Source organism: Legionella londiniensis, from assembly GCF_001467825.1.
GTDB lineage: Bacteria > Pseudomonadota > Gammaproteobacteria > Legionellales > Legionellaceae > Legionella_A > Legionella_A londiniensis.
On record NZ_LNYK01000003.1, the window covers coordinates 1 to 57,671 of the forward strand.

A 57,671-nucleotide genomic window follows, 5' to 3' on the forward strand; every position below is an offset into this window, starting at 1 on the left:
GACCGTTGTGACTCCATTTTTATCTCGTCCATTGCTCTCGCTGCCATTGCTATTTGGGCATAATTAAATGGTGATTGAACCTAATAAATCCTTGTCACGCAAGATGTCAAGCGCATCTATGGCAGACCAGATATTATCATGCTTAAGAATGGTTTCTCTGTTTTTCTCCGCCTTCTCTCCTTGAAACAGGCCTGATTGACAGCATAAAACCAGAGCCCAGCTTGCAGCTTCCGGGTTTTCGTGATTTGCTACAGATTCACGATAAATTTGCGCTTCACTTCCCTCGAGCATACGAGCCGACGATAGCCTCCAGAGCGCATTGGCTATCGTCAAAGGCTCTGGGTGTTGCGCAATCGTTTTATAATTTAAATTTGCATCTTTTCCTGCAAGGAGCCCTGCTTTATCAAGTCTTTTAAAAGCTCTGATCAAATTTTCAGGTTTTTCACTGGCCCTCAGATCATTTATCAACACCCCCAGCCATTTTTCTGATGCTTTATTCAGCGTTTTAAGTTTTTTCAAAACAGTGGCTATTTCCCAAGGCTTTTCATGGTTGATGACTGCCTTAAGATATAATGGCGCGGTTTTGCCTTGCAACAAACCTCCTGTCTTTAATTCTTCAAGAGCGGTGGCCAGAGCATAGGGTTTCTCATGAACACCGATCGCTTCATATATGATGGCGCTATAGCCCAAATCCAGGAGTTTTGTTCTCTTAAGCCTTATCAAGGCCCGTGCCACAGCATAAGGATTATCGCTTTTGCTAATTGCTGAACACAGGTGGCTTTGTTTCTCTCCATAAAGCATATCTTGATCATTCAGTTCTTTAAGGGCGCCACTGATTAAATCAGGATGCGGATGGCGCAAAATTGCCTTACGGTAACTCCCTGCCTCTTTATGGTAGAGTAAGGATGCATTTTTTAGCTCAATCAGGGCGGCACTTGCTGATCTTGGAACGTCATGATTCAGTATGACCTCAAAATTTAGCTTTGCCTCTTTACCAAACAATAGGCCGTGATTAAAAGCCATATTCAAGGCCACTGAAAAATCATAAAGGTTTGGGTGCTTGCTGAGACTTTCTCGGATAGAATCTTCTTCTTGACCCACCAGCAAATCCGTTTCATTGAGGATTTTCAAAACTGATGCCAACAACTCGGGCTTTGGATAGTTGCATAGGTCTAAAAAATTGCGCTGCTTTTGTTTTCTACTGTTTAGGGTTGTGGTGGCAGTTAATATTTTAAGCGCCGCATTAAGAGATTCCGGCTCTGAATACTCGCTTGCTGCTTGAATATTCATTAGAGCATTTTCTTTATCCATCAAACAGCTGGAATAAAGCCTGGTAAGAATTTCAGCCAGAAGCTCTGGTTTTTTATGTTTGATAACTGCCGACATACTTTCCTGAACTTCATCCATCAAAAACATGCCACACCGCTTGAGCTTCATTAAACCTGATGTGGCGCTCAAAAGATTCCTGCAGTTGATAAGTTCTCTGAAAATGACTTTGGCGTGCTTACTATCTTGCAACTTTGCGCTTTCTAATAATTTTATCGCCTCAATGAGCGAGATCAGATTTTCATGTTTTGCAACAGCGATGTAATCATCAGAATCGATCTGTTCTTTGAATAAATTTGACTGTACAAGATGGTTAAATATGTCAATTAAATATGTTGGATTTGGGTGATTCATAAGAACTGTGAAAATAATTTGCCCCTTCTCTCCAAACAACAGTTCATTGACTTGAGATTGTTGCAGCAATTTTGCCATAAGCCCAATGCTCTTATGATCAAGGATTAAATCAAAATTGTTTTTTGCATCTTGACCTATGCACAAGTTTGCCTGTTTCAAGAGCGAAATCACCCTGAGCAATGCCAGCGGCGAAGGATGGTTAGCAATTTTTTCAAATACGCTTTGAGTCAAGTGCTCTTTCAGCCGCTGTTCGCTTTCTAGCTCTTCAAAAACAAGAAGTAAGGCGTTGAGATTTTTATGCTTTACAATAAGATTAAAATTATCGACAGCATCAATCGAATTGAGAATTCCTGCGGCAAATAAAAGCCGACAGACTCTCATTAATTTGCATCGTTGGAATTCATCAATAAACGGGGGGATATTTTCTTTAAAAACTTCTTCATTTTTTAAAGTTTCAAGGCAAATCTTGAAGGCAACGACCTGATCTCTTGGGCCTGAATAAATTTCTATTAAATTGGCTAAATTAAGAGGTATATTTTTTACTTGTTTGATTTGTTCTTGATAGCATTCCTGCAACTGCAAAAAGGCTTGATGATGAAGAGCAGACAATTTGGGCATAACTCACACTCCGAATAATTCCACTTTACTCTGAATCTATATGAGTTTTTACTGCAGGCTCACTTCAAATTGATGTTGTGCGTTTTGTTTTTTTGCAATCTTGAGCGTTTTTGGAACGTTTGGAAAGCTATGCTCCGGATAAATTCCTTTAGAATTGCAAAATGCTCGGACCTCCTAAAAAATAATGTATTACCTCATGTGGCGCTTAATCATAATCTTCTAATTTTGACAATGATTCGCTAAGCAGCGCGCCCATGTTGCGCGGAAAATCATTTATTCCGCAAGAACAATTTTTTTGATCAAATAGCAAAGCGCAACCTCATTTATTGCATAAAAGTGCGGCCCTTGCAAGAGCCGGCACTTGATAAAATTAGCCTTTAGAGCATTAGGGTTCTTGTTTGCCAAATTTTTATAGCAATCTACATGGGTTGAAATAAAAATGAAATTCCAATTCAGAAATTTTCTATTCGACTGTAAAACTTTCACCGCATCCGCACTGGCCGGTTTGATTTGGATTAGTAAATACAAACTTAAAATTTAAACCCTGCTTGATATAATCCATCACCACACCTTTGAGGAAAGGATAACTTTTCTTATCAACACAGAGCACATAATCATCATTTAAAGGCACAACATAATCATCGCCGCCTGGCTCATCAATATAATCGATCACATAGGACATCCCAGAGCATCCTGTTTTCTTAACTGATAAACGGATACCTTTACTGCCTTGTTTACTCAGATAAGCAATAACATGCCGCAATGCAGGATCGGTTAATTTAACCATTTGCAATTCTTTATCACTGGCGTGCTGTACAACTTCATTCATGAGGAAAACCCTTAATAGCTGGCTTGTAATACTATTTATTATATATCAATGGGTCGATAATTCCTTTAATTTAGGTATTTCACGGGTAAAAATGGCAATCACCTCATCCACCTGCTCTTCAGTCGTAAAGCGTCCCAACGACAAACGTACGGCACTATATGCCAACTCCTCGCTCAAACCAATGGCGCGCAGGACATATGAAGGTTCAGTACTTGCTGAAGAGCAGGCTGAAGTTGTAGAGATTGCCAAATCGCTTAAGGCCCTGAGCATAGCGGTGCCCTCAACTCCCTGGATACTGAAATTTAAATTTCCGGCAATCCGGCATTGCATATCGCCGTTTAAAATGATTCCTGGCAAATCCTTGATGCCATTCCAGATTTTCTGCCTAAAGCGCAAGAGGCGCTCCTGTTCATTGGCGCGCAAAGACTCTGACAAAATAAATGCTTCTCCCATGCCTACAATTTGATGCGTTGGCAATGTCCCTGATCGCAAGCCGCCTTCGTGTCCCCCGCCAAACGATATTGGTTGCAGGCGAACGCGCGGCTTATGGCGCACGTATAAAGCGCCTACCCCCTTGGGGCCGTAGTTTTTATGAGCGGAAAATGACATCAAGTCAACGGGTAATTCCTGAAGATTAATGGCAATTTTTCCAGCACTTTGCGCTGCATCAACATGGAAGATAATTCCCTTATCCTTTAACAAATTTCCAATTGCTGCAATATCCTGTATTACACCAATCTCATTATTAACATGCATAATCGAAACCAATATCGTATCGTCCCGGAGAGTTTGTGCCAATTCATCAAGATCAAGCAGGCCATTTCTTTTCGGTTTGAGATAGGTTACTAAAAATCCTTCACGCTCTAATTGTTTAAAGCTGTCTAATACCGCCTTATGCTCAGTCATCATGGTGACAAGGTGCCTTCCTTTACGCTGATAAAAACGGGCGGCACCCAATATCGCAAGGTTGTCGGCTTCAGTGGCTCCTGAAGTAAAAACAATTTCAAAAGGCTCCGCGCCAATGACCTCAGCGATTTGCTCGCGGGCTTTCTCCACAGCTTTTGCGGCATTGATGCCGTATACATGGGTTTTTGACGCGGGATTACCAAAATTTCCATCAGGACCCAAATATTGAATCATCTGCTTAATGACCGCTGGATCAACAGGAGTTGTGGCCATATAATCCAGATAAATCGGGTATTTGTTCATTTAATCTCCTTGCATAAAAATCATATCAGTTAACGTTTTGTTGTTTTTATTGCATACTGAATATGAGTTAACATACCGCGTAAAATATTGACTTCCGTTTTTTCAAGTTTTGAGCGGTTAAACAGCCTGCGCAGCCGTTGTAAAAGGCGTTTGGGATTGGATAGTTTTAAAAAATCAATTGCGATTAATACTTCTCGCAAGTGCTCATAAAACTGTTCAATTTCCGCCATAGACGCAAGGTCTAACCCTTCCTCTGTTTTATCCAGCTCCGTTGCCAGAGATTTCATACGCAATTCATAAGCAATAATCTGGACTGCCTGTGCAAGATTCAAAGAACTGTATTCAGGATTACTGGGAATATGAATATGATAATGGCATGAGAGTAATTCTTCATTAGTCAATCCGGCGTGTTCCCGCCCAAACAGTATGGCAATTTCATGTTGGTGAGACTGTCCGTTCAGCAGCTCGGCCTGGGAATGCGGAAGCAATCCAGGCAGTGCAATGCCTCGAGGCCTGGCACTGGTGCCAAGCACCAATTGGCAGTCCTTAATCGCATCTGAGAGACATGAAGTAACGACAGCATTATCCAAAATATCGTCAGCACCAGCTGCCATCTCATACGCTCTTTGATCGGGAAATGACTTGGGCGTTACCAGATAAAGCCGTTTTAAGCCCATGGTTTTCATAGCACGGGCTGCAGAACCAATATTTCCTGGATGGGAAGTAGCGACAAGCACAATGCGGATAGAATCAAATTTCATAAATCAATTTCATCCGTTTTTATTATCCATAAATTAAAAAGAAATGAATCTTACACCATCTGAAATTAAATTTGCAAAATAGGACTATCAGGAAAGGTATACTGGAAGACAATCAACGAGCTTGACTTTATACGAGGCCGCGCTTAGGATTCCTTTATTTGCAAATCCGGGGAAAATCATGGCGATTCACCGTTTGCGCAGCCTGGTGAGCGAGGACTTTGAAGCGGTTAATCAGCTGATTATTGAAAAAATTCAATCCCAGATCAGTTTGATTGATGACCTGTCCAATCATATCGTACAAAGCGGCGGCAAACGCCTGAGGCCTTTGCTGATCTTGCTGGCAAGCCATGCCTGTGGTTATAAAGGCAGGGATCATATCAAACTGGCCGCCATGGTAGAATTTTTCCACACCGCAACATTATTGCATGACGATGTCATTGATGAATCCACTTTACGCCGTGGCCGCGAAACAGCAAATGAAATCTGGGGAAGCAAAGCCAGCATTCTCGTTGGCGATTATCTCTTCACCCAATATATGCACCTGATGATAGATGTTGGCGACTTAAAGATCATGCGGTTGTTGACAGATATCTCCCATGAAATTGGGTGTGGGGAAATTAAACAGCTCCTGAACCGTAATAATATCACCCTAACCGAAGCTGAATATTTTGATGTAATCCGCTCAAAGACCTCATTGCTTTTTGCCGCTTCCGCAAGTCTTGGTTCTCTGATCAGCAAGGCAAGTGAGGAGATTAACAATGGCTTGTATAATTATGGCCTGCATCTTGGTAATGCCTTTCAGCTGATAGATGATGCCCTCGACTATTGTTCAGACGCCAAAACCCTTGGTAAAAATATTGGCGATGATTTGGCAGACGGCAAAGCGACGTTGCCTTTACTGCATGTATTAAAACATGGTACTCAAATTCAGCAGGAAAAAGTAAAAGCGAGCCTTCAACAGGGCAGCCTCCAGAACCTGCCGGAAATATTGGAAGCCATTCAGGAAACCAAAGCCATTGATTATACTCAAAAGAGGGCAGCAGAAGAAATTGACAAAGCGCTTCAAGCCTTGCAAATACTCCCCAATTCGGTGTATAAAGATGCCCTTGCAGAACTTGCGCAATATGCTATCTTACGTGACCACTAGACCCTTAATAGCATAAGTTTTTATAGAAAATTCGGGTTAAATTTATCGGAGTGTAGCTCAGACTGGTAGAGCACTGCCTTCGGGAGGCAGGGGTCGCAGGTTCAATTCCTGTCACTCCGACCAATTAAAAGTTAGACAGTATTTTATGGGGGCGCATTCAAGCTCCAAATGCTACAATCATTTTATATTCCTAAACATAGACTTGGCACTTCGTTTTACTGTTGAGGTTTGCATGCCTTTTAAAATTCCCTATTCATTTGACGCAGGTTTATTGCAAAATCCTTGAGGCGCGATCTCCAACGCTGCGTTGAATTTACTGAACATGTTTTGAAAGGCAGTCAAGGCGGTTAATTCAATGATTGCCTTTATTTTCTTTTTTGATTCCAGAAAAAGGGCTTTAAATACCAAGGAACCCGATTTATAGTTTGCCGGGAAATACGCATTCCTCATCCTTTTTGTTGTATATAAAACTGATATAGCCTTACCCCTGCGGTCATAAATACTAACAAACTAAATAGCGCCGCAAGAATAGTAAAAACGTTTGGCCATATCATCATGGCAATAAAAAAGATAAACGCTTCAGCCCGCTCCATGATGCCTGGACTGTAATGAAAGCCTTTTTCTGAGTTATTTTCTGTAAAAATTCCGACCACCAAAAAACTGGTGATGCACATCAGCATGCTGCCCAACATCATCAAGCACCAAAAGCCTCGATCATCTGGTGCAACACTCCAAAGAGCAAAAACCACGATAAATTCCACAGCTCGGTCCATCATGATATCCAGCACACTGCCCCAGGCAGAGGTTGTTTGGCTAAAGCGCGCTAATGTGCCATCTAAAGTGTCACAATAACCCGATATAAGAAGCAGGCTAACCGCGAGCAGCGTTTGTTGAAACCATAAAGCCGGAAGCACTAAAAATCCGAATAAACCGGATAAGAGCGTCACTCCATTGGGTGAAATTTTTGCTTTTAAATACCCTGCCGATGGGTCTACCAGTAAAGATTGATAATAGCGGCGTAAACTTTGCTCAATCATGTTTTATCCTAACTTAAGCAACCAATGCACAATTTTTTTTACCGATTTGGAAAATAATTTCGGCTTATAAAACTCACTGGCCACTTGTTTGCTGACTTCGCTGAAAGTGGGATAAGGCACGATGGCATCAGTAAAGGCGCGTAAACTTTTCTTTTCTCGAATAGCCATTATCCAGGGCAGTAACAGTTCACCTGCATTTTTACCGACAATCGTCACCCCTAAAATTTTGCCTTTTTTGGTAGTAATTGCTTTAATTTTTCCGGACGCCGCATACTCTGCCTGAGCGCGATCATTATCGGCAAAAGAAAATTCGGTTGTGTGCACATCACTCCTTTCGGATGCTTCTTTAGCGCTCATCCCTGCATGAGCAAGCTCTGGTACGGTATAGGTAACCCAGGGAAGCGAATGGTAATCCACTTTAGCTGGAAGCCAAAATAAAAGATTGCGTAAAACAATTCCTGCATGATAATTAGCAATGTGTGTAAACTGGTAGCTTCCAGTAACATCTCCAATGGCATAAATCTTTTTGTTGCTGGTGCGTAAATGTTTATTGACTGCTATTCCTTTGGGAGAATATTTGACATTTGCCTTATCCAAACCTAAATCCTTGACATTCGGTCGTCGGCCGGTTGCAACCAATAAGTGACTCCCGATGACTTCCATTGCGCTGCCCTCTTTTTCAATCATTACCTGAATTTCTTTATGATCCTGTTTTACCTTGATGACTTTGCTTTTTTCATGCAAGGTAATCTTGTTTTTTTCCAATTGCCTGCGCACGATTTCAACACAAGATTGATCGTCATGCGGCAAAATTGTTTCTGCCTCCAAAATGGTAACGCAACTACCTAGCATGGCGAATGCTTGTGCCAGCTCACAACCAATAGGCCCGCCGCCAATGACAATTAAATGGAGGGGCTTTGTTTTTAAATTAAAAATAGTTTCATTGGTTTCATAAGAAACCTTGTCCAAACCGTCAATGGAAGGAACAAAAGGAGACGAACCGGTCGCTATGACAAAATATTTTGATTCAATAAGGCACTCGCCCGCTTTTAATGATTGCGCATCCTGAAATTCTGCCTTCTCTTTAATAACCTTGACACCCAGGGATTCAAAGCGCTCGACTGAATCATGCTCACCTATTGCATTGATGACTGAATGTACATGCTCCATCACTTTGGAAAAATTAATATCAACCTTTTTAGCGTTTACTCCAAAATAACCCGCATCAATTATATGATAAAACGATTTTGCTGCAGCGAGCAGGGACTTAGAGGGAACGCAGCCGTAATTTAGGCAATCTCCGCCCATTTTATGCCCTTCAATCAATACAACTTTTGCTCCTAATTGCGCCGCACCTGAAGCTAAACTTAAACCGGCTGACCCTCCGCCAATGATTGCAATGTCGCATTGAATGGTTTGACTCACGATGCACGTCCTTGCTTCTTCTTAAAGATTTTTTTATAAAGCGTCGGCAAAATGGATAAAAAAGCGAGTGCCAAGATTGGCAATAAAATTTTAGGGTCATAAATAATATCAAGCCTTGGTTTTTTATGCTCATCCAATGCATGACCCAACCCATTCCCAACCATTACGTAGACAAATGAACCTGGGATAATGCCAAGAAAAGTAGCCAATATATAGGTGCTTTTTCGCATGCCTAACAAGGCAGGTACAATGTTTAATGCCCAAAAGGGAAAAAGTGGGATAAGCCGCAGAAACAATAAATAAGAAAATGCATTTTCTTGAAAACCTTTCTCCATTTTCCTAAGCCACTTCACCGCTTTTTGCGCCACCCAGTCACGAAAAGCAAGGTCCACAGCTAAAAATATAATAAACGCTCCTATCGTAGCACTTACCATAACCGCAAACATACCTAAAATTGGACCAAATAAAAAACCGGACGTGATGGTTAGAAGCGTGGCTCCAGGAACCGAGGCCGCCACTGAAAGCACATAAATAACCATAAAACTTAAAAAAACTTCCAGAAAATTTCGCTCCATCCAACTGAGCAGCAGTTCACGATGCATTTTTAGGCTTTCAAAAGATAAATAACGGTAAAGGCGAAAATGGAAAAAAAGCCCAAGAATAACAAGCAACATAACCAGTAATCCCCAGCGCCTGATTTGCTCTGTCATCCTGACACCATCATAATAATTGACTCTTATGTTTTTGGATATGAAATTTAAGAAGCTGCTTAATCATATCAAGGTGGTTTTAGTGAGTTGCTCGTTAACTCAACCCTAACTATTCTTAAAGAACTTCTTCAAAATGGCTCCATATATGGTTAAATTGTAGGCATATTGTTCCTATAAATATATGCCGCAAAATGTCCCGAGTATTAAGTGTTTTTGCAAAATAGATTGCACATCAAAACATTCATCAATCGTTAACGCTTTCAAACATGCCTCTTGTAGCTCACTTTCTTTTTCCAGTGCTGATAAAAAAGCATATTCACTTCTAGTTAATTCTACAAGACAAACGTGTTCTTTATCGCGAGTAATTAAAACAGACTCACCTTCCTCCTTAAGGGTTAGCTCCGCATCTTCATTATCTTTATGACAAAATTGATGAATGGTATAGATTGGGAATTTAAACGAAAAAAGCCTGCTTGTCGTTTTCAGTTGAAATTTGAGTTTCAACGATTCATCTTCGGAAAATTTAGATAGTTCTTGCACATCAAGCGGCTTACTGTCTTCTTCGTGATAAATTCGATGTGCTCCCCATTCTAATTGAGCTACTTCCGGGAGATAAGGCACAGGCTGCGCGGGTGGAAATTCTTGAAGAAAACTTGAAAATAATTCGCCAAAATCATGAAGATTACCTGAAACAGACGGATGGGCAAGGATATAAGCTTTCGCGGTAGCTGAAAAAAAGTTCTCCCCAACTAATTTTAAAACCGTAGGATAAATGCTCTCCAAGGCTTCCGTTAAGTTAATGAAACAGTTATTTCGATAGATCTGCAAAAGCCGTTCTGCTGGCAGGCTTTTCTTGCTAATGAAAGCATCCAGGTTCAATTGCTTTTTATTGAAAATAGATTCTTTAAACTGGCATTGTAATTCACGCAGCAACATGGGCATTCTCTAAAATGGCTTTTGCTTTTTCTGCCTCTTTTAATAGAGTGGTTAACTCAGGCAGATCCTTATCCCATTCAATTAGGGTTGGCCTTGATCCAATCCTTTGTATGCATTGTATGTATAAATCCCATACTGCGCCTGCTACGGGTTTATCATGCGTATCAATTAATATTGAGCCATCATCAAATTCCTTGCGCGTAAACCCGGCAAGGTGGATTTCCTCAATAGCAATGAAGGGTAAATTATTCAGATAGGTAGCCATACACCAACCATGATTGTTGGCATTGACATAGAGATTATTAATATCAAGCAACATTCCGCACCCAGTAGCTTTAATCACTTGGTTGATGAATTCGTACTCAGGCATTTCCGAATGTTCAAATTCAAGATAAGTAGAAATATTTTCAATTAAAATGGGCCGTTTCAAATAATCTTGGACTTGGTTAATGTGATTAATAACAAGATCTAAAGATTCTTCGGTATAAGGAAGCGGCAACAAGTCATTAAAATAAATTCCTTTGACAGAGGTCCAGCATAAATGCTCCGATACTAAAATGGGTTCATAGCAATCTATTAAGGATTTGAGTTTTTCTAAATGGGCTTTATTGATGCCATCAGTTGAGCCCAGCGATAAACCCACACCATGAAAACTCAATGGGTAATGTTTTGCAATACGCTCAAGATGATAATGAGGATTTCCTCCTTTGCCAAAATAATTTTCAGGATGAACTTCCAGAAAATCAATACCTTGTGATGGCGTAAGAAATTCCTGATAATGCTGGCTTCGCAAGCCGACTCCTACACTGTAGGAGCCTGGCTTAAATGAGTGATGTTTGCTTGCCATCAGCCTTTATCAGTTTGAGGTTCAAGCGAGCCGCCAACAATTTTTTTGCATATACCTTCGGGTACATATATCCAGGCATCGCCTTGGCCATCGACTTTTGAAGTGCCAGCGCAGGATGTGGTTGCCGTCTCACAATCATTCATGCCGGCTTTAGCGATTCCGTAACATTTTTCTTTTCCTTTTTCAGCGGCTAACGCTTGATTTGAGGTCATCAAAATACCTGCGGCCGTTAAGCTCAAAGCAGTTGTAATTGCCGATTTGATCATTTTATCCATTTTATTTTTATGCATTTTACTTTCCTTGGATGAGTAATTTTGTAGAACGGTTTTTAAATGTAGCACAAAATAAAATGTATGTAGCGATACACTTATGATGTCGAAGAGTAATATTTTACTTTTTAAAAACACAATCTATTCTAAATATATGTGAAAAAATTAATAGCTCAGTCTCCTGTGCTCATGCTTCGTTGAGCCGTCTAATTTGAACGCTAACCGTTTCGAGCATGGCGGTGTCCTGCCAGGGACTGAACTTATACAAAAACAAGGAATGTTATGGATAAGTATCTGAGCTATTTCAAATGGATAACTCACCTCTTTCTTGCTTTTTTCCTGCTCATTGCAGCCTCTTTTACCAATGCGGCCTTGCAAAATGACACTTATCCTACAGTTGCCCGATTGAGCTATACAACGGGCAAAATTAGCTTTTTGCCCGCAGGTGAAAAAAAATGGGTTAAAGCCATCCTGAATCGGCCTATCAGCCGCGGCGACAGGGTATGGACTGCCCGGCAAGCACGTCTGGAACTGCAGCTAAGTAATGCGGTGATTCGCACAGACAGCTTGACCAGCTTAAAAGTTCTTAACCTCACGAATAAAATTACTCAGGTTAAGCTGACACAAGGCAGCATTGTCATCAAAGTTCAACGCATAAAGCCTCAACACATTTATGAACTCAGTACACCCAATCTCGCATTTACCTTTAAGAAGCCAGGTTACTATCGGGTCGATGTAGACAAAACAAGAAATGCTACTGTTATTACTGTGAGAAGAGGTGAAGGAATAGCTTACGGAGAAAAAACAAGCTTTAGAATCAGGGCAGGACTTTCATGTCGTTTCACCGGTAAAAATTTGCAAAACCGTCAATGCCCTAAATTACCCGCACTGGATAATTTTGACCGATGGTGTATGAGTCGGGATAAGCTGCTGGAGCACGTTTCAGCAAAATATGTTTCTTCTGAAGTGATTGGCTATGCCGAGCTCGAAAAACATGGTCAATGGAAAACAATTAAGCAGTATGGCACTGTTTGGATTCCAAGAACAGTTCAAAAAAAATGGGCTCCCTACCGGTCAGGGCAATGGATATGGGTGAGCGGATGGGGATGGACCTGGGTAGATGAGCAACCATGGGGATTCGCGCCTTTCCATTATGGACGATGGCTATATATAGAGCAGCAATGGGCCTGGGTTCCAGGACCCCTGGAGGTTGAGCCGATTTACGCTCCGGCCCTTGTCGCATTTATAGGTGGGACAAAGTTCAAACTGCAAGTCGGATCACAAACAAATGGCATTGCCTGGTTTCCTCTGGCTCCCGGAGAAGTTTACATACCGCCCTATCAGGTAAGTCAAAATTATTTTATCCAGGTTAATATAAGCAACACCATTATCAACCAGACCTATGTAACTAATATATATAACAACCAGAATGTTGATATTGTTTATCAAAACATCAATGTTACAGATGGCATAACTGCTGTACCGCTCAGCACTTTTGTACAATCTGAACCTGTAGCGAATAATGTGGTGCAAATATCAGAAGAAGAAATACAAAGCGCCCCGATTACACAAGTAGCAACAGTTGCACCTGAACCAATCAGTGTTCTAGGTACGGCTGAGGCTACTGGCGCAATTCCTTCTTCTGAGGTATTGGATGAGAATACAATCGTAAAAAATGAACCACCGCCTGAGCCTGCACCATTTGCGGAAGAACGAAAATTATTAGAAAACAATCCGGGCATACCTTTAACTGAAACCGAACTCCAAAAGCTGCAAACAACTGATGCAAATGTTACGCAAACAGCAGCTGAAGTGCCAGAAGCCCCTCCGGCTGAAGTGCCAGAAGCCCCTCCGGCTGAAGTGCCAGAAGCCCCTCCGGCCAAAAAACAACCGCCTGAGGAAGAACAACAACAATAGGTTTTAAAGCTTGGCTAAAACCGCAGTAACTGATTTGGATAAGGTGTGAAGTTCTGCGGTTTGTCACTTTTCATAGGGATGCCGGGTGATTTACAGCCAAAAAATAAGTGCGGGGAACCAAAATTCTTGTTCTTAATTAATTGCTAATTTACCCTACATTAAAATTGCTTTGCTGTGTATAATGGCAGCATAAAAAATTTGATGCGCTGACAATGCCAAAACAATTTTTATTTGCCTTATTGATAATTTTTACTTCATGGGCATATGCACAAAATAAACCAAAGTCTTATCAGATTGATTTGATTATTTTTCTTCATCAAAAAGCTGTCTCGCAACATCAGGAACAAGAATGGCTTCCTGGCGTCATCTCCAGTGCGCGGCAGTCTATTCTGTTGCAAAAAAATGGCGATGCCGCCTCGCCATATTCGCTTTTACCCGTTGCCGCTTCTTCATTGCGCACTGCATACTGGGCGATAAACCGGCAGCCTCAATATCGCGTATTGTTTCAGGGATCCTGGGTTCAGCCCGATAGCAATAATAAAACGGTTTCATTGCCAGTCAATCTACGAGATGGCTGGCAAGTAAAAGGTACATTTAAAATTCAACATCGTCATTACTACGATTTGAATACCGATTTAGCATTTTTCCCACCTGATAACCAGCAGTCATCATTTGTCTTCTCAAAACGGCAACGCTTGGAAGCCAATATGTTGTACTACCTGGATCATCCAAGAGTCGGTATGTTACTTAAAATTCATCCAATTACTTAAAACCTATGTTTGCTGCTAGTATTTCTTCTTCAGAATCACACCTGCTTATTTGGCTTACAGGTGTATCGTTTGTTCTATTTCAATTTTTTTTGCAATTGTCATCTGGCATTGTCATTGGTTCCATTATGCACACCATGGAGCTTTCTGCGTTTGGGGCAGGCCTGCTGGGCAGCTCGTTGTATGTATTTTATACCAGCCTGCAAATACCAGTAGGCATCTTGTTTGATCGTAAAAACACGCGTTATCTCATGGCGTTGAATGCGGCTATTTGCGGTGTTGGCTGTCTTGTTTTTGCGAGCTCCCAAAGCCTTTTAGGACTTTTTTTTGGCCGCTTTCTGATAGGAATCGGTTCTGCTTTTGCCTTTGTCGGATTTTCTCACATTTTACGCCAGCATTTTCCGCTGAAACAATTTGCGTTTATGATAGGCTTATCCGAAACCCTGGCATTTATTGTCACCGTTATTGCAATGATTGGCATGGGTTCGCTTTTGAATGAATGGGGCTGGCGCGCTTTTATTAATTCAGCGGGGATTGCCGGATTATTCATAGCAGCTTTATGCTGGAAAAATATTCCAGACAGTCCAAGTCCTCTTACCAATCATCCTGATTATGGCCAGCAACTGTGGCGAATTTTGCGTAATGGCAAAGCCTGGATAAATGGTTTATTTGTGGGCTTGAATTTCACCATTGTTACTGTATTTGGCGCTCTTTGGGCAGTGCCTTTTCTACAGGTAAAATTGAACTGCTCCCTGCCCCAGGCAAGCCTCTTAGGCGCCATGTTTTTTCTGGGTGCGGCAGTAAGCTGCCCATTTTTTGGGCACATTTCTAATTTTTTCAGCAAACGCAAGCCGTTGATAATATGCTCCTGTATTTCGACCAACCTATTACTTTTGTTAGTGATTTACTGGCCTATCGAGCGCTTGTTCAATGCTGGTTTTCTAATGTTTGCAATTGGTTGCTGCTGCGGTGCATATATGCTTGCTTTTTCCATCGCTAATGAACTGGCTCCGAAGGATTCCTTATCCACTTGCACAGGCTTTACCAACACATTGGCAATGATTACAGCCCCCCTCCTGCAGTCATTTATCGGCTTTCTACTAGACAGGGTCAATACTCAGGATGCGTATACTTTACAGGATTATCAGTTTGCATTATTAGCTATTCCTGCGGCATTGCTCATAGCAACGATACTGTCTTTTTTTCTTCCTGAGAAAAAAGCTCATTAGAGGCGATCCGCTTCTTGCACAACTTACTGTAACTTCAAAAAACCAATTATACCCGGTTGAAAACGGCTGGAATTAATACGGGATAATAAACAGACAGATGAGTTATGCGATATTTTCCCCAAGTGTTGCATCATTCAGCAAACAAAAACCGGATTGATTGTCTTGAGAAAAAAATCCCGCACGAATATGCTTTTCCGGAATTTCATCAGAAAGAGTTAAATGCATTCGTGGGGAAGCAATTCGAATATGCCACAGTGATTGTTGCTCTTTATCTTCCTGTAAATCCACAAATTGCGACATGCGCTTTGACTGGCCTTCCTTATCACAAAACCCCGCAACAGCCCCATCTTGCGCATCATCTTCCTTAAGGTTTACCGAATAAAATCCACTGCCGTCATCAAACTGGCAAAGTATTCCTGAAAAAGTATGGCTATGCTCTTGTTTTTCAGTCAGCCACACCTGCCTGAACCAGGCACTATTCGCAGTAACAAACTGTTCTTTTGTTTCTTCGCCAATATGCAAATGACCGTTAACACGGTTTGTTTGGCTGACAATCAATTTAATGCCTGGGCGTAAAACCTGGATAACCGGCTCGTTAGCAAAGCTTCGCAGCATATCCACCTTAAAATTAAAACCCGTTTTATCCTTTCTTTTAAGGCCAAACACCCAGCTGTCGTTAATTGGATTAAAACTGAAAAACGCATGCCCTATCTGCCAGCTGTTACCGGCGGGATCAGGGATAATGGCTGAATCTTCCTCATAAAGCACTACTTTTTTTGTTTGCTCATCGATTAATGCGGTCAATGCCTGGAATTGATCGTCATGACGCTTGATTTGGAAAAAATAACCGTATTGTTCACCACTTTCATTTCTGATAATGCCTGAAAAAACCCAACTGGCACGCAGGGGTTCAGTAGGTTGAAACCCCTGCGGCTCTGCGTCATCCGCAAAAACTGCAATCGAAAATAGCAAAAGAAACAAATATAGAATATTGTTATGATAAGCATTCATGTTGTAACAAGCCCTGTTATTTTTTTATGTGACCACAATGCCGTCCAAAATTCATCGCAAAGATATGCCTTAACCGGCAGATAATACATATTGTCCTTTGCGAAAGCATGGCATTTAACAGCATCTTTCTCTGTCATCACTATCCATTTTTCAGGAAACTTGAGTTCATTTTCCTGAAAAGGGTGATGATCATTAAAAATATAAGGTGTAAATTTAAGACCTTGTCGTGAGAGCGTATAAAAAAACCGTTCCGGGTTGCCAATGCCCGCGATCGCAGCAGCCTCTTCCTTGAATTCAGAAGCCAATATTTCTTGCCCAGTACGCAGGTTGATGAAATTTCCAGCTTTTAGTTCCATTTGATACGCCTGCGGCCAGGATCCTTGATTGGCAATAATAAAATCAGCAGTTTTTAATCGCTTCGCAGATTCCCTCAGGGGGCCTGCGGGTAAACATAAACCATTACCAAGCCCTCGCCGGCCGTCAATGACGACGATCTCCACCGCACGCCCCATGGTATAATGCTGTAAGCCATCATCGCTGATAATGACCTCACTTTGATGATGTTTAAGCAGATAATTGATCGCAGCCACTCGCTTTGGCGCAATGACTACCGGGCAGCCAGTCTTTCTTGCCAGGAGCAATGGTTCATCGCCCACGAGAGAGGCAGAATCGTCTTGACTGATTTCATGAGGAAACTGTCTTACCAACGCACCATAACCGCGACTGACAATACCTACTTTCAAGCCCCTTGCGCGAAATTTTTCTGCAATCGCAATCACGAGAGGGGTCTTGCCGGCTCCTCCTACTGTGATATTCCCGACCACAATCACCGGAACCGGAAAATTTTTCTGTAAAAATTTCTTTAACAACAGGCGCCGCAAACAACAGATACTTGAATATACCCATGAAAAAGGCAGCAAAAACCAGCGCAGATAATGCTTCTGGTACCAAAAATTAACAATACCCAATTTCATCAGACAGCCGCTTCCTGTTTCAGATGTTCTTCCTCTTCACCTAATCTCTGCACATTGTATAATTGAGCGTAATGACCCTTGAGAGCAAGCAATTGTGTGTGTGTGCCTTGCTCAACGATACGCCCTTGATTCATTACAATAATTTTATCAGCACGTTTAATCGTGGATAAACGATGGGCAATCACCAGGGTTGTACGATTTTTCATCACTTCTTCCAGCGCCGCTTGAATCAACCGCTCTGATTCACTGTCCAATGCGGAGGTCGCTTCATCCAGGATTAAAATCGGCGCATCTTTTAAAATCGCTCGCGCGATGGCCAAGCGCTGGCGTTGACCACCTGATAATAAAACACCGTTCTCTCCAATATGGGTGTCATACCCTTCGGGCAATCTTTGAATAAACTCATGGGCATGGGCAAGTTTTGCTGCAGCGACGATCGCCTCCCTGCTGACAGAAAACTGGCCATAGGCAATATTATTGGCCAGACTATCATTAAACAGGGTAACCTGCTGACTTACCAGAGAAATCTGTTGTCGAAGCGCTGGTAAGGCCAGCTCATTAATGGGAACTCCATCTAATAAAATTCTGCCGCCAGTTAATCCATAAAAGCGTGGTATCAAGCTTGCAATCGTCGTTTTACCGCTGCCTGAATGGCCAACCAATGCTACTGTTTCTCCTGCTGAAATATTAAAGCTCACATCTTGCAATACTGCCTGTCCTGAACGATATGCAAAAAAGACGTTGGTAAATTGAATATTTCCCTGAGCTTTATGGGGTATCATTTTACCTTGTTCGGATTCAATCTCTTTATCCAGCAACGCAAATACGCTCTCAGCGCCTGCAAGTCCCCGCTGAATTGTTGCATTCAGCGTGGTTAATGTTTTCATTGGTTTGATAAGCTGCAACATGGCAGCGATAATGGCAAGAAATGAGCCTGCGGTTATGGTGATCACTGAAGCCAGTTTAATAGCAGAAAAAATAATCATGGCTATGCCAATGGCTATAATAAACTGCACACCAAAAACATTGAGCGCTTTACTCGTGGCCACCTTCATATCATTGTGGCGGGAAGTCTCCGTAGCCTCGTTAAACTTTTTAATTTCATACTGTTCACCGCCAAATATTCTTACCACACGGTAGCCCTCAATTGCCTCGCTGGCAATTTCTGTCACCTCTCCCATGGATTTTTGTACTTTGTGACTGACGCGACGAACACGCTTATTGGTATAATTTACAATCAGACCTATAAAAGGAATAGTCAGCAAAAACATCAGCGATAATTGCCAGCAAACGATCATCATCACCGTAATCAGACCAATTACCAGGCAGGTGTTTTGCACAAAGTCAGTCAGTGCGTCTGCGCTGACTTGCGCAACCTGTTCCACGTCATATAAGATCTTGGATAATAACTGACCTGAGGTTGCCTCATCATAATAATCAGCAGGCAGCCTGATAATATGCGCAAAAACTCTTTGCCGTAATACCTGGACAACTGATCGGGCTACCCAGGTCATGCAGTAGCTGCCTAATGAACTGACAAATCCACGTACAGTGATCCCAATGAGCACGATTAAAGGAATTTGTTTAACAAAATGCATGTCAATATCAATGAAGCCTTTATCCAGAAAAGGCCGCATCAGGTAGGTGAATCCGGCATCTATTGCGGAATAAAAAATATTGGCAAACACGCCAAGCAGGAGTACCGGCCAGAACGGTTTCACGTAAGTCAGCAAACGGAAATACAAAGGCCCCGCTCTGCCATGTGTATTTTTCTTCATAGGGTTACCACATTTCGATTGGCTTTTAAAAGGCCAAATTGTACTCCTAATTAAACCCTGTCACCAGTTTTGATTATAATTTGTTCATGAGCCCTGCATGAAAAATCCGGCACTGATAACTGATCCGATACTCTCTGCCATAATCTTTTTTGCTAAAAATTCGATGACATGGGATACCGGAATATTCTTGGGTTCTTAATTTGAATTTGTTAAACACTGCTGTTTGAATTTTTGCATAAAGCCGTTTAACTCAGCTGGATTCAATTTAAATTTATTCTGTTTTATATAGCCTTGAATCAACTTATCAAAACAGGCCTGGTATTTGGAAAAAGGTTCCTCATCTTCCTTTAAATCCTGAAAATAAGCTTTTAAATCAACATAAACCAGATGTTCATTCTCAAAGTCATCCAGGTTGCGCTCAAATACAGCCAAAGCCTTACAGCAAATCGCGCAGACTTCAAGATCTTCATAGGGCTTTAACGCGCGTTCAGCCTGCGCATCAAACCCCAAAAAATCACCTGAAGTCATATTAACGCTATAGCGCAATCTGTTTCCGGCAAGTGTCATGTCTTCAATGCCGTTGTTACAGCGATCGCCGCCGCCCAGTGTCTTAATGGATAAGGTATTGTTATCGCGGGAAACAAGCAGCAGCGCAGAAAACTGGCCGGTTCCGCCGCTGTTATTTCTGGTTAAAAGAGCAATGCTGTCGCCGATTCTGGCATAGGGCTTGTAATAACTGTAACCTTGGAGTTTAACTCCATCTTCAAGAGGCCATTCATAATCATACCCAATAAACCCTTCTGCAATTAGGTCATCATTTTGACCGGCAGTGCTTCTTCCCTTTTCAGAATTCAGGCCGCAGTTTGCGAGATTAACCTTATTTTTATCGCTGCCTTCTTCTGGTTCGAAAAAGCAAAGAGAGTCTATTGGTTTACCCTGGTACAGCAACTCGGAAGGAATATCCGCCAGTTTCGCATAGGTTAAGCAAGGTAAATATAAAATAAATAATAAACAGCAGCTGTATTTTCTCATCTTATTATCCAAAAAGATTCACGGTAAATAGTCTAATGCGGCCAGATAAATATAACAATAACTTAATGATTTATAATCAGATTTTTAACAATCGAATGAATAAGGCTTGGTCCTTGGTAAATTAATCCGGTATAGACCTGCAATAAATCAGCCCCAGCTTTCAATTTCTCATTTGCAGTATCAACATTATCTATGCCGCCTGCGCCAATTATCACCATCTCTTCTCCAACTGCTTCCCTTAAAATCCTGATGCAATCTGTTGAGCGTGATGCCAGCGGTGAGCCGCTTAATCCCCCCTCTTCATTCGCATGAGCTAATCCCTCAACGAATTTTCGGCTCCAGGTTGTATTCGTCGCGATAATTCCATCAATCTTATAAGAGACAATCATCTCTCCCACTCTTTTCAAATTGTCGTCGGTTTCATCTGGTGATAGTTTAATCACTAGCGGCACATGGCGCCGATACTCGTCAGTGAGACGGATTCTTTCCTCCTGCAATTTGCCGAGCAAGGAAGGTAAGTATTCATCCTGCTGCAGTTTACGAAGCTCTGGTGTATTAGGTGAAGAAATATTGACCGTCACATAAGATGCAAACGGGTAAACCTTACGAAGACAATATAAATAATCGTCTGCTGCATGATCCAAGGGCGTGTCTTTATTTTTGCCAATGTTAATCCCTAAAATCCCATGGTACCTCGCTTTTTGCACATTCGATACCAAAACATCCACACCATCGTTATTAAATCCCATACGGTTAATAATGGCACGGGCATCAGGAAGGCGAAATAATCTCGGTTTGGGGTTTCCGGGCTGCGGCCTTGGGGTCACCGTACCGATTTCGATAAACGAAAAACCAAGTTTGGAAAGCGCGTCTATATACGCCCCGTTCTTGTCAAGGCCCGCAGCCAGTCCAATCGGGTGTTTGAATTTCATGCCCCATGCTGTAATTGGCTTTTCTGCGGGTTTCGCAAAACAGAATTGAGGTAAATAAGTTAATACCTTAAGAATTAAATCATGGGCTTTTTCCGCATCAAGTTTGAATAAAATGGGTTTGATTAATTGATACATATCGTCTAACCGATAAACCATACTATCCTGTTTTCAGCTAATCTATTGAACACTGCTGCGCCCATACTCTAAGCATTGCGTTGCCTGCAGGTTGCAGATGATAAGGCACTTCTCTGACTTCCACACCATAATTATCCTGCTGCAATCCTAATAAAACCGGCCCTAAAAAAGGCGAGGGCTGATTTAGGCGATCAATCAGCGGGAAAATCCGTACCTCTTTTGCAATCCGTGCTAACTCACGAATAACCCGCAAATGAAAATCGACATCCTGATCGTCCAAATCCGCAAATAAATAATGAGAGCTTAATGCATAGTCAAAAGAAAAATCAGCAAATGGCAGATGATAGTCGTTCACTGGCAAATAACGCTTTTCGGCCTTACCCTGTTCGTAGTCTCTGAAAAACTCAGCCATTCCCCGGCGGCGTTTTGAAATGAGCCTTTCAAGATTTCCATAATGGCTGAAATCAAACTTGTCCTGTTCCTTTTTAACCTTGGAAATCATATCTTCGAATATTAGAGAAACCTTGGTGGACAGGGTAGATTTATCAAGGGCAAATAAAGGATCGCAGCTGATAATATGACTTGCCGTTTCATGCAGAGTGGAATTCACGGCACTCGGCCCGCAACCATACTCCAAAAGACTCCCTTCCAGATCATTTGCGGAAAGGTCAAACATTTCCTGATATTCATCAACATGATGTCCCCAGAGCACCAATTCACGCATTACTGCAACCTCCTCTATAAAACGTTCTGCAAAAAATAAGGGCAAGAAAACGTTTACATCTTCACAACAACCATGATGAGAGGTATAGTCTAACGTATTTGTTTAAGCAACAGGAAGTCATTCATGCATATTGGGCTACAACATGAGCTTGGCGAAACATATGATCTTTTGCGCGATACTGTTTACCAATTCGCGCGTCGGGAAATTGCCCCGCTCGCTGCGCATATAGACAGGGATAATGCTTTCCCCAATCACCTCTGGTCCAAACTCGGCGAACTTGGCCTGCTGGGGATTACAGTAGGTGAAGAATATGGCGGCGCAAATATGGGATACCTGGCCCATGTTATTGCCATGGAAGAGATATCCCGCGCATCTGCGTCTGTCGGCTTAAGTTATGGCGCTCATTCCAATCTCTGCGTAAATCAAATTTATCTTAATGGCAATCTTCAACAGAAAAGACAATATTTGCCAAAATTGGTGAGCGGCGAGCATATTGGCGCTTTAGCCATGAGCGAATCCAACGCAGGTTCAGATGTAGTCAGCATGCAATTACAGGCTCGGCAAGAAGGAGATTATTTTATCCTTGACGGAACCAAAATGTGGATAACCAATGGCCCTGACGCAGACATCATTGTGGTCTATGCAAAAACTGATAAAACCGCGGGCAGCAGGGGAATCAGTGCTTTTATTATTGAAAAACACTTTGCAGGCTTTAGTACTGCACAAAAACTGGATAAGCTGGGCATGCGCGGCTCAAACACCTGCGAACTGGTTTTTGAACATTGTAAAGTCCCTGCCGATAACCTGCTCGGCGAACTCAACCAGGGTGTCAAAGTCTTAATGAGCGGGCTTGATTATGAACGTACCATTCTCGCCGCAGGCCCTGTAGGCATTATGCAAGCCTGCCTTGATGTTGTATTACCCTATGTCCATGAACGTAAACAATTTAATCAACCAATTGGCGAGTTTCAATTTATCCAGGGCAAAATCGCTGATATGTATACTGAATTAAATGCCTCACGCTCCTATCTTTATGCCGTGGCAAGCGCTTGCGACAAAGGGCGGATAAGCCGAAGAGATGCGGCCAGTGTTATTTTATACACAGCAGAAAAGGCAACTCAAATGGCCTTGGAAGCCATCCAAATCCTTGGCGGAAATGGATATATCAACGAATATCCCACCGGCAGGTTGCTGCGGGATGCTAAACTCTATGAAATTGGTGCCGGCACTTCAGAAATACGGCGCATGCTTATTGGAAGGGAGTTATTTAACGCCACAAAAGCCTGAACGCTTCATCATCAAAGGGCCTTGCGAAAATTTAGATATTTGGCAGCCGCACTTGCAGCCGGTAAAAGATAAGCGTACAGCGCCTAAAACTCCGACAAAATTTGAGGAAACTAACAAGGAGCAGATATGAAACACAATGATATCGTCATTGTAGCAGCAAAAAGGACGCCAACCGGTAATTTATTAGGAACCCTGTCCTCACTGAGCGCTCCTCAATTGGGTGCCGCAGCAAACCGGGCCGCTATTAATCAGGCAAAGATAGACGCGTCTCAGATTGACGAAGTGATCGCAGGCTGCGTGCTTCAGGCAGGCATTGGCCAGGCGCCTGCGCGGCAAGCAGCGCGCGAGGCCGGCATACCTGACGACAAAGGCGCGACTACAATCAACAAGATGTGCGGTTCCGGCATGAAAGCAGTGATGCTTGCCCATGATCTGATCAAGGCGGGCTCAGCAAATATTGTGCTTGCAGGCGGCATGGAAAGTATGAGCAATGCCCCCTATCTTTTGAATAAAGCACGTGCCGGATATCGAATGGGGCATGGTGAACTCAAGGATCACATGTTTTTAGACGGTCTTGAAGATGCCTACGATCGCGGCAAGCTTATGGGTTGCTTCGCCGAACAAACCGCCAAACATTATCACTTCTCACGCGAAGAGCAGGATGAATATGCCATCCGCTCTCTAAGCCTTGCTTTACAGGCAGAACGGGATGGCAGTTTTAAGGAAGAAATTGTTCCTGTAACCGTCCAAACACGTAAGGAAGAAGCCCAAATTATCCGCGATGAAGGCCCGGATGAAGCAAAAATCGCCAAAGTTACAAAATTAAAACCTGCTTTTCAAAATGACGGCACTGTAACCGCCGCCAACTCGAGCTCCATCTCAGATGGCGCGGCAAGCCTGATTTTAATGTCAGCGGAAAATGCAGAGCAACGGGGAATAAGGCCTTTGGCTCGGATAGTTGCCCATGCCAGCCATGCACAGGAGCCCCAGTGGTTTACTACAGCGCCAGTGACTGCGATCCGAAAAGTGCTGGAAAAAGCGGATTGGAAGCCGGATGATGTTGATCTTTACGAAATCAACGAAGCATTTGCTGTGGTTGCCATGGCCGCCATTAAAGAACTTGAGCTTGATATAGATAAAGTCAATATCCACGGCGGAGCTTGTGCTTTAGGTCATCCCATTGGTGCCTCAGGCGCAAGAATCATGGTAACATTGCTTTATGCGCTGCGCCAGAAACAAAAACGCCGTGGCGTCGCGTCACTTTGCATTGGTGGCGGAGAAGCAACTGCCATAGCTATTGAATTGCTGTGATTGCATACCCTCTCCCGAACTGGAGAGGGTATATTCCTGAAAGTTGAGGATGTATATGCTTAAACAAAGCATTATTTATCTTGTTGCAAGCATTCTTGTTGTTCTTTTTGCAAAATATATTTATTTAATCATTCTTTATATTGATATGACTTATGTTTATATCAATGTTAAGTTGGCTCCGATATTCAGCAGAAGCGCGCTTGGTATTCTTATTCGCAAGATTGTGACGCTAACCGTCATCCCCATTGCCCTGTCTGCTATCCCTGCGCTGATTTACTGGGTGATAAAACGACGTTTCATGCCCTATTTTATTCAATTGGTCTGGTTATTCTGGGTGATTATCGTGCTTAGCAAAATTCTTATTCGGTAAGGACAGCGATGGCAAAAATATATTCAAAAATCAATACCGCCTCACAAGAATATAAAAATAATCAAGCAGCAATGCTGTCTCTCGTAGAAACATTGCAAAAAACAATTGCTGAAATTTCATTGGGGGGAGATGAAAAAGCACGTAATCGGCACTTGCAGCATGGTAAATTGTTGCCAAGAGACCGTTTGCGGCGATTGCTCGATCCGGGCAGTTTTTTTCTTGAATTCTCCCAACTGGCCGCTTATCAAGTTTATGATGATTACGTCCCGGCCGCGGGCATTATCACGGGTATCGGTAAAATTGCCGCTACCGAATGTGTCATTGTCATTAACGACGCTACCGTTAAAGGCGGAACTTACTATCCGCTCACAGTCAAAAAACATTTGCGGGCCCAGGAAATTGCGCTTGCCAACCGTTTGCCCTGCATTTATCTTGTAGATTCCGGCGGCGCCTATCTGCCAAGACAGGATGAAGTATTCCCGGATAAAGAACATTTTGGAAGAATATTTTATAATCAGGCTAATCTTTCAGCAAAGAATATCCCTCAGATCGCTGTGGTCATGGGTTCTTGTACTGCAGGCGGCGCTTATGTGCCAGCCATGGCTGATGAATCCATCATGGTCAGCAATCAGGCAACGATTTTTCTTGGCGGCCCGCCTTTAGTCAAAGCAGCCACAGGTGAAGTTATCAGCGCTGAGGAATTAGGCGGCGCTGATGTTCATTGCAGGCATTCAGGCGTTGCCGATCATTATGCAGAAAATGATGAGCATGCGCTGCACATGGCTCGTACGATTGTAGGCCACCTAAACCGCAAAAAAACTGAGCCTTTACCCAGAATTGAAAGCCGAGAGCCCGCCTATGATCCTTCGGAATTAAACGGCATTATTCCCACTGACTCGCGCAAGCCTTTCGACATCCGGGAAATTATAGCGCGGATTGTGGATGGATCTGAGTTTGATGAATTTAAGGCGCTGTATGGAACAACGCTGATTTGCGGTTTTGCTCATTTATACGGCTATCCCATAGGAATTATTGGCAATAATGGCATTCTGTTTAGTGAAAGCGCTTTAAAAGCAACTCATTTTATTGAGTTATGCTGCATGCGCAACATTCCCCTGCTTTTTCTGCAGAATATCACAGGCTTCATGGTTGGCAGTAAATACGAAGCAAGCGGTATCGCCAAACATGGCGCAAAGATGGTGACTGCTGTAGCCAATGCTAAAGTTCCGAAATTCACTGTAATTGTTGGAGGAAGCTTTGGTGCAGGTAACTACGCCATGTGCGGACGAGCCTATGATCCCCGTTTTTTGTGGTCTTGGCCAAACGCACGCATTTCGGTGATGGGCGGCGAACAAGCCGCTCATGTTTTAGCGCAGATTAACCGGGACAAGCATGCGAAAGAGGGAACCCAATGGCCAAGCGATGAAGAAGAGCGGTTTAAGCAAAAAATGCGCGCCCAATATGAAGCACAGGGCAATCCCTATTATGCCAGCGCCAGACTTTGGGATGATGGTGTGATAGCTCCTGAGGATACGCGCAAGGTTCTCGGCCTGAGTTTATCTGCTGCTTTAAATGCGCCCATTACAAGCACTCAATTCGGCATATTCAGAATGTGAGAATACAATCATGAACGATTTGCTATCTGAAATAAAAGACCGCTTGTTGTTAATCACTTTAAACCGCACACATAAAAACAATGCGTTTGATGACTCCCTGCTTGAGGCTTTAAACTCAATATTGCAAGAGGGCAATCAAAATCCTGAAGTACGAGCCATTGTATTAAAAGCAAACGGCCGCCATTTTTCTGCAGGAGCTGATTTAAACTGGATGCAGCGCATGGCGCAATTTACTGAAGAAGAAAACCTGGCTGATGCCACGCAGTTAGCCCAGGTGATGTATCAGTTGCATCACAGCCCAAAGCCGACCATCGCCATGGTGCAGGGATCTGCTTTTGGAGGGGGAGCGGGCCTGGTTGCGGCTTGTGATATTGCCATCGCCGCAAGCAACGCACGTTTTTGTTTTTCTGAAGTGAAGCTTGGATTAATTCCTGCTGTCATCAGTCCTTATGTTATCAATGCCATAGGACCCAAAGCTGCCAGATGGTTATTTATGAGCGCTGAAATTTTTGATGCTGAACGGGCCTTAAGCTTAAATTTAATACAGCACTGTGTGGAGGAAGAGTCACTGTTTTCGTTTACTCTTGACTACGCACAACGCATTGCGTCACTGGCTCCCAACGCGGTCAGTGAAGCCAAGTCTTTGGTCTCAAAAGTTTCATACTGTCCAATTGATGAGGAACTCATGCAGAAAACTGCAAAGCTGATTGCAAAGATTCGGGTTTCACCAGAGGGCCAGCACGGAATAAAAGCATTTTTAAATAAAGAAACACCAAACTGGGATTAGGGACTTTCATGTTTAACAAGATTCTCATTGCCAACCGTGGTGAAATTGCATGCCGCATCATCAAAACTGCAAAACGCCTGGGTATTGTAACAGCAGCTGTTTATTCAACAGCGGATCGAACCAGCCTGCATGTATTACAGGCAGATGAAGCTTACTGTATTGGCGGCCCGGCCTCCAGCGACAGTTACCTGAATATTAAAGCGATTATTGCAAAAGCCATAGAAGCTAAAGCCGAAGCTATCCATCCGGGCTATGGTTTTCTGTCAGAAAATCCCTCTTTTGCCCGCGCGTGTATTGACGCAGGCATCATATTTATTGGCCCTGGCGTTGATGCAATAGAGGCAATGGCTTCCAAACAAACAGCAAAGCGTCTCCTTGAAAAAACCAATGTTCCTCTAACCCCAGGCTACCACGGAAGCCAGCAATCTGAAGAATTGCTTCTTGAAGAAGCAAAAAAAATTGGTTTTCCCGTTTTGCTGAAAGCGGCTGCCGGCGGCGGCGGGCGAGGCATGCGGGCTGTTTTTGCTGAAAGCGAATTTCAAGAGGCGCTCAAGGGCGCTGCTCGTGAAGCCAAGGCAAGCTTTGCTGATGAAACCATGCTGATTGAGAAGTTAATCAACAATCCGCGTCATATTGAAGTTCAATTGATGGCAGACAGTCACGGCCAGGTAGTCCATCTTTTCGAACGAGACTGCTCCTTACAGCGCCGCCATCAGAAAATTATAGAAGAAGCGCCCGCACCGGGTATCTCCGAAAGCTTGCGAGAAAAACTGGCTGCAGCAGCCATTGAGGTGGCAAAGACCATTCACTATCTCGGCGCGGGCACGGTTGAATTTCTGGTGGATGATAACGAGCAGTTTTATTTCATGGAAATGAACACCAGGCTTCAGGTGGAGCATCCCGTAACAGAGATGATAACCGGACTGGACTTGGTTGAATGGCAATTGCGCATTGCGGCGGGAGAACCTTTGTCCTGCAGGCAAGAAGAAGTCAATTGTAACGGCCACGCCGTGGAGTGCAGAATTTATGCCGAAGATCCAAGCCAGGGATTTATGCCCTCCACTGGAGACATTCGTTTTCTCAAAGAGCCTGAAGCTTTTGGGGTGCGCATTGATACTGGTGTGCGGCAAGGCTCAAGCGTCAGCATGCATTATGATCCCATGATTGCAAAACTGATTACCTGGGGAAAAGATCGCGATGAGGCCATTTGGCGCCTTAAACATGCGCTTAAACAATATTATGTGGGCGGGGTTAAAACCAATATACCGTTTTTACAAAGCATCATTCAGCACCCAAAATTCAGCAGCGCAAATATTCGTACAGACTTTCTAGACCAGGAAAAAATCACGCTACCTGCAATTGATCAAGAAAGGCTAGTTCTGATGGCCTCTGTTACTGATTATTTAAACATGACCTCCCTTCAGGCTGCAGGGCTTGAAAAAGATACCTTTGCCTGGCAAATGCATCTAAAAAGCGAATGGCCTGTAAAATACAGGATTGAAAATAACCTGTTCACCGTGAGGATTCTGCCAATAACCCCTGCGCGCATGGGGCTTATTATTGATTCAAAAAAATTTGAGCTGGAAGCAAACTTAATAAAAAACAGGCTGCATGTGGATGATGGGAAACGAACCTATGATATTATAACTGAATGCCTGGGCGATGATTTTATTTTTTATACCGATGCAGGTCCAGTCAAGGTTTCTCGTTATCAGTGGGATCAACAGGATTTAAACAGCACCAGTATTGAGGCTCAGTTAACGGCACCGATGCCTGCGACTGTTGTTGCTGTATTAAAAAACAAGGGCGATAAAATTAAGGCAGGAGATCGCCTGATGGTGCTCGAAGCCATGAAAATGGAACATACGATTTATGCCCCAAAAGATGGCCTTCTTTTGGATATCTACTACGATGTTGGCTCTCAAGTCCGCGAAGGGGCAGAATTGGTCGCAATGGAAAGTGAACCTTCCTAATCCTGAATTCACTTTGATATTGAACAAGGACAATCATGAATTATCCAGCGCATGTGACTATCATCGAAGTTGGACCACGTGATGGTTTACAAAATGAATCGTCATTTGTGCCTACTGAAAAAAAAATAGAATTCATCAACCTCTTAAGCCAAAGCGGCTTGAATCACATTGAAATCACAAGCTTTGTTTCTCCAAAGGCCATCCCGCAGCTTTCAGATAATCTGGAAGTCGCCGAGGGCATCAATAAACCCGATGAGATTCATTTCTCGGCCCTGGTGCCCAATATGATTGGCATGGAGCAAGCCTTAAAGGCAGGCATGAAGGAAATTGCCATATTCACCGCAGCCAGTGAAACCTTCAATCAGCGTAACATCAACTGCTCGATTAACGAAAGCATTGACCGCTTTGAGCCTGTGGTAGAACTTGCCAGAAAAGAAAACATCAGGGTACGGGCTTATATTTCTTGCGTTCTTGGTTGTCCATATGAAGGTGAAATCACACCAAAACAAGTCACCCGGGTCACAAATCTACTGCTTCAATTGGGCGTAGATGAGATAAGCTTTGGCGATACTATAGGAGTTGGAACTCCCCTGCAAACAACGCAATTAATATCAGCGCTTGATTCTCTGTTGCCTGCATCAAAAATTGCCATGCACTTCCATGATACCTATGGCCAAGCTATTGCCAATATTTATGCAGCCCTGCTGTGCGGAATTCATCGATTTGATACCTCTGTTGCAGGCTTGGGCGGCTGCCCCTATGCGCTGGGGGCGACCGGAAATGTTGCAACAGAAGATGTCTTGTACCTCATGCACGGCCTTGATATTGATACCGGCGTAGATATTTACAAAGTGGTCACCGCCGGCGATATGATATGCAAAATACTCGGCCGCAAAAACCAGTCTCGCGTCGCTAACGCCCTATTGGCAAATCCCTGTTATTAGACTCGGTTGGGAGTTAATTTTGCCTGGTTATCTGCTTTTCCCGCGAAAGCGGAAATAACAAAAAATAGCACACCCTATCCAATGCTATCTTCAAAATTTGTTTGGGCGTGCAAAAACTTTGCTTCAGGACTATAATGCAGCGCAAAAAAACATCTGGAACAATGCGATGCCTATTCAAAAATTAACAGTCGGTTTGGTACAAGAGCGGTGGCATGAAGACCCGGTAGAACACAAAAAACATCTTACCGAAGGTATTGCATCTGCCGCAAGGCAAGGCGCAGAATTGGTCTGCCTGCAGGAATTGACGCTTTCACCATATTTTTGTAGCCGAAAAGATGTGGATGGCAAGCAATATATGGAAGAGCTTCATTCTGGCCCTACCGCGCAATTTGTATCAGCCTGTGCCCGCGAATACCAGGTCAATATCACCGCTTCCTTATATGAAAAAGCAGGTTTCAATACAGCCGTGGCTTTTAATCGGGACGGTAAACTCATCGCTTTTACCCGGAAACAACATATTCCTTCGGGCGAAAAATATCATGAAGATTATTATTTTAAACCGGGAGATTCAAATTATCCCATACACCAGATTGCCGGCCACCGCCTGGCTTTGCCTACGTGCTATGATCAATGGTTTCCAGAGCTTTCCCGCATATATGGCTTAAAAGGCGCTGAAATTATCGTTTATCCCACAGCGATTGGAGCTGAGCCAACAGCACCGGGATTTGACAGCCAACCCATGTGGCAAAAAGTCATGGTGGCACAGGGGATTATGGCTAATACATTTATTGTTGCGGTTAATCGAACAGGAACTGAAGATGGCCTGGAATTTTACGGCAGCAGTTTCATCAGCACGCCAATGGGGGAAATTTTAGCTGAAGCGCCAAGAGATGAGCCTGCGGTTCTTCTGGCTGAACTGGATTTAAACCAGCGGGATTTATGGGGTCGCTTATTTCCCTTTCCTGAGCAAAGGCAGCCCGCAACATATCAATATTTAATTGAATCGACTCAGGTTGCAGGATAATTAAGATGAACGTCAATGCTCTATCTGATCACAATTTATATAACATAGGCCATTGGGGAGAGGGATATTTCCGCATTAACCCCACAGGCCATATCGAAGTGAGTAAAAACAGCCTGGGAAAAGGCGTCGAGCTCAACAGGATTATCCATGCAGCAAGCCGCGCAGGGCTTCATCTTCCCCTGCTCATACGCTTTATCGATATTCTGCATGACAGGGTTGCCAGGGTGTATGAAGCCTTTTCTGAAGCTATTGCCGAAACCAACTATCAAGGCCGGTATCAACTCGTCTACCCCATTAAGGTCAATCAGGAACATTGCGTGGTTCGAGAATTGCTCAAAGCGCCGAATCACCATCTTGGCCTTGAAGCAGGCAGCAAACCCGAATTGATGGCTGTTTTGGGCTTACTGGGCGAGAAGCCTTCTACCATCATCTGCAACGGCTACAAAGACAAGTCATACATTGTAACAGCGCTGATTGCAGAAAAGATCGGGCATAAAGTTTTTATTGTGGTGGAAAAGCCCACAGAGCTTGACATTATCCTTCGCGAATCACAAAGACTGGCTGTCAAGCCCAGAATCGGCGTACGGATCCGCTTAAGCACCACAGGTGCCGGCAAATGGGAGAACACGGGCGGCGCAAAATCCAAATTTGGGCTCAACGCGGATCAAGTGCTTGATTTGATAAAAAAATTAAAATCAAACCAGGTTCTTGATTGCCTGCAATTGATGCATTGTCATCTCGGTTCGCAAATCGCAAATATTCAGGATATTCGAAACTGCATGCAGGAAGTAGCTCGTTATTATGTCGAGTTGCGCCATTTGAATGCTCCAATTGCAACAATTGATATCGGCGGCGGATTAAGCGTCGATTATGAAGGAACGCGCTCAAACACAGGCTGCTCCATGAATTACAGCCTCAAGGAATATGCTGCCCATGTGCTTTCAGCCGTCAGCGATCTATGTCACGATTCCGGCCTTCCCCATCCAGATATCATTTCCGAGTCCGGACGCGCCTTGACCGCCCATCATGCGGTGCTCATTACCAATATCACAGAAGTTGAACGCATCACGCAATCAGCATTGCCTGTCATTGAGCCCAATGATTCAAGAATCATTCATGATTTATGGCAAACGTATCTTGCAGCAAAAGAAACATCACCTTCCGAGAGTTATCATTATGCTGCCTATGCTCTTGATGAAGCACAATCCATGTTTAAACATGGCGTTATCAGCTTAAGTGAAAAAGCCAAGGTCGAGCAACTGTATAATGCAGTTTGCCTTACTGTCAGAGAGAGGCTGGATGAAAATAACCCAGGTGATCGTGAGTTAATCGATGTCATTAACGAACATTTGGCAGCCAAGGTATTTTGCAATATTTCATTTTTTCAATCCCTGCCCGATGCCTGGGCTATTGGCCAGATTTTCCCTGTAGCCCCTATTTCTCACTTGTCAGATAATCTGGACATGCACGGTATCTTGCAAGATCTAACCTGCGATTCAGATGGTACGTTAAAACAATATACGGGAAGCAGTTCAATCAATAAAACGCTTCTTCTTCCCGAATACCAGGCTGAAAATCCCTATGCGCTCGGATTTTTTCTGGTTGGCGCCTACCAGGAAGTATTGGGCAATTTGCATAACTTATTTGGCGATACCAATTCATTGGATGTCAAGCTCAATGAAAACGGCAGTTTTGAAATGACAGATCTGGTCAGCGGTGATACCGTAGCCAATGTGCTGGGCTATGCCCATTTTGATACAAAAAAATTACTGCAGTCCTATGAAAAGCAATTAAATAACAGTGAATTGGAAGAAGATAGAATTCATTTTTACTTAAATGAATTGCGCAGCATTTTCACCCAGCTCACTTATCTGGATGGAAATGCATCAAAATCGCAGCTTTCCCAGGACATACAAAACAGGAAACAATTATGACGCCAAAACAATCCGGGTTCAGTATGCCGGCTGAATGGCATCCTCATGCAGGCTGCTGGATGGCATGGCCATGCCATCAGCCTACCTGGGAACAGATTGGCCTTCAAAGAGCCAGAAATGCCTATGCCAATATTGCCAAGGCAATCGCCCAATTTGAACCCGTCACCATGCTGGTTAATCCTTTGGATATGAATATTGCCGCTCAAATGTGCGGTGATGACATCCAATTACAAGTTCAGCCTATCAATGACTCCTGGCTGCGTGATACCGGCCCTACTTTTTTATTAGATACTGAGGGAAAGCTTGCAGGCGTTGACTGGATTCATAATGCCTGGGGTGAAAATTATAAAGACTATGCACTTGATAACCAAATCGCTTCCATGATCATCAACAAAACAGGAGCCCGGTACTTTCATGCCCCACTTGTGATGGAAGGCGGTTCGTTTCATGTGGATGGTGAAGGAACCGTTTTAACCACCCGTGAATGCCTGTTGAATAAAAACCGGAATCCACACCTTAGCCAAAAAGACATTGAACAGTATTTAAAAGATTTCCTGGGTGCAGAAAAAATCATCTGGCTCAATAAAGGGCTGGTCGGTGACGAAACAGATGGGCATGTTGACGAAATTGCCTGTTTTATCGCGCCCGGGAAGGTGCTTGCCCTTGTTTCTCATGATCCAGAGGATGAAAATTATGAAATTCTTCAGGAGAACCTTGGGATTTTAGAGAACGCGACGGATGCCAACGGTCATCCACTTGAAATTTTTACTGTAGAGTTACCTCCTGCAACCTATCTTAATGGAGAACGCTTAACTTTGTCCTATATTAATTTTTATCATGCCAACAAGGGAATTATTATGCCGTCTTTCGGCCATGCCCTGCATGATAAAGCTGCCTATGATCTATTTATTAAATTATTCCCGGATTATAAGATAATACAGGTCAATGCGCTTGATATATTCGCAGGCGGCGGAGGCATACACTGCATAACACAACAGCAACCGCTTCACAAAGACTGAACCGCCCCCACGCGGTTCTGCAGGTTTCTGCTCCCAATCGATTACAAAAGGATGGATTCGATGAACAATACTTTAGTATGGCAACCTAAAGATCCCAAGGCAACCAGGATGTGGCGTTTTTTACGCTTTGTGGAGGAGATTCATCAGCAGGATTTTGCCAACTATCAGGATCTGCATGGCTGGTCAATAAAAAATCCAGCTTTATTCTGGCAATCGATCCAGTCTTTTTTCCATCTGACATTCGACTCGCCGCCTAAACAGATCCTGAACGATTATCAACATATGCTTGAAGCCAGATGGTTTGAAGGCGCGACCTTGAACTATGCTGAAAAGGCATTATCCAGAAAAGATGATCATCCTGCCCTGATAAGCATTATGGAGAATGGAAGCCGCAAGATGCTAACCTACCGGGAATTGTATCTTGCCGTTTCTGCCTGTGCGGAAGGGCTTAAATCACTTGGCATAAAAAGCGGCGATCGGGTGGCCGCGATTCTGCCGAACGTTGCTTATACAGTGATTGCCTTTTTGGCAACCGCCTCCATAGGCGCCATCTGGTCATCCTGCTCTCCAGATTTTGGAGTCCATGCGGCAGCAGATCGGCTGGGGCAAATAGAACCCAAACTGTTACTGATTTCTGATGGGCATCAGTATCATGAAAAAATTCATGATGATTTGGAAAAAGCAAAACAAATTTTAAAACTGATACCTTCTGTAGAACATCTTATTGTATGTCCCATACTGCACCAGTCGCCGGATTTAGCCTCTATCCCCAAGGCAATGCTCTGGGATGATTTTATAACACCCAAAGAAAAGCTTGATTTTGTATCTCTGCCATTTTCTCACCCGCTGTATATCCTTTTTTCATCAGGCACTACCGGCAAGCCCAAATGCATCATACACGGCGCAGGAGGAGTTCTCTTGCAGCATCTTAAGGAACTTGGTTTACATACAGACATAGGCGCTCATGATAATTTATTTTTTTACACGACCTGTGGCTGGATGATGTGGAACTGGATGGTGTCAATTCTGGCGCTTGGAGGAACCTTAACCTTATATGAAGGCTCCCCTTTATTTCCCGATGCTTTGAGGCTGTTTCAACTCATTGAAGAAGAAAAAATCACGGTTTTTGGAACCAGCGCCAAGTTTATCTCAAGCGTTGAAAAGAATAATGTCTCGCCAAGGCAAAAATTTCAACTTGGCAGTTTGCGCTGCCTGCTCTCTACAGGCTCTCCCCTGTTGCCTAAAAATTATGATTTTGTCTATCAGCATATTAAAGAAGATATACAGCTTTCCTCGATCTCGGGCGGCACAGACATTGTTTCCTGCTTTGCTCTTGGAAATCCCGTTTTGCCCGTTTACCGGGGAGAACTGCAATGTTTGGGTTTGGGTATGGATGTTAAAGTATTTGACGAAGACGGAAACCCTGTCGAGCAGCAACGTGGAGAATTAGTCTGTACGCAACCATTTCCGACCATGCCGCTTGGGTTTTGGAATGATCCGGAGAATAGGAACTATAAAAATGCCTATTTTGAGCGCTTTCCTGGCGTATGGGCCCACGGAGATTATGCTGAAATCACAAGGCATCATGGATTAATTATTTATGGGCGCTCTGATGCGGTGCTCAATCCTGGCGGAGTGAGAATCGGCACTGCAGAAATTTATCGGCAAGTAGAAAAAATCCCGCAAGTGCTGGATAGCGTGGTCATTGGCCAAAACTGGCAAGACGATGTCCGGATCGTTTTGTTCGTTAAGCTGCAGCCTGGCTTAACCTTGACGGATGAACTGTCCAAGACGATTTGCCAAACGATACGCAATAATGCCTCTCCCCGCCATGTGCCTGCGAAAATTCTGCAAGTGGAAGATATACCCCATACCATTAACAATAAAGTCGTGGAACTGGCTGTACGCCAGGTTGTTCATGGGGAAGAAGTAAAAAACACAAGTTCAATTGCCAATCCGGAAGCGCTTTTATACTTCAAAAACCGCAAAGAATTGCAGACATAAATTCAGGGCAGTAAAGACAGAAGCATACCGCTTTGAGTGGAGAATAGAATATTATGCCGGGCTAATTCAATTATTTTGTGTCATTCCAGCTTTTGCGAAAATGATGCAAAACAAGCATGATGCAGCCAAAGCATGATTTTACCCTGAAAGTCTCATACCAAGGTTGTGAATTATCACCATTTCTGTATAATCCATTTAGCGCCGATTTGAACTCTCAGCTTGCGGGCGCTCAATAATTGATGTCGATTATTGAAAAACGGCTAAAGCGGGCTCGATCTTCCCTCTCTAGCGTTCCCGCCTGCTGCCAACCTGGTATCAAAATGATTGAATTACATGGCATAACAAAATCCTATACCCATCACCGCGCATTGGATAATGTAACCCTGTTTATCCAGGAAGGAGAAATTTTTGGCATTATTGGCAGAAGCGGCGCGGGGAAGTCAACTCTTTTGCGATGCATGAATCTCCTTGAACGCCCTGAACAGGGAAGCGTGATCGTTGATCAAGTCAGCCTCACTGAACTTAACTCGGCCGGCCTTCGCCAAGCTCGCCATAAAATGGCCATGATTTTTCAGCAGTTTAATTTACTCAACGCGAAAACAGTATATGACAATATCGCCTTGCCGATGCGCATCCAGGGCATCAGCGAAGAAGCCATTCAAAAGCGGATTGAGGAATTATTGCCTCTGGTCGAGCTCGAAGATAAAGCCCAGGCATACCCTGCACAGTTAAGCGGCGGGCAAAAGCAGCGGGTTGCCATTGCCCGGGCATTGAGCTGCTCACCCAAAATACTCTTATGTGATGAAGCAACATCAGCCCTTGATCCTGAAACCACTGACGCTATTTTGACATTATTAAAAAAAATCAATCAGTTATATGGCATTACTATTGTATTAATTACTCATGAAATGGATGTGGTAAAACGAATTTGCCACCGTCTGGCTGTGATGGACAAAGGCAAAATTGTTGAAACTACAGCTATTGCCAACGTATTTAAAGACAAGCAGAGCATTGCCCGCAGCATGTTATACGCGCAATTGAGCCCCGAGCTGCCGCTGTGCCTCAGTTCCCGGATAAGCGACCAACCCAATCAGTCTCCGCTTGTTCGACTCTTTTTTGAGGGCGAAGGGGCAACTGTGCCTTTTATCAGCCAAACCAGCCGCGAATTAAATATTGATATCAATATTCTGCTTGCCAATATCGACCGGTTCGATACAGTAACCTGCGGGGTATTGGTTGCAGAACTCTCGGCAGGTGAAGAACTGTTGCAAAAGTTCATCAGACGTTGTGAGGAATCCAACTTAACCATAGAGGTATTAGGCTACATGACTTGAAATTATACCACCATTGAAACTGAGCTCTCCCAATCGCTTTATGGAGTAACTATGTCACAGGCTTTACTGTATGATTTTCTAATTGCAACCGGCGAAACCTTGTATATGGTCGCAGTCAGTACAGGCTTTGCCGTCTTGTTAGGGCTGCCGCTTGGAACCTTGTTATACAGCAGCGCAAAAGTCAAACCCAACCCAGTCATTAACCGCATTATAGCCTGGATTATCAATATCAGCCGCTCAATCCCTTTTATCATTTTGCTGGTTGCTTTAATCCCGTTCACACGATTTCTAGTCGGCACTTCAATTGGGCTTCATGCGGCTATCGTACCGCTCACCATTGGAGCTACACCTTTTTTTGCCCGCTTAGTGGATAATGTTTATCAAGGCTTACCTTCGGGATTAATTGAAACAGGATACTCAATGGGAGCAAACAGCTGGCAAATGATACGCCATATCTTGATTCCTGAAGCTTTTCCAGCTTTAATTCAAGCTGTTACTGTAACGGCCATTACCCTTGTTAATTACTCTGCAATGGCCGGAACTGTTGGCGGCGGCGGGCTTGGGGATTTGGCAATTCGCTATGGCTATCAACGGTTTAATACAACCATCATGCTGGCTACAGTTGCGGTTCTGGTTTTGATAGTTCAGTTATTACAAATGACAGGCGATCGCCTTGCAATGCGCTTTACTCACCATTAGTTAATTCAGGAGAGAATGAATGCGGATTTTTACTCTTATCACACTTATTTTGGGCTTGGCCGCCTGCGGCAAGCCGTCACCTGATACCGTGACTATAGGTACCATTGCGGGACCTGAAACTGAGCTGGTAGAAGTAGCCCAGAAAATTGCCAAGGATAAATATGGTCTTACTGTAAAAATTGTCGAGTTCAGCGATTACAATCTGCCCAATGAAGCCTTGCAGGATGGCAGCCTTGATGCCAATGTTTACCAACACCTTCCTTATCTCGAAGCAGCCCGAAAAGCGCACGGCTATGAATTGGAAGTCATCGGCAGAACCTTTATATACCCTACAGGCATTTACTCCAAAAAGTATAAATCACTCGCGCAATTGCCTGAAAAGGCGCTAATTGCCCTGCCGAATGACCCAAGTAATGAAACACGTGCGCTTTTGCTGCTTCAGAAAGCAGGATTAATAACCTTAAAAGAAAATGGCAACGCGAGCGCTCAGGACATTGTTAAAAATCCTAAAAACTTGCGCTTTAAAGAATTGGATGCGGCACAGCTTCCTCGCGCGCTCAACGACGTGGATGCGGCTGTCATCAATACCAATTTTGCTATTCCTGCCGGATTAAACCCTGCCCAAGATGCATTGTTTAGCGAAAGTAAGGACTCTCCATATGCCAATATCATTGTCATGCGCAAAAACAGCCCAAAGAAAGCACAACTTGAATTATTTGTTAAGGCGATGAATTCCCCTGAAGTAAGAAAAAAGGCCAAGGAACTATTTGGTGACGCTGCCGTCCCGGCCTGGTAGAAACATCATCAAATTATTCGGGTTGGTTTAGATGCGAATATTGCTTCTAATAAGGCTCTATTCTGACTTGAAATACAGATTCCTGGCTTTGCGGGAGTGGCGGAAATATCGCATGAGTATGATCAAAGTGAGTTTTTTAAGCTTCTCTATCCAGCAGACTTAATTTTTGCTTAATCTATTCATGTTATACTTATTTTAGTTAAAAACTCAATTAGGTGATTTTTATGCTTCCGATAGTAGCTGCTCTCGGTATTTATGGCGGATCTCATCTGGCCAAACAACTTAAAGACTATCTTCAGGCCAAGGTGGCTGGAAAGCCCGGGCTTCAGCCTGAAGATCAAGAAAAATTACTGCAGAAATTTGCCGACAGCATAGGCGTTACAAAGGGGTACAGTGCCGCAGAAGCATTCAACACCCTGGCCAAAAACCATGTCAACTCACTGGCAAAACTAGCTGAGCTTGAAAAAGCGGACACCGATAAAAAAGATGAAAAAGACGGGAAAGATGAGAAGGAAAAGAAGGATAAAAAAGAAGTAAAAAAAGGTGAGTTCACTCAAATCCATGAAAAATTAGAAGAGAAGATCAAAGCTAATGATGAGAACGCCAAGAAGGTTAAACAAGCATTAGAAGATGCACTTGCGCTCAGTGAACCAACGCAAAAAGCTCAAAAAGAATACAGTGAGAGCATCGCTGCCGTCAATGACATGATTAAAGATCAGAAGGTTTCAGTTGATCAGGCAGCGCTCGCAAGCTACCTGCAGGAAGCGAAAAGTAAAGCCGTAACGGCCATCAAGGAACAGCATGGACATGAGCTGGAAAAATTAAAAGAGAAATTTGAAGACGCTGGTTTTAAAGAATCACTGAAAAACAGCCTTGAGTATGATGATGAGCAATTGAAGGCTTTACAAGAAAAAATGATCAATTCCATCACCGAATCACAAAAGAAAGAGCTTGAGGCATTTGAAAAAAGCTCAAACGATGCCATCAACAATATGCATCTTGCTGCTCAACAAGAGCGGGACAAAATAGCCTTTATTGCTTTGCAATATGAAAAAAACAAGGCCGTTCGGGATTATATCAATGGCCTGCAGCCAGGAGAAGGCAACGTTGAAATTCAGCAACTTGCCGATGCAAAAAAAATATCCCTAAAAGGCATTAAAGTTGAAGACTTGCCTACTATCGAAACCATCACTGGCCGTAAAATTCAGTATGATAAAGCCAGTAATACCTTTACGATGGATTTGCCCAACCGTTATTTTAATAAACCCTCTAACCTCTTCTACCATAGCAAATGGCGTTCTGCGCGCAAGGCTGACATGATGTCATTGGCCCAGGCTGTTAAGGCTTGTGGTTATGGAGCGATTACCATGACCATAACGCATAATGATCCGGAACATGTGGAAACATTGGCCAAAGAAGCCTATGCCGCCTGCCTTGAGTCTGGATTTCCACCAGATAAAATCAGAATCAATGCAACGATTTCCATTATCAACGAAGAAGGTAAAAAAGTACCGAAAAACTTGAAAGACCTGAAAGGGGATGAGTTGACAGACATATTATTTAAGAATGATAAATCTACACTTAAAAGTATTCAGGCGCAAGCGGAGGCTAATAACCAGTTTCGAAAACAAATCAGTGACAAAGGCAAAGAACAAAAACCCACTGCAAAAAACATGGAATCATTTAGAGAAACCCTGGATAAATATCGCAAAACAGAAGAAGCAGAAAAACAAAAACCTGTTCAGCAACCAACGCAGAAGCTGAATATGTAAAATTGCTCCCATAACCTGGATTAAGCATATTCATAATCCAGGTTATCCATGGCTCACGCCGCCAAAAAATATTTTTCTCCTGATTACTATTTTTTTAGACTTTTATTATCGATTAGAATATGGTATTTTCTTAGAGCTCGAAGAGCTACGCCAAGGAAATCAATCAGGCTGCAAAGGAGAATGAACCCATGAGCGCTCGTACATTTGAGGAATTCGAATCAGGCGTTGATGAAATAACGGACTTTCAGGAACCACCCCATTATTCTAATCTCTCTACCAAACTGGAAAGAAGAAGACGCATAGAAGAGCTTGAGGAAGAAAAGCGTCTTCGCGAAGAACTGGAAGAATTTTAAAGCGTCATATGTTGGTTTAGATAAAAGATCATTGCCTCTTTTTGCTCTATTCATCTGGACTTTGCGCTCAGCGCAGCATGAATGAAGCTTAAGGTGCGTCTTCACGGGACGCACAATCATCAATTAGCATGCAGGGCGATTAATTTTTTTCAAATAAATATCAAATCGAACCGTTTTGCCTGATATGGAAGCATCAGCTTTTAATAAAGGCTTTGAGCGTTGCGGCCATTTAACGACTACCCTTTGCTTCATTCTTTGTAACGCTGCTTGCAGCAGCTCCAGGGCGTCGACATCAGCACCCAAAAGAGACTGCAGTGCTTGCATATTCTTTTTGACCAGGGCTGATTTTTGCCGGACAGGGTGCATGGGATCGATATATATCACATCAGGGTATTGCTCTGTTGCAAGTGAATTCAAGTATTCTTTTGCGTCGCCGTGGATTAGGGACAGCGATTTTTTCAAAGGCGAAGACTCATCCAAGCGTCCCAGCGCATCTTGCAACATAGCAGCCATGACAGGATTTCGTTCTATCATACATACCTCGGCGCCAAATGATGCCAATATTGCCGCATCTCTTCCCCATCCTGCGGTAGCGTCAATAATTTTTATGCCCGGCAAAGGCTTGCATGCCCGCACGATACCCTGGTTTTTACCTGCCGCGCGTCTGTCTTGCCAGGCTTCCTGGCTAAAATCAGCATAAAGGGGAGCAAAGCCTGGCATTAACAAAGCAAGCCTATCGCCTTTCACTTCAAGGCGAGGCAAAGCCTCCGCATCTAGAGGCAGATTTAATTGCTGTGCAAGCTTGAATGCCCTGTCTTGCAATGCAAGGGTTTCATAGCCAACCGCAAGTTTTCTACTGTTCATGTATAGAAGTCAATAGGGATATATCCGCAATGCTTTGCAGCAAGTCGCGTAAGTTTGCCAAAAGGCAAAGGCGGTTTGCCTTTAGGGCAGGATCATCCACCATAACCATAACTTGCTCAAAAAAAGCATCAACTGGATTTCGCAAGTCTGCGAGTCGCTTTAGCATACGAATATAATCTCCTTGCCTGTACAAGGGTTTAATGTCTTCAGACAATCTCTTCATCTCGCCGTATAATGTTTTTTCCGCAGGCTCCTTCAGCATTTTTTCATCGACAAGAGTTTGCGACTCACAATATGAAGCCTGGTTTAATATATTATTCACACGCTTAGATGCCTGGGATAAGCTGGAAGCCTCAGGTAAATCGATAAACTTCAACAGCGCTTTAATACGCTTGTCAACATCATATAACCAATCATCTTCCCTCGCTCTGACCGCTTGAACGATATCCGCGCTGATTCCCTGCTTTTGATAAAATGACTGCATCCGTTCCAGAATAAATGGCTTCAACTCGTCGAGAACGCCAGAAACATTTTTTAATTGTTTCTGATAGGTATGCAAAGAACTGGTGATCAGGGTCGATAAATTAAGTGCTGCCGGCGTGTTAGCCAGTATGCGTACCACCGCTAAGGCATGGCGGCGCAATTTAAAAGGATCCTTAACCCCGGTTGGTTTTTTGCCTATTGCAAAAATACCTGCCAATGTATCTATCCTGTCAGCCAAAGATAAGGCAACACCCAAATCAGTTTGAGGCAGTTCGTCACTGGCAAACCGCGGCATGTATTGTTCCTTTAACGCCAGAGCGACAGCAGGGTCTTCTTCATCATGTAAAGCATAATGATACCCCATAATGCCTTGCAACTCAGGAAACTCGCCAACCATACCAGTCATCAGGTCGCATTTACTCAATAAGGCTGCGCGCAGGCATTGCTGTAAATTGAGGTGCAAAGGTTCTGCCAAATGCTCCATCAACACCTGGATTCGTAAGGATTTATCTTGCAAGGTACCAAGCCTTGACTCAAAAATAACATTTGCTGTGGGCAAATAGCGGCTCTCCAGGCGTTGTTTCTTATCCTGACGGAAAAAGAAAGCAGCATCGCTTAAACGGGCGCGCATCACTTTTTCATTGCCTTCTACCACCTGCTGGGGGCAGGTGCTTTTAATGTTGGCAACTGTAATAAAATGAGGTACAAGCTGATTTTCTTTATCCTTAAGCGCAAAACATTTCTGATGGACCTGCATGGCAGCAATCAATGCTTCAGAAGGAACCTCAAGAAATTCAGGATCAAAATCAGCCAGTAATGCATTGGGCCATTCAACAATAGATGTGACTTCATCGAGGAGCTCATCGGGCATTACAGGCGATAAACCATGTTGTTTGGCAAGCTCTTGAACCTGTTCTGCCACCTGCTCCCGTCGAGCTTTAAAATCGGCAAGAACAAACGCTTTTTGCAAGCCTGATTCGTAGTCAGCAGGTTTTTCAATTCGGATGGCTTGGGGGTGATGAAAACGATGCCCATATGTGAATCGATCAGTATTTACGCCTAACACCTCTGCCGATATCACTTCGCTGCCAAGGAGTAAAACTGCCCAATGAACAGGCCTTGCAAATTCATCATCCCCGCTACCCCAGCGCATTGCCCTTGTTAATGGCAAGCGGGCGACTGACTCTTTTACCATTTCAGGAAGCAATTCCTGTAGCCTTGCGCCAGGCTTAATTGATTCATATCCCCACCATTCGCCTTTATCGGTGGTTATCTTAATTAATTCATTTACACCTACGCCCAGGGATTTCGCAAACCCTATTAATGCGGGCGTAGGCTCGCCTTCGGCGTTGATGCCCGCCGCATATGCCGGACCCCGGCGGGATATTGTTTGGCTGGACTGTATCAACTCAACATCTTCGATAATCACAGCCAGGCGGCGAGGCGTTGCAAAAGGCCTGAATTGACCATATTTAAGCCCTGCCTGCTCCAAACATTGAGTTAAATTTTCAGTCAAAGCGTCTGCAAGCGGCTTCACGGATGCTGATGGCAATTCCTCTGTTCCTAATTCAAACAATAAATCACTTTTCATGGCTCACCTTTAGCATAGGGAATCCAAGCGCTTCGCGCACCTGATAATAAGTTTCTGCGACAAGGCGCGACAATTGCCTGACACGTAAAATATAACGCTGGCGTTCGGTGACCGAAATGGCGTGCCTCGCGTCAAGGAGGTTAAAGGCATGAGAAGCCTTCATAACCATTTCATAGGCAGGAAGAGGCAATTGGAGTGCTACGAGTTTTTGGGCTTCTTTTTCAAAATAATCAAATTGTTGGAACAAAAATTCTACATTGGCCTGTTCAAAATTATAAGCAGACATTTCCACTTCATTTTGATGAAACACATCGCCGTAAGTCACAGTACCAAAGGCTGTGGTGCACCAGGGTAAATCATACACATTATCAACCCCTAATATGTACATGGCCAGGCGCTCAAGGCCGTAAGTCAACTCTCCCATCACCGGTTTACAAGGCAAGCCGCCAACTTGCTGAAAATAAGTAAATTGGGTTACTTCCATCCCATTTTGCCAAACTTCCCACCCAAGGCCCCAGGCGCCAAGCGTTGGTGACTCCCAGTTATCTTCTACAAAACGAATATCATCAGCCAGCGGATCTATCCCTAAGGCACAAAGGGATGCAAGATATTTTTCCTGGATATCCAGTGGCGAAGGTTTTAAAACAACCTGAAATTGATAATAATGCTGCAGACGGTTCGGATTCTCACCGTAGCGACCGTCAGTTGGGCGCCTGGACGGCTGTACATAGGCAGCAAACCAGGGCTCTGGGCCAATCGCCCGCAAAAAAGTTGCCGGATGGAAGGTACCTGCGCCTACTTCCATATCCAGGGGCTGCAAGGCAACGCACCCCTCTGATGCCCAAAATTGCTGTAATGTTAGGATGATATCCTGAAATGTGGCGGGTTTGTTCATGTAAATCTCATACTGCTAGATAAAAATTTGTATCGTTGCCCCGAATTAGTCCAGAAATCCTAATCCTTGGGATTGTAACAGATGTTTGATCAACCTCGGATTATGGGATAGCCGAATCCAAGCTACAACTTCGGCAGCCGCTTGTAGCCCGGATTAGACCCAAAGCCGTAACCCGGGAAATTGAAACCTATCTCAGATTAAACAACGCCTAAATACAAGATTATTATGGCAAGGCAAAATAATCTTTACTGCCCAACCTGCTTTATCATTTCCTGCAGGGTCTCTTCAGATGCAGCCCCGGGGATAAAAGCAGGTTCGCTGTCTTTTTTAAATTCACCGTTAGGGGTAGCTGCAACGATAAAAGCAGGCGTACCCATTAAATGCATCTTTTCTGCAAGCTGCCGGTTTTGCTCCAGCGCGGTTTTAACTTGTTCACCGGACATGTCTTTTTTTAGTTTGTTTACATCAAGCCCCACGGATTTGGCTGTATCCATAATGATGGTTTCATTCAAACGCTTATCAAGGCTCAGCAATGCATCGTGCATTTGTTGGTATTTGCCTTGCAAGGCCGCAGCTAATGCGGCTTTCGATGCCAGCTCAGACGATTTGCCAAAAATTGGAAATTCTTTGTAGATCACACGAAGATTCTTATCTTTTTTCAGCAGTTCGCTAATCACTGGCTTCATTTTTTTACAATGGATGCACTGATAATCAAAAAACTCTACCAAAGTCACATTGCCTTTTGGATTGCCGGCAACCGCGAGATTTTCTTTGAATAACTGGTCGGCATTTTGCCTAATGGCATCTCTTGCCTGTTCTTGCATATTCTGCTGCTGTTTCTGCTGTAAAGCCTGAGAAGCTTCAATCAGCACTTCCGGATTATTAACCAGGTAATCGTGCACAATCTGCTCAACTTCCTTTTTCTGCTCAGCGGAAAAATTCGTTGCCGCGAATACCGGCGATAAAGATATTGCTGTAAACGCACTCACAATAACCAAAGGTTTTAATTTCACGCCTGTCCCCTTATTTTAGGTTTAAGTTTTCCAATCAACGAACCCTAGCACCAGCTCACAGGAAATTCAAGATGAAATTTCATTTGAACGCCGGCAAATCATCCTGATGCTGGAAAATGACGGGGTTCTGTGAAGGCTTTGCCTTCATGAGGGCATAACACTCGACAGATCCCGGATCAGGTTAAATTTGCGTAGGCAAGGACAAGCCATTTACTGCCGTGTCCGGCAAAATGAACCTGCACGCGGGTATGCGCGCCGCTGCCTTCCACGGCCAAAACTGTACCCTGGCCAAATTTGGCATGAGACACGGTTTGCCCAAGCCTAAAGCCAGCTGCGGCTACTGCCGTTGGCATTCCAAAAGAGGATTTTTGGGCTTTTGGCGAATGAAATTGCGCCTTCGGCCGGATTTCATCTAAAAATTCTTCGGGTATTTCGCGTAAAAAACGCGATGGTCTGTGATACTCTTCGCGACCATATTGGCGGCGAATTTCCGCATAGGTTAAAAAAAGCTTTTCCATGGCGCGCGTCATTCCGACGTAGCACAGCCTGCGCTCTTCTTCAAGACGATTTGGTTCATCTACTGACTGCTTGCTGGGGAATAATCCCTCTTCCATGCCTGCTAAAAATACCACCGGGAATTCAAGACCCTTTGCCGCATGCAATGTCATCAACTGCACACAAGGCTCATAAGCATCAGCCTGCATCTCGCCCGCCTCGAGAGATGCGTGCGCTAAAAAAGAAGTCAGGGTTGAGCGCCCTTCCTCCATATCCTGTTCATAGCGGAATTGCTTGGCTGCATTAATCAATTCCTGAAGGTTATCTAACTTCGATTCCGACCGGTCACTTTTGCTTTTAGCAAAATAGGTATATAACCCGCTCTCGTTGATGACCTTGGTGATTTGCTCATCCAGTTCATCATGAGCGGTTTTGGACTGCAAATTTTGAATTAATTCAATAAAACCCTGCAAAGCATTGCCTGCACGCTGGGCAAGATGTCCCTGCTCCAGAGCAGAAAGCGCTGCCTGCCATAAAGAGCATTGCTTCTCCCTTGCCTGGATACGAAGCTCATCCATAGTCTTTTCACCAATGCCTCGGGTTGGAAAATTCACTACCCGCTCAAATGACGCATCATCATGGGGGTTTGCCAATAAACGCAGATAAGCGAGCGCATCTTTAATTTCAGCACGTTCAAAAAATCGTACTCCCCCATATATACGGTAGGCTGTCCCTGAACGCAAAAGTGCTTCTTCAAGCAAACGCGATTGGGCATTGGAACGGTATAAAATTGCAATATGATCCGGGCTGCGCCCCGCGCTTATTTCCTTAGCGATCCGCTCGCTGATAAAACGGGCTTCTTCCAGTTCGTTAAATGCGCTGTATAAGACAATCTTTTCTCCCTGAGCGCCCGCTGTCCACAGGTTTTTTCCCATACGGGCCTGATTATTCTCAATTAATGAGTTGGCCGCCATTAAAATAGTCGCAGTGGAACGGTAGTTCTGCTCAAGCCGAATGATCTCAGCGCACTTGAAATCCCGCGTGAATCGCTGAATATTTTCAATTTTTGCGCCCCGCCACCCGTAGATGGATTGGTCATCGTCGCCTACTGCCATCACTGACGTATTCTCACCCGCCAGCAAACGAACCCAGGCATATTGAATTGAATTGGTATCCTGAAACTCATCAACTAAAATCGCTTGAAACCGCTCCTGGTAATGGTGAAGCAACTCGGGATTATCGCGCAACAACTCGTGGCATGAGAGCAAGAGTTCTGCAAAATCAATCACGCCCGCAGCCTTGCAGGCTGATTCATAGGCCTTGTAAATTTTTAGCAGCGTACGGCTTGGGCCGTACGGCAGAGGATTAACATGGTGCGCTCTAAGACCCTCATCTTTTTTCTGATTAATAAATATCTGGGCCTGCTTCACAGGCCATGCTTCAGGATCAAGGTTTAGGGTATTGATGACACGTTTGATGAGTCTTGCCTGATCTTCGCTGTCAAGAATATAAAATTGCTCGGGCAATCCCGCTGTTTCGTAGTGCCTTCGCAAAAAGCGGTGGCATAATCCATGAAAAGTTCCTACCCATAAACCGGCTACCGGAGTAGAAAGGAGGTTTCCCAAGCGCGCTTTCATTTCTTGCGCTGCCTTGTTGGTGAACGTTACTGCCAATATGGCGTGGGGAGAAATTGATTCTTTTTCAATCAGCCAGGCAATGCGATTCACCAGAACACGCGTTTTGCCGCTGCCTGCACCGGCCAGTACCAAAGAGTTACCCAAAGGCGCTGTGACCGCGAGGCATTGTTGTTCATTAAGACCATCCAACCAACTTGTCATTATTCTTCCAAAAGCTTACATTAACATCAATGAGGTGCATTATTATAAATTTAGCAGCCAATTACAAAGTAATTCCAGTGCGGTACGAAGTCGCAGGCAACCCGTACTTTGAAGATAACAAACCAATTTCGAGCCTATTATGCATACATTATTTCCGGCTATAAAACCTTATAAATGCCATAAATTACCCGTTGATGAACCCCATCTATTATACCTTGAAGAAACAGGGAACCCCAAAGGACTCCCCGTTATTGTCTTGCATCCAGGACCTGGAGCCGGCGGCGATACTCATCTTCGCCGCTATTTTGACCCGGAGCATTACCGCATTATTATTTTCGACCAGCGCGGATGCGGCCGTTCAACCCCCCATTGCGAAATCCGCAACAACAGCACACAACATCTGTTGGAAGACATTGAAACCATTCGCGAGTACCTTGGTTTGGATCGCTTTGTCTTATCAGGCGGAGGCTGGGGATCCCTGTTGGCGTTATTATATGCCGAGCATTATCCGCAATATGTCAAGGCATTGCTGTTGCATCAGATTTTTCTGGGGCGAAAAGAGGATATAGACTGGTTTTACAAGCATGGCGCCAGTAAGGTTTACCCCGATCACTGGCAGGCATTCCTAAACATTGCCTCCAGGGAAGAACAGAAATCAATTCTTCAATATTACTATCATTGCCTTCAGGGAAATAATGAAATTGCCCGAATGGCCGCGGCAAAAAACTGGGCTTTATGGCAAGCTCATTGCAGCAGCATCCAGCCGCATCTGAATGTACTTGATCAATACAGCGATCCACATTTTGCCCTTTCCCTTGCGACACTGGAATCCTACTATATCCAGCACCATTATTTTATCGAAGACAATCAGGTTCTGGCTGATATCCATAAAATCCGTCATATCCCAACCTATCTGATTCACGGCCGCTATGATATGGTCTGTCCGCTGACTGGGGCCTGGGCCTTGAATGAAGCACACCCTTCCTCAAACTTGTATATCGTCCGCGATGCCGGCCACTCTGATAGGGAAGCAGGCATCATTGATGCGATTATTTTGGCCAGTAACGAGATTCTCCGTCAGGATTTGACTGCATGTTAACTGTTTTACAACGAGTCAGGCATGCGCATATTTCCGTCAATGACGAAGAAATCGCGCGCATTAACCAGGGGATTTTGCTGTTATGCGGCTTTGAAAAAGAGGATAACGAGCAAACGCTGCAAAAAATGCTTGATAAATGCCTGCATTACCGGATATTTAGCGATCAACATGACAAGATGAACTTAAGCCTTACAGATATCAACGGCGATTTGCTTCTTGTACCGCAATTTACCCTGGTTGCAGAGACCAGCCGGGGTTTAAGGCCCAGTTTTTCAAATGGCGCATCTCCCGAGAAAGGCCGCATTTTATTTGAAAAGCTCACATCCCTTGCCCGAAAAGTTTATCCAAAGAGCGTTTTTGGCCGTTTCGCAGCAGACATGCAAATCACGCTTTGCAACGATGGCCCTGTTACATTTATTCTAAAATTTGAGGCTCTGTGAGATTTCGCTTGCTGGAGGGCAGAAAACCCAACAGAGCCCTGCGAAACCTGGCAAGCCAAGTTTTCAACAGGATAATTGTGGTGTAATATGAAAAGCTTAACCCAAAGATTAAAGAACAATAAAAAATGCGCTTAATCGTTCCCCTGTTAATTGCAGCAATCAGCCTCATGCTTGCTTCCTGTGCACAAAAGGGCAGCAATCCCGCTGATCCCTATGAGCCGATTAACCGCAAAATTCATCAGTTCAATTTAGCCTTCGACGCAACCGTCCTGAAGCCTCCTGCTAAATTATACAGGGTGATTCTTCCGCCGCAGCTTCGCGCAGGCATTAACAATGCCTATAACAATGTGAACATGCTGCCCACAGTCGCCAATGATCTGCTTCAGGCGGAGTGGAATGACGCAATCAAAGACACCTGGCGTTTTCTCATCAATTCAACATTTGGCGTTGCCGGTATTTTTGATGTGGCTGCCAGCAACTTTTATCTGCCTCCTCACAGCAACGATCTGGGCATTACCTTTGCCAAATGGGGAGACAAGCATTCTCCCTATATTGTGATTCCATTTATGGGGCCCAGCACTTTCCGCGATGGGATGGGGATGATGTTCGATTATGCGCTTTTTACTCCATACCCTTACATCCCTTCTGACAAAGTTGTCTATTCGCTGCTCGGGTTAAGGTATGTCGATTTGCGCTCGCAAATGCTGGAAACAGATCGATTAATTGGCGAAGCCATTGATCAATATGCATTTATACGGGATGCCTATCTGCAGCATCGCAATTACCTGATTACCGGCGAACAGGAAAACAACCTTGGCTCCTTGTATGTGGACGATGACGAAGAGGAAGAGATCAATGATGAAACTCAGTCCGAGTTTCCAATAACCACGGCCCAAAATGCTGCACGTCGCGCTGCTTCAGCCTGAAATACCGCCGAATACGGGCAATATCATTCGCCTTTGCGCCAATACCGGTGCAAAGCTTCATTTGATCCATCCACTGGGTTTTGAGCTGGATGACAAACGCATGCGAAGAGCGGGGCTCGATTATCATGAATGGGCCAATATGGTTCAGTATAGCAATGTAGACGAGTTTATCGCCGGGAACCAATCGAGAAGAATTTTTGCCTGCACAACCAAAGCCACAAATAATTACAGCGATATAGCCTATCAAGACGGCGACCTGTTTTTATTTGGCCCGGAATCCCGCGGCTTGCCTTCTGACCTGCGCAGCCGGTTTACCGCGATACGCATCCCCATGTTACCGACAAGCCGAAGCCTTAATTTATCAAATGCCGTGGCAGTTATTATGTTTGAAGCATGGCGGCAATTGGGATTCAATTTTCCTTAATTCTATCATATCGCATGAGGCAAAAGCGGCTATCCAGGAAGCTGCACTTGTTCTAAAACCCGCATGATGGCCTTGAGCCTGGTCCGGGCTGCGCGGTGAACTATGATTTTATTTTTTGATTCTTCAATGCTGCAAGAGTTCGCAGAAAATCCCCGGCAATATCGAGGCCGGTTTCCGCTTCTATTTCACGGATACAGGTAGGGCTTGTAACATTAATTTCAGTCAGATAGTCGCCAATGACGTCAATGCCCACAAAATACAACCCTTTTTCTTGCAGCGCGGGCGCTATTTGCGAGCATAAAAACCGGTCGCGCTCGGTAATTTCGACTACTTTTCCTGTTGCACCGGCTGCAAGATTGCCACGCAACTCCCCTTTGGCAGGAATCCGCGCTAAAGCATAGGGGACAGGCTTGCCGTCAATCAGTAAAATTCGTTTATCCCCTGCAGTGTGAATTGCAGGCAAATATTGCTGAGCCATGATGCTGACAGTTTGGCCTTGCGTTAGCACTTCAAGAATCACAGATAAATTTCTGCCATCTTCATCAACATGAAAAACAGCTTTCCCTCCCATGCCTTCGAGGGGCTTAAAAATAACCTGTTTTTTGGTTTGCCAAAATTCCCGAAGACGCCTAATATCACGGCTAACCAACGTATCGGGACAACACTTCGGAAAATTCAGCGTAAAGAATTTTTCATTGGCATCGCGAAGGCCCTGCGGTCTATTGGCAATCAAAACCCCCTCTTGTTCCGCAAGTTCCAGGGCATAGGTAGCATAGATATATTCCGTATCAAAGGGAGGATCTTTGCGCATCAGGATGATATCGAAGTATGATAAAGGCTTTACACCCTGCGATTTGGTTATTGCCCAGGAAGCCTGCCGTTCGTTTGTAATTTCGATGTCATAAACTTCGGCAAAGGCACGCCCCTGCCTGCAGAACATGTCTTGCTGTGTAAAATAGGTGCACTCCCACCCCAATGCCCTGGCGCTTTTAATCATGGCCACCGTTGAATCCTTATAAGGCTTAATTTTGTGGAGGGGATCCATTAATATGCTAAGCTTCATTACTCACCTCCGCGTTTGCCGTCCCTAGTGAAGCACGCTCGCGGGCTGCTGCTAGGGCGGCAAGGCGCGCAATCACACCATAAGCATAAAATCGATTTGGACAATCCACAACAGCCAAATCTTCCCGGGGCATATTGCACGCCTCGGCAAACGCCAGGGGCTTAAATTGCATGCCGGGAGAATTGAGATTTTCAGCGATACCCCGACTCTGGTGGATACGGTAAAAACCACCTACCACGTATTGCCCAATCATATACACCACAGGTTCGGCAACCGCGCCATCAGGCATTGTTTCAAAAGTATAAATGCCCTCCTGAATAATCACTTTATTCACCGCCCGTGAGCCTTTGCTGCTGGCCATCCGGGTACGCTGTTTACGGTTTAATTTGAGCAATTCCTCCGCGTCATGGATCATCATCACGCTCATACCGTAAGTGCCGTTATCGGCTTTTACTGCGAGGAAAGGTTTTTCATGAATACCATATGCGGCATATTTTTCGCGAATTTGTTTTAGTAAATAATCAGCGGCTTCCGCAAGGGCTTCCACTCCCTTCTGGGCCATAAAATCCACTTCGTCAATTGCTTTAAAGTATGGATTGATGAGCCAGGGATCCATTTGTACCAAATCAGCGAATTCTTCGGCAACCTTGGCAAAAAACTTAAAATGATTTGACTTCAATCTGGATGACCAGCCAAGCTCGGCGGGAGGCTCAATATTTTGCTCAAGACCTTGAAGAACATCCGGTATGCCAGACGAAAGATCATTATTTAAAAGCAAAAGGCACGGCACAAAGTTCTTCAGTTCAACCCGCTTATCTGTGCGGATCAGGGGCTCAACCAGGATTATTTCACCCTCATCCGATAAAAGCTCAGTCGGATTTTGCATGGTTTCATCAAGGCTTCCAATATGGACAACAAACCCTGCCTTGACAAATATGTCGCGCAGTATATTTAAACTTTTTAGATAAAATCGGTTCCTGGTATGGCTTTCAGGGAGGATAAGGATTTTTGTGCAGGCTTTATTGAATTCACCAATCACTGCTTGAGCTGCCTGAACGCATAACGGCAGAAAATCAGGATTCAGATTATTAAACCCTGCTGGAAAAAGATTGGTATCAACCGGCGAAAGTTTAAATCCGGCGTGACGCAAGTCAACCGAAGAAGTAATGAGCGCCGGTGTTTCCTGCCATTGCCTGCGAAACCACGCTTCAATCTTTGCAACCTGGCTTAAAATGACTTCTTCAACATGGTGCAGCGGTCCAGAATGTGCCGTGGTTAAGTGCGGAACGGGAATATCAAATTCTTGCATCCTGTCTCCAGAAAGATAAATGCCGCGATGTTACCTATATTATAATAAGAATTAAAGTGGAGGCTTTTTTGTACCCAGGGTAAGATCATATCATTTTGATTAAATAATGTCTTTTTACGCTTGAATTACATTAACAGGACGTTATGAATTCAAAACATGGTTTTGTCCTGTTTCCTGCTTGCCGCCCATTGAACCAAATATCTATACATGCTTTAATCTGATGATTTAAAAGCTAAGGACACGGCCGCATGTTACCGGAGCTTGCAGAACAATTTAGCGCTCAAATCCAGACGTTTTACTATTTATTGCTATTAATTAACGGCGTATTGCATATTATTTTTGCAGGAGCCGTGGCACGCGATGCCGGTAATTTATATAAAATCGGCCAGCGTCCTGCCCTCGTTTCTGCTCCGAGCTGGGCTTTTGCTACTTTAATCGGCGGCGTAATCACAGCGGCAATTTACTGGTTTATCCACCATTCCACACTAACGAGACCTTATAACCGAGAGAGGAATTATGAACGAATCCCCGATCAATACGATAAACGTCCATGAATTAAAAAAACGCTGCGAAACCGATCCTGATTTGTGCCTGATTGACGTCAGGGAAATCGATGAATGGCAGGAAGTCCATATTCCCGGGGCTCTGCATATCCCGAAAGATCAATTGGCTGAAAAGATTAAATCACTGATTCCTCGCGATAAAGCCGTATATTTGCATTGCCGAGGCGGCGTTCGCTCGTTGTTTGCCGCCCAATGCTTAATAGAGATGGGCTATCAGGAAGTCTACTCAATCGATGGCGGTATTGCCGAATGGGAAATATGCGGCTATCCCGTTGAAAAAAATCAGGACTGAACAGCTTGGCGGGCTTTCCTTGAATTATACTTGCGTAATCGTCACAATCTGGGGATAATTCGCCCAAGATCAACATATTCATCAGCATATTATGGGACAAATCGGGCAATTTATTATTAATCACTGGGGGCTTTGGCTTGCGCTTTTGGTTATTCTTGCACTTATTTTGGGCAATGAGCTCCTGGCAAGACGGCATAAGGCACAGGAATTAACTCCCTCTATGGCCATCGATAAAATAAACCATGAAAATGCCGTCGTCATTGATCTTCGCGATGCTGAATCATTCCGTGCCGGCCATATTATCAATGCTGTATCACTAAGCGCCAATGACCTTACCAGTCAACGCATGGACAAATATAAGTCCAAGCCTATTATTTTGGTCTGTGCACGGGGTTTGCAATCGCCCGGTTTGGCAGCCAGATTGCGCGCTGAGGGTTTTGCCAATCCCATGGTTCTTTCCGGAGGAATGGCTGCCTGGACTGCGGCAAATTTACCGGTTGTGAAAGGAAGAGCCTAGGTTCCTTGCGTACTGATGATTTAAACCAAGTAGCCCGGATTAGCGTAGCATAATCCGGGGATGGATTTGAGTGCTCCCGGATTACGCTACGCTAATCCGGGCTACTTGGCTTACAATAAGAATTTTTTTAACTACTTAAGAGGATTGATTACCATTATGGCCGAAGAACAAGAACAAAAACAAAACAATCAAGCGCCTGAAGCTCATTTTATGATTCAACGCATCTATGTTAAAGATTTATCCTTTGAAACAACCAATGCCCCTGCAATCTTTCAGCAACGCTGGGAGCCTGAGTTATCGCTTGATGTCAACACACAGCACGCGCTTTTGGAAGAAAATGTGTATGAGGTTGTCTTATCCATTACGGCAACGGTCAAAAATCAAAAAAACACGGCATTTCTGGTTGAAGTCCATCAGGCAGGCATTTTCACCATTCAAGGCGCTCCCAAAGATCAGCTGGATCATCTATTAGGCAGCTTCTGTCCAAGTATTCTGTTTCCTTATGCCCGCGAAGCGATTACGACGGAAGTGGTGCGCGGCAGCTTCCCGCAGCTGGTTTTAGCGCCCATCAATTTTGATGCGCTCTATCTGCAGCAAAAAGAGGAGCAAAAAAAAGCTGAAGCCTCCAAGCAATCAGAGCAAACACATTAAACCATGAGTAAAGCGACGGTTGCCATTTTGGGGGCGGGCTCGTGGGGTACGGCAGTTGCCATCCATTTGGCAAAATACAACAGCCAGATTCTACTATGGGCTCATCAGCAGAGCCATGTTGAGGACATGGCTAAAAACCGTCGTAATTTACGCTACCTTCCCGATTTTGAATTTCCAAACAATCTGACTCCCATTGCCGATTTGTCTCTTGCGGTAACGCTTGCTGATATCGTCATTATCGCTGTTCCTTCTCACGCGTTTGCTGAAGTACTGCAACTGATGCCTAAACCAAAAACCGGTTTGGGCTGGCTTACCAAAGGGCTTGATCCTTCAAGCCAAAAATTTTTAAGTGAGCTGGTTGAAGCGCAGTGGGGTAAGTCATTTGCCACGGCTGTTATTTCGGGCCCTTCTTTTGCTGCGGAGGTAGCGCGCGGATTACCCACAGCATTGACAGTCGCAGGTCATCATGCCGATTACCTTCGCCGCATCAGAGATATTCTGCATCATGAAAAAATGCGTGTTTATTTGTCAGGCGACACAATCGGCGTGCAGCTCTCTGGTGCAGTTAAAAACGTGCTGGCCATTGCCTGCGGCATCAGCGACGGCTTGAGTTTCGGCGCCAATGCGAAAGCCGCCTTAATCACCCGGGGACTTGCTGAAATGCGAAGGCTTGGTAAAGCGCTCCATGCAGAGCAGGAAACATTCATGGGGCTAGCCGGTGTGGGTGACCTCGTTTTAACCTGTACCGATAATCAGTCAAGAAACCGGCGTTTTGGGCTTCTCATCGGGCAAGGCAAAAATCTCAAAGACGCAGAAGCACAAATTGGCCAGGTAGTCGAGGGTAAATATAATGCCGCGCAAGTTTGCGCCCTGGCTTCCCGTCACCAGGTCGAAATGCCTATTTGTCTTGCTGTAAATGCGTTACTCAATCAGCAAATCAGCCCGAAGGAAGCCGTAGAAGAATTAATGAGCCGGCCGCCAAAGGAAGAAAGTAGCCCGGATTAGACGAAGTCGTAATCCGAGGTTCCCATTCTTCTTCAATTGCCCGTATTACGCTTCGCTAATACGGGCTACGTGGTATGGAATTATGAGCCTCAGCATCGCAGGCCGGATTAGGCAAACCACAATGCTGCTAAAAATAAACCTACCTGATTTTCTCCAATCCCCACGCAAATGATGCTAGTTTTTCTGCCGCATCCGTTTTTGGCGTATGAAAGAAGGTACCAAGGTACCCTTGATTGCCGGCAACAGCGACAGTGAGCGCAGGAACAATGGTTAAAGCAGCCAGAATACCTAAAATCCCTCTTAATATTGGATTCAGGCTATGCCAGCCACGGTGCTGTTTAAATTCCGGGGAAGCTTTTTTGATGGCCTTTTCACATGTTCTTTTAAAAACATCAAATGTAACTTCGTGATTGTCGAAGAGCTTTTTAGCATGCGTTAATTCGTTATTTAATTGAAGAGCCGTTTGGCTCACGCGTTGATAGGCAGCATGGCGAAGGTTGCCCTTTTCTCCCTTTCTGATTAACTTATCTGTTTTTTCCTTAAGTGCTTTGAACAACGCATCAATTTTTTCTAAATTTTTTAACCTCTTGGCATTCAATAGTTTTTTTCTTGCATTTAGAATTGTTTTCAGCTCAGGCTTCTTAATTACAAGTAGCCTTGCGTGAAACCCGCTGCCTTTTTGAGGGATAATTGATTTTTTTATTGTTTTGCTTGCTAATATTTTATCAAATAGAGTTGGCTTAATCAGGTCATATTTCATCACGGGGTTTTCATGCTTTACATTCCTATAATATTCCGGCTTCCTTTCTTTGGGGAGCTTCATGGAAGAATGATAAAAATCGCGCATGCTTGTTGTTCGTTGTTTATCCCAATGGGTCATGGTTAACGTCTCGGCATCTTTATCGAAACCGTGAATGACTGCCGCGTGTTCATTGGGCCTGTCATGAATATACTGGTTTGTTGGATTTCCTGTCGCAAGGTCGACCGCAAAGCAAGCAACCAGTAAATTGCCC

Annotated in this window: 53 protein-coding genes and 1 tRNA gene (1 of these 54 running past the window's edge); 30 read left to right on the forward strand and 24 right to left on the reverse strand. The window is 44.1% G+C overall.

The window, feature by feature from the left end; genetic code table 11:
* Window positions 1-63: 63 nt before the first annotated feature.
* From Llon_RS01600 to Llon_RS01615, 4 genes are all read right to left on the reverse strand, one after another.
* Window positions 64-2,298 carry a hypothetical protein gene (locus Llon_RS01600; protein ID WP_058528332.1) on the reverse strand — a complete coding sequence of 745 codons (2,235 nt, stop codon included), beginning with the start codon at window positions 2,296-2,298 and terminating at the stop codon, window positions 64-66.
* A 463-nt stretch (window positions 2,299-2,761) separates the two neighbouring features.
* Complete coding sequence (locus Llon_RS01605; RefSeq protein ID WP_058528333.1) at window positions 2,762-3,127, reverse strand: HesB/IscA family protein; 366 nt, start codon at window positions 3,125-3,127, stop codon at window positions 2,762-2,764.
* Window positions 3,128-3,172: 45 nt separating this feature from the next.
* A complete protein-coding gene (locus tag Llon_RS01610) occupies window positions 3,173-4,336 on the reverse strand; it encodes an IscS subfamily cysteine desulfurase (RefSeq protein ID WP_058528334.1) in 1,164 nt (387 codons plus the stop codon).
* Between the two features lie 29 nt (window positions 4,337-4,365).
* Entirely contained in the window at window positions 4,366-5,097 is a 732-nt protein-coding gene (locus Llon_RS01615; protein WP_058528335.1) for an RNA methyltransferase, read from the reverse strand.
* A 178-nt stretch (window positions 5,098-5,275) separates the two neighbouring features.
* Between Llon_RS01615 and Llon_RS01620 the strand changes: the two genes are divergently transcribed.
* Complete coding sequence (locus Llon_RS01620; protein WP_058528390.1) at window positions 5,276-6,244, forward strand: polyprenyl synthetase family protein; 969 nt, start codon at window positions 5,276-5,278, stop codon at window positions 6,242-6,244.
* Window positions 6,245-6,290: 46 nt separating this feature from the next.
* Window positions 6,291-6,367, forward strand: a tRNA-Pro gene (locus Llon_RS01625).
* A 323-nt stretch (window positions 6,368-6,690) separates the two neighbouring features.
* Here Llon_RS01625 and Llon_RS01635 read toward each other — a convergent pair.
* The 6 genes from Llon_RS01635 to Llon_RS01660 form a co-directional block, all read right to left on the reverse strand.
* A complete protein-coding gene (locus Llon_RS01635; protein ID WP_058528337.1) occupies window positions 6,691-7,281 on the reverse strand; it encodes a CDP-alcohol phosphatidyltransferase family protein in 591 nt (196 codons plus the stop codon).
* Between the two features lie 3 nt (window positions 7,282-7,284).
* Window positions 7,285-8,706: a dihydrolipoyl dehydrogenase family protein gene (locus Llon_RS01640; protein WP_058528338.1), complete on the reverse strand. Its 1,422-nt coding sequence runs from the start codon at window positions 8,704-8,706 to the stop codon at window positions 7,285-7,287.
* Window positions 8,703-9,416, reverse strand: a complete 714-nt coding sequence (locus Llon_RS11680) for a TVP38/TMEM64 family protein (RefSeq protein ID WP_237758234.1) — start codon at window positions 9,414-9,416, stop codon at window positions 8,703-8,705. Before Llon_RS11680 ends, Llon_RS01640 begins: the two co-directional genes overlap by 4 nt.
* 171 nt (window positions 9,417-9,587) lie before the next feature.
* On the reverse strand, window positions 9,588-10,352 hold the full coding sequence (locus Llon_RS01650; protein WP_058528339.1) for an HvfC/BufC N-terminal domain-containing protein: 765 nt from the start codon (window positions 10,350-10,352) through the stop codon (window positions 9,588-9,590).
* Window positions 10,339-11,199, reverse strand: coding sequence for an MNIO family bufferin maturase (gene bufB / locus Llon_RS01655; protein WP_058528340.1), 861 nt, complete (start codon window positions 11,197-11,199; stop codon window positions 10,339-10,341). Before bufB ends, Llon_RS01650 begins: the two co-directional genes overlap by 14 nt.
* Entirely contained in the window at window positions 11,199-11,606 is a 408-nt protein-coding gene (locus Llon_RS01660) for a BufA1 family periplasmic bufferin-type metallophore (RefSeq protein ID WP_337589087.1), read from the reverse strand. The genes bufB and Llon_RS01660 overlap by 1 nt, the downstream gene beginning before the upstream one ends.
* A 144-nt stretch (window positions 11,607-11,750) precedes the next feature.
* Between Llon_RS01660 and Llon_RS11360 the strand changes: the two genes are divergently transcribed.
* The 3 genes from Llon_RS11360 to Llon_RS01675 all read left to right on the forward strand — a co-directional run bounded on the left by Llon_RS11360 (window position 11,751) and on the right by Llon_RS01675 (window position 15,381).
* On the forward strand, window positions 11,751-13,385 hold the full coding sequence (locus Llon_RS11360) for a DUF6600 domain-containing protein (RefSeq protein ID WP_058528341.1): 1,635 nt from the start codon (window positions 11,751-11,753) through the stop codon (window positions 13,383-13,385).
* Between the two features lie 212 nt (window positions 13,386-13,597).
* A complete protein-coding gene (locus Llon_RS01670; protein ID WP_058528342.1) occupies window positions 13,598-14,155 on the forward strand; it encodes a CsiV family protein in 558 nt (185 codons plus the stop codon).
* A gap of 5 nt (window positions 14,156-14,160) precedes the next feature.
* Window positions 14,161-15,381, forward strand: coding sequence for an MFS transporter (locus tag Llon_RS01675; RefSeq protein ID WP_083503231.1), 1,221 nt, complete (start codon window positions 14,161-14,163; stop codon window positions 15,379-15,381).
* A gap of 102 nt (window positions 15,382-15,483) precedes the next feature.
* On the opposite strand, the gene Llon_RS01680 is transcribed toward Llon_RS01675, so the two are convergent.
* The 6 genes from Llon_RS01680 to Llon_RS01705 form a co-directional block, all read right to left on the reverse strand.
* A complete protein-coding gene (locus tag Llon_RS01680) occupies window positions 15,484-16,392 on the reverse strand; it encodes a hypothetical protein (protein WP_058528343.1) in 909 nt (302 codons plus the stop codon).
* A complete protein-coding gene (gene lpxK / locus Llon_RS01685) occupies window positions 16,389-17,366 on the reverse strand; it encodes a tetraacyldisaccharide 4'-kinase (RefSeq protein ID WP_058528344.1) in 978 nt (325 codons plus the stop codon). The genes Llon_RS01680 and lpxK overlap by 4 nt, the downstream gene beginning before the upstream one ends.
* Window positions 17,366-19,144, reverse strand: coding sequence for a lipid A export permease/ATP-binding protein MsbA (msbA, locus tag Llon_RS01690; RefSeq protein ID WP_058528345.1), 1,779 nt, complete (start codon window positions 19,142-19,144; stop codon window positions 17,366-17,368). Before msbA ends, lpxK begins: the two co-directional genes overlap by 1 nt.
* Window positions 19,145-19,339: 195 nt before the next feature.
* The gene (locus Llon_RS01695) at window positions 19,340-20,176 is read right to left on the reverse strand and encodes a hypothetical protein (protein WP_058528346.1); all 837 of its coding nucleotides are present in this window, start codon (window positions 20,174-20,176) and stop codon (window positions 19,340-19,342) included.
* A 62-nt stretch (window positions 20,177-20,238) separates the two neighbouring features.
* Complete coding sequence (locus Llon_RS01700; protein ID WP_058528347.1) at window positions 20,239-21,243, reverse strand: quinone-dependent dihydroorotate dehydrogenase; 1,005 nt, start codon at window positions 21,241-21,243, stop codon at window positions 20,239-20,241.
* A gap of 37 nt (window positions 21,244-21,280) precedes the next feature.
* Entirely contained in the window at window positions 21,281-21,967 is a 687-nt protein-coding gene (locus Llon_RS01705; protein ID WP_058528348.1) for a class I SAM-dependent methyltransferase, read from the reverse strand.
* A 123-nt stretch (window positions 21,968-22,090) separates the two neighbouring features.
* Between Llon_RS01705 and Llon_RS01710 the strand changes: the two genes are divergently transcribed.
* The 16 genes from Llon_RS01710 to Llon_RS11585 all read left to right on the forward strand — a co-directional run bounded on the left by Llon_RS01710 (window position 22,091) and on the right by Llon_RS11585 (window position 41,190).
* The gene (locus Llon_RS01710) at window positions 22,091-23,254 is read left to right on the forward strand and encodes an isovaleryl-CoA dehydrogenase (RefSeq protein WP_058528349.1); all 1,164 of its coding nucleotides are present in this window, start codon (window positions 22,091-22,093) and stop codon (window positions 23,252-23,254) included.
* A 126-nt stretch (window positions 23,255-23,380) separates the two neighbouring features.
* Window positions 23,381-24,565 (forward strand): acetyl-CoA C-acyltransferase, encoded by a 1,185-nt coding sequence (locus Llon_RS01715; protein WP_058528350.1) that lies wholly within the window; start codon window positions 23,381-23,383, stop codon window positions 24,563-24,565.
* Window positions 24,566-24,620: 55 nt separating this feature from the next.
* Window positions 24,621-24,935 carry a hypothetical protein gene (locus Llon_RS01720; protein WP_058528394.1) on the forward strand — a complete coding sequence of 105 codons (315 nt, stop codon included), beginning with the start codon at window positions 24,621-24,623 and terminating at the stop codon, window positions 24,933-24,935.
* A gap of 8 nt (window positions 24,936-24,943) precedes the next feature.
* Window positions 24,944-26,551: a carboxyl transferase domain-containing protein gene (locus Llon_RS01725; protein WP_058528351.1), complete on the forward strand. Its 1,608-nt coding sequence runs from the start codon at window positions 24,944-24,946 to the stop codon at window positions 26,549-26,551.
* Between the two features lie 10 nt (window positions 26,552-26,561).
* A complete protein-coding gene (locus tag Llon_RS01730; protein ID WP_058528352.1) occupies window positions 26,562-27,338 on the forward strand; it encodes an enoyl-CoA hydratase-related protein in 777 nt (258 codons plus the stop codon).
* A gap of 8 nt (window positions 27,339-27,346) precedes the next feature.
* Window positions 27,347-29,311: an acetyl/propionyl/methylcrotonyl-CoA carboxylase subunit alpha gene (locus tag Llon_RS01735; RefSeq protein ID WP_058528353.1), complete on the forward strand. Its 1,965-nt coding sequence runs from the start codon at window positions 27,347-27,349 to the stop codon at window positions 29,309-29,311.
* 35 nt (window positions 29,312-29,346) lie between these two features.
* Entirely contained in the window at window positions 29,347-30,255 is a 909-nt protein-coding gene (locus Llon_RS01740) for a hydroxymethylglutaryl-CoA lyase (protein ID WP_058528354.1), read from the forward strand.
* A gap of 166 nt (window positions 30,256-30,421) precedes the next feature.
* A complete protein-coding gene (locus Llon_RS01745; protein WP_058528395.1) occupies window positions 30,422-31,279 on the forward strand; it encodes a carbon-nitrogen hydrolase in 858 nt (285 codons plus the stop codon).
* 5 nt (window positions 31,280-31,284) lie between these two features.
* Window positions 31,285-33,213 carry a biosynthetic arginine decarboxylase gene (gene speA / locus Llon_RS01750; RefSeq protein ID WP_058528355.1) on the forward strand — a complete coding sequence of 643 codons (1,929 nt, stop codon included), beginning with the start codon at window positions 31,285-31,287 and terminating at the stop codon, window positions 33,211-33,213.
* On the forward strand, window positions 33,210-34,232 hold the full coding sequence (locus tag Llon_RS01755) for an agmatine deiminase family protein (protein ID WP_058528356.1): 1,023 nt from the start codon (window positions 33,210-33,212) through the stop codon (window positions 34,230-34,232). Before speA ends, Llon_RS01755 begins: the two co-directional genes overlap by 4 nt.
* Before the next feature lie 60 nt (window positions 34,233-34,292).
* Window positions 34,293-36,236, forward strand: a complete 1,944-nt coding sequence (locus Llon_RS01760) for an acetoacetate--CoA ligase (RefSeq protein ID WP_058528357.1) — start codon at window positions 34,293-34,295, stop codon at window positions 36,234-36,236.
* Between the two features lie 320 nt (window positions 36,237-36,556).
* The gene (locus tag Llon_RS01765) at window positions 36,557-37,570 is read left to right on the forward strand and encodes a methionine ABC transporter ATP-binding protein (protein WP_058528358.1); all 1,014 of its coding nucleotides are present in this window, start codon (window positions 36,557-36,559) and stop codon (window positions 37,568-37,570) included.
* Window positions 37,571-37,621: 51 nt separating this feature from the next.
* Window positions 37,622-38,269, forward strand: coding sequence for a methionine ABC transporter permease (locus tag Llon_RS01770; protein WP_058528359.1), 648 nt, complete (start codon window positions 37,622-37,624; stop codon window positions 38,267-38,269).
* Window positions 38,270-38,288: 19 nt separating this feature from the next.
* The gene (locus Llon_RS01775) at window positions 38,289-39,065 is read left to right on the forward strand and encodes a MetQ/NlpA family ABC transporter substrate-binding protein (RefSeq protein ID WP_058528360.1); all 777 of its coding nucleotides are present in this window, start codon (window positions 38,289-38,291) and stop codon (window positions 39,063-39,065) included.
* A 224-nt stretch (window positions 39,066-39,289) separates the two neighbouring features.
* Entirely contained in the window at window positions 39,290-40,837 is a 1,548-nt protein-coding gene (locus tag Llon_RS01780) for a hypothetical protein (RefSeq protein WP_058528361.1), read from the forward strand.
* 188 nt (window positions 40,838-41,025) lie between these two features.
* Window positions 41,026-41,190 carry a PA3496 family putative envelope integrity protein gene (locus tag Llon_RS11585; protein ID WP_165474510.1) on the forward strand — a complete coding sequence of 55 codons (165 nt, stop codon included), beginning with the start codon at window positions 41,026-41,028 and terminating at the stop codon, window positions 41,188-41,190.
* Window positions 41,191-41,313: 123 nt separating this feature from the next.
* Here Llon_RS11585 and Llon_RS01785 read toward each other — a convergent pair whose 3' ends face one another.
* The 5 genes from Llon_RS01785 to uvrD form a co-directional block, all read right to left on the reverse strand.
* Window positions 41,314-42,054 carry a class I SAM-dependent methyltransferase gene (locus tag Llon_RS01785; RefSeq protein ID WP_058528362.1) on the reverse strand — a complete coding sequence of 247 codons (741 nt, stop codon included), beginning with the start codon at window positions 42,052-42,054 and terminating at the stop codon, window positions 41,314-41,316.
* Window positions 42,044-44,128, reverse strand: coding sequence for a glycine--tRNA ligase subunit beta (glyS, locus tag Llon_RS01790; protein WP_058528363.1), 2,085 nt, complete (start codon window positions 44,126-44,128; stop codon window positions 42,044-42,046). The genes Llon_RS01785 and glyS overlap by 11 nt, the downstream gene beginning before the upstream one ends.
* Window positions 44,118-45,023, reverse strand: coding sequence for a glycine--tRNA ligase subunit alpha (gene glyQ / locus Llon_RS01795; RefSeq protein WP_058528364.1), 906 nt, complete (start codon window positions 45,021-45,023; stop codon window positions 44,118-44,120). The genes glyS and glyQ overlap by 11 nt, the downstream gene beginning before the upstream one ends.
* A gap of 245 nt (window positions 45,024-45,268) precedes the next feature.
* Complete coding sequence (locus Llon_RS01800; RefSeq protein ID WP_083503232.1) at window positions 45,269-46,036, reverse strand: DsbA family protein; 768 nt, start codon at window positions 46,034-46,036, stop codon at window positions 45,269-45,271.
* A 176-nt stretch (window positions 46,037-46,212) separates the two neighbouring features.
* Window positions 46,213-48,369 carry a DNA helicase II gene (uvrD, locus tag Llon_RS01805; RefSeq protein WP_058528365.1) on the reverse strand — a complete coding sequence of 719 codons (2,157 nt, stop codon included), beginning with the start codon at window positions 48,367-48,369 and terminating at the stop codon, window positions 46,213-46,215.
* A 139-nt stretch (window positions 48,370-48,508) separates the two neighbouring features.
* On the opposite strand from uvrD, the gene pip reads away from it, so the two are divergent.
* The 4 genes from pip (at window position 48,509) to trmL (ending at window position 51,258) form a co-directional block, all read left to right on the forward strand.
* The gene (gene pip, locus Llon_RS01810) at window positions 48,509-49,468 is read left to right on the forward strand and encodes a prolyl aminopeptidase (protein ID WP_058528366.1); all 960 of its coding nucleotides are present in this window, start codon (window positions 48,509-48,511) and stop codon (window positions 49,466-49,468) included.
* On the forward strand, window positions 49,462-49,908 hold the full coding sequence (dtd, locus tag Llon_RS01815; protein ID WP_058528367.1) for a D-aminoacyl-tRNA deacylase: 447 nt from the start codon (window positions 49,462-49,464) through the stop codon (window positions 49,906-49,908). The genes pip and dtd overlap by 7 nt, the downstream gene beginning before the upstream one ends.
* 125 nt (window positions 49,909-50,033) lie before the next feature.
* Entirely contained in the window at window positions 50,034-50,834 is an 801-nt protein-coding gene (locus tag Llon_RS01820) for an MlaA family lipoprotein (protein WP_058528368.1), read from the forward strand.
* Complete coding sequence (gene trmL / locus Llon_RS01825; protein ID WP_058528369.1) at window positions 50,806-51,258, forward strand: tRNA (uridine(34)/cytosine(34)/5-carboxymethylaminomethyluridine(34)-2'-O)-methyltransferase TrmL; 453 nt, start codon at window positions 50,806-50,808, stop codon at window positions 51,256-51,258. The genes Llon_RS01820 and trmL overlap by 29 nt, the downstream gene beginning before the upstream one ends.
* Before the next feature lie 100 nt (window positions 51,259-51,358).
* Here the strand turns inward: trmL and gshB are convergent, their stop codons facing one another.
* Complete coding sequence (gshB, locus tag Llon_RS01830) at window positions 51,359-52,321, reverse strand: glutathione synthase (protein WP_058528370.1); 963 nt, start codon at window positions 52,319-52,321, stop codon at window positions 51,359-51,361.
* A complete protein-coding gene (gshA, locus tag Llon_RS01835) occupies window positions 52,311-53,630 on the reverse strand; it encodes a glutamate--cysteine ligase (protein WP_058528371.1) in 1,320 nt (439 codons plus the stop codon). Before gshA ends, gshB begins: the two co-directional genes overlap by 11 nt.
* A 248-nt stretch (window positions 53,631-53,878) precedes the next feature.
* Here gshA and Llon_RS01840 point away from each other — a divergent pair, with 248 nt between their 5' ends.
* From Llon_RS01840 to Llon_RS01860, 5 genes are all read left to right on the forward strand, one after another.
* Window positions 53,879-54,184, forward strand: a complete 306-nt coding sequence (locus Llon_RS01840; protein ID WP_058528372.1) for a hypothetical protein — start codon at window positions 53,879-53,881, stop codon at window positions 54,182-54,184.
* The gene (locus Llon_RS01845) at window positions 54,147-54,485 is read left to right on the forward strand and encodes a rhodanese-like domain-containing protein (RefSeq protein ID WP_058528373.1); all 339 of its coding nucleotides are present in this window, start codon (window positions 54,147-54,149) and stop codon (window positions 54,483-54,485) included. Before Llon_RS01840 ends, Llon_RS01845 begins: the two co-directional genes overlap by 38 nt.
* A gap of 91 nt (window positions 54,486-54,576) precedes the next feature.
* Window positions 54,577-55,002, forward strand: a complete 426-nt coding sequence (locus Llon_RS01850) for a rhodanese-like domain-containing protein (RefSeq protein WP_058528374.1) — start codon at window positions 54,577-54,579, stop codon at window positions 55,000-55,002.
* A gap of 156 nt (window positions 55,003-55,158) precedes the next feature.
* The gene (secB, locus tag Llon_RS01855) at window positions 55,159-55,653 is read left to right on the forward strand and encodes a protein-export chaperone SecB (RefSeq protein WP_058528397.1); all 495 of its coding nucleotides are present in this window, start codon (window positions 55,159-55,161) and stop codon (window positions 55,651-55,653) included.
* Window positions 55,654-55,656: 3 nt separating this feature from the next.
* Window positions 55,657-56,658 carry an NAD(P)H-dependent glycerol-3-phosphate dehydrogenase gene (locus Llon_RS01860; RefSeq protein WP_058528375.1) on the forward strand — a complete coding sequence of 334 codons (1,002 nt, stop codon included), beginning with the start codon at window positions 55,657-55,659 and terminating at the stop codon, window positions 56,656-56,658.
* Window positions 56,659-56,797: 139 nt separating this feature from the next.
* Here the strand turns inward: Llon_RS01860 and Llon_RS01865 are convergent, their stop codons facing one another.
* Window positions 56,798-57,671, reverse strand: the 3' portion of a protein-coding gene (locus Llon_RS01865) for a hypothetical protein (RefSeq protein ID WP_058528376.1). Its footprint extends 368 nt past the window's final position; 874 of the gene's 1,242 nt are visible here — the last part of the coding sequence; its start codon lies off the right edge, out of view — the gene reads right to left on this strand; the stop codon is at window positions 56,798-56,800.

Excerpts from the sequence above, each read along its gene's own strand:
- Llon_RS01600 (WP_058528332.1), bottom strand. The coding sequence starts at position 2,298 with ATGCCCAAATTGTCTGCTCTTCATCATCAAGCCTTTTTGCAGTTGCAG.
- Llon_RS01605 (WP_058528333.1), bottom strand. The coding sequence starts at position 3,127 with ATGAATGAAGTTGTACAGCACGCCAGTGATAAAGAATTGCAAATGGTT.
- Llon_RS01610 (WP_058528334.1), bottom strand. The coding sequence starts at position 4,336 with ATGAACAAATACCCGATTTATCTGGATTATATGGCCACAACTCCTGTT.
- Llon_RS01615 (WP_058528335.1), bottom strand. The coding sequence starts at position 5,097 with ATGAAATTTGATTCTATCCGCATTGTGCTTGTCGCTACTTCCCATCCA.
- Llon_RS01620 (WP_058528390.1), top strand. The coding sequence starts at position 5,276 with ATGGCGATTCACCGTTTGCGCAGCCTGGTGAGCGAGGACTTTGAAGCG.
- Llon_RS01635 (WP_058528337.1), bottom strand. The coding sequence starts at position 7,281 with ATGATTGAGCAAAGTTTACGCCGCTATTATCAATCTTTACTGGTAGAC.
- Llon_RS11680 (WP_237758234.1), bottom strand. The coding sequence starts at position 9,416 with ATGACAGAGCAAATCAGGCGCTGGGGATTACTGGTTATGTTGCTTGTT.
- Llon_RS01650 (WP_058528339.1), bottom strand. The coding sequence starts at position 10,352 with ATGTTGCTGCGTGAATTACAATGCCAGTTTAAAGAATCTATTTTCAAT.
- bufB (WP_058528340.1), bottom strand. The coding sequence starts at position 11,199 with ATGGCAAGCAAACATCACTCATTTAAGCCAGGCTCCTACAGTGTAGGA.
- Llon_RS11360 (WP_058528341.1), top strand. The coding sequence starts at position 11,751 with ATGGATAAGTATCTGAGCTATTTCAAATGGATAACTCACCTCTTTCTT.
- Llon_RS01670 (WP_058528342.1), top strand. The coding sequence starts at position 13,598 with ATGCCAAAACAATTTTTATTTGCCTTATTGATAATTTTTACTTCATGG.
- Llon_RS01675 (WP_083503231.1), top strand. The coding sequence starts at position 14,161 with ATGTTTGCTGCTAGTATTTCTTCTTCAGAATCACACCTGCTTATTTGG.
- Llon_RS01680 (WP_058528343.1), bottom strand. The coding sequence starts at position 16,392 with ATGAATGCTTATCATAACAATATTCTATATTTGTTTCTTTTGCTATTT.
- lpxK (WP_058528344.1), bottom strand. The coding sequence starts at position 17,366 with ATGAAATTGGGTATTGTTAATTTTTGGTACCAGAAGCATTATCTGCGC.
- msbA (WP_058528345.1), bottom strand. The coding sequence starts at position 19,144 with ATGAAGAAAAATACACATGGCAGAGCGGGGCCTTTGTATTTCCGTTTG.
- Llon_RS01695 (WP_058528346.1), bottom strand. The coding sequence starts at position 20,176 with ATGAGAAAATACAGCTGCTGTTTATTATTTATTTTATATTTACCTTGC.
- Llon_RS01700 (WP_058528347.1), bottom strand. The coding sequence starts at position 21,243 with ATGTATCAATTAATCAAACCCATTTTATTCAAACTTGATGCGGAAAAA.
- Llon_RS01705 (WP_058528348.1), bottom strand. The coding sequence starts at position 21,967 with ATGCGTGAATTGGTGCTCTGGGGACATCATGTTGATGAATATCAGGAA.
- Llon_RS01710 (WP_058528349.1), top strand. The coding sequence starts at position 22,091 with ATGCATATTGGGCTACAACATGAGCTTGGCGAAACATATGATCTTTTG.
- Llon_RS01715 (WP_058528350.1), top strand. The coding sequence starts at position 23,381 with ATGAAACACAATGATATCGTCATTGTAGCAGCAAAAAGGACGCCAACC.
- Llon_RS01720 (WP_058528394.1), top strand. The coding sequence starts at position 24,621 with ATGCTTAAACAAAGCATTATTTATCTTGTTGCAAGCATTCTTGTTGTT.
- Llon_RS01725 (WP_058528351.1), top strand. The coding sequence starts at position 24,944 with ATGGCAAAAATATATTCAAAAATCAATACCGCCTCACAAGAATATAAA.
- Llon_RS01730 (WP_058528352.1), top strand. The coding sequence starts at position 26,562 with ATGAACGATTTGCTATCTGAAATAAAAGACCGCTTGTTGTTAATCACT.
- Llon_RS01735 (WP_058528353.1), top strand. The coding sequence starts at position 27,347 with ATGTTTAACAAGATTCTCATTGCCAACCGTGGTGAAATTGCATGCCGC.
- Llon_RS01740 (WP_058528354.1), top strand. The coding sequence starts at position 29,347 with ATGAATTATCCAGCGCATGTGACTATCATCGAAGTTGGACCACGTGAT.
- Llon_RS01745 (WP_058528395.1), top strand. The coding sequence starts at position 30,422 with ATGCCTATTCAAAAATTAACAGTCGGTTTGGTACAAGAGCGGTGGCAT.
- speA (WP_058528355.1), top strand. The coding sequence starts at position 31,285 with ATGAACGTCAATGCTCTATCTGATCACAATTTATATAACATAGGCCAT.
- Llon_RS01755 (WP_058528356.1), top strand. The coding sequence starts at position 33,210 with ATGACGCCAAAACAATCCGGGTTCAGTATGCCGGCTGAATGGCATCCT.
- Llon_RS01760 (WP_058528357.1), top strand. The coding sequence starts at position 34,293 with ATGAACAATACTTTAGTATGGCAACCTAAAGATCCCAAGGCAACCAGG.
- Llon_RS01765 (WP_058528358.1), top strand. The coding sequence starts at position 36,557 with ATGATTGAATTACATGGCATAACAAAATCCTATACCCATCACCGCGCA.
- Llon_RS01770 (WP_058528359.1), top strand. The coding sequence starts at position 37,622 with ATGTCACAGGCTTTACTGTATGATTTTCTAATTGCAACCGGCGAAACC.
- Llon_RS01775 (WP_058528360.1), top strand. The coding sequence starts at position 38,289 with ATGCGGATTTTTACTCTTATCACACTTATTTTGGGCTTGGCCGCCTGC.
- Llon_RS01780 (WP_058528361.1), top strand. The coding sequence starts at position 39,290 with ATGCTTCCGATAGTAGCTGCTCTCGGTATTTATGGCGGATCTCATCTG.
- Llon_RS11585 (WP_165474510.1), top strand. The coding sequence starts at position 41,026 with ATGAGCGCTCGTACATTTGAGGAATTCGAATCAGGCGTTGATGAAATA.
- Llon_RS01785 (WP_058528362.1), bottom strand. The coding sequence starts at position 42,054 with ATGAACAGTAGAAAACTTGCGGTTGGCTATGAAACCCTTGCATTGCAA.
- glyS (WP_058528363.1), bottom strand. The coding sequence starts at position 44,128 with ATGAAAAGTGATTTATTGTTTGAATTAGGAACAGAGGAATTGCCATCA.
- glyQ (WP_058528364.1), bottom strand. The coding sequence starts at position 45,023 with ATGAACAAACCCGCCACATTTCAGGATATCATCCTAACATTACAGCAA.
- uvrD (WP_058528365.1), bottom strand. The coding sequence starts at position 48,369 with ATGACAAGTTGGTTGGATGGTCTTAATGAACAACAATGCCTCGCGGTC.
- pip (WP_058528366.1), top strand. The coding sequence starts at position 48,509 with ATGCATACATTATTTCCGGCTATAAAACCTTATAAATGCCATAAATTA.
- dtd (WP_058528367.1), top strand. The coding sequence starts at position 49,462 with ATGTTAACTGTTTTACAACGAGTCAGGCATGCGCATATTTCCGTCAAT.
- Llon_RS01820 (WP_058528368.1), top strand. The coding sequence starts at position 50,034 with ATGCGCTTAATCGTTCCCCTGTTAATTGCAGCAATCAGCCTCATGCTT.
- trmL (WP_058528369.1), top strand. The coding sequence starts at position 50,806 with ATGCTGCACGTCGCGCTGCTTCAGCCTGAAATACCGCCGAATACGGGC.
- gshB (WP_058528370.1), bottom strand. The coding sequence starts at position 52,321 with ATGAAGCTTAGCATATTAATGGATCCCCTCCACAAAATTAAGCCTTAT.
- gshA (WP_058528371.1), bottom strand. The coding sequence starts at position 53,630 with ATGCAAGAATTTGATATTCCCGTTCCGCACTTAACCACGGCACATTCT.
- Llon_RS01840 (WP_058528372.1), top strand. The coding sequence starts at position 53,879 with ATGTTACCGGAGCTTGCAGAACAATTTAGCGCTCAAATCCAGACGTTT.
- Llon_RS01845 (WP_058528373.1), top strand. The coding sequence starts at position 54,147 with ATGAACGAATCCCCGATCAATACGATAAACGTCCATGAATTAAAAAAA.
- Llon_RS01850 (WP_058528374.1), top strand. The coding sequence starts at position 54,577 with ATGGGACAAATCGGGCAATTTATTATTAATCACTGGGGGCTTTGGCTT.
- secB (WP_058528397.1), top strand. The coding sequence starts at position 55,159 with ATGGCCGAAGAACAAGAACAAAAACAAAACAATCAAGCGCCTGAAGCT.
- Llon_RS01860 (WP_058528375.1), top strand. The coding sequence starts at position 55,657 with ATGAGTAAAGCGACGGTTGCCATTTTGGGGGCGGGCTCGTGGGGTACG.